A 57,671-nucleotide genomic window follows, 5' to 3' on the forward strand; every position below is an offset into this window, starting at 1 on the left:
CGTCGGCCCGGAGGCGGACCGCGAGGAGATGGACGAGGTCGCCAGAATCACCGGCGGCGCGGGTTACGAGGTGAGCGACCCGTCGGAGATCCAGGCGGTGATGATCGAGGCGATCATGTCGGTGGGCGGCACCAAGCGGTAGCCCTTGGTACTCGACGTCAGGCGGACAGGTCAGGCATGCGGGCCGGGGCCGGGAAGCCCACCGGCCAGGTATGGACCGGGTCTCCCTGGTGCATGAGTTCGGCGTAGCGCCGCGTCGTCGCGGCGAGTGCCGCCTCTCGGCGGAGGCCGGCCTCCTGGGCCCGGTGGTAGGTGTCCACCTGCCACGAGGCACCGTTCACACGGCGCTCGCAGCGTCCCTCGATGACCCCGAGGTAGAAGTCGCGGTCGGCCGGTTCCACGTTCCACGCGTCGAGCCCCGCCGCCGCGAGCGGCAGCAGTTCGTCGCGGACGAGCCGGACCGCCGACACCTCGGCGACGCCGCCGCCGCGAGGCCACCGGAGCCGGGCCTCGATGCCGTCGCGGCACGCGGTCTCGAAGTTCCGCTCGGCGGCGGCGAACGGCAGCCGGGTCCACACGGGCCTGTCCTCCTCGGCGAGCGCGCGCACCAGACCGTAGTAGAAGGCGGCGTTCGCGACGACGTCCGTGACGGTCGGCCCGGCGGGCAGGACGCGGTTCTCGACCCGCAGATGGGGAAGGCCGTCCGCGACGTCGTACACGGGCCTGTTCCACCGGTACACGGTGCCGTTGTGCAGCACCAGCTCCGCGAGGCGCGGCGTACCGCCCTCGTCCAGGACCTGGTGCGGGTCCTCGTCGTCGCTCATCGGCAGCAGCGGCGGGAAATAGCGCAGATTCTCCTCGAAGAGGTCGTACGCGGAGTCGATCCAGCGTTCGCCGAACCAGGTCCGCGGCCGGACGCCCTGCGCCTGCAGCTCCGGCGGCCGGGTGTCGGTCGCCTGGAGGAAGAGCGGCGGCCTCGACTCGCGCCACAGCTCCTTCCCGAACAGGAAAGGCGCGTTGGCGCCGACCGCGATCTGCACGGCGGCCACGCACTGCGCCGCGTTCCACACGTCGGCGAAACGGTCCGGTGTGACCTGGAGATGCAACTGCACCGACGTACAGGCGGATTCGGGCGCGATCGAGGGTGAGCTGCACGTGAGCCGTTCCACCCCGTCGATGTCGAGCGCGAAATCCTCGCCCCGCGCGGCCACCATCTGGTCGTTGAGAAGTGTGTAGCGGTCCGCGTCCGAGAGGTTCGTCGAGACCACGTCGTCGAAGGAGAGCGTCGGCAGAATGCCGATCATCACAATCCCGGCGTCGACCTCATTCGCTTTGCGATGGGCGTATCCGAGCCCTGTGCGCAGTTCTTCCGCGAGCTGGTCGAGAACACGTCCACCGAGCCGGTGCGGTGCGATATTCACTTCCAGATTGAACATTCCGAGTTCCGTCTGGAAATCACGACTGGCGATCCGCTCAAGCACTTCCGCATTCATCATGCGCGGCATCCCGTCGGGACCGGCGAGATTCAGCTCGATCTCCAGACCCATCAGATTCCGGGGCCTGTCGAACCGCTTCTCCCCCAGCAGCCGCCCCAGCACCGCGAGGCACTGCTGGAGCTTCGCCCGGTATTTCTGCCGATCGGACAGGCCGGTACCGCCCGATTCGACCTTCTCCCCCATCGGAGGGTTCCTCCTTCACGTCGCCGTCCCGGACCGCCCCGGGCATCGCTTCACGATCGATAGTGCCCAGACTGAGTGATCCATAACGCCCCGTTTGCCCGCCGCGCCGGGTAGAGTGGACAGAACGGCCACGCGGCACATTCCTTGGGCATGGGCAGTGAGCAATTTCACTGCCCGCTTCGGCGGCAGAAAACGCGGACAGGTTTCGGCCTACCGTTCCGGCTGAATAACCCCAGGCCACGAGCCTGCGTTCACCGTTCATCTCACGGTTCATCGATGACGATTCCGAGCGAGATGGACCGGATATGCCCTTGTGCGCAATACGGGCGACAGCTAGAAGAAACATTCTGTGAACACGCATCGTATAAAGTGTGTGGGAACGAGGCAGAGAGTCGGAGCCCGGCCACGGCCTTGGGCCCTCCTCTGACCACGTGCGCCGACAGCGACGTCCGCACCCGCACCCCGCATCACAGACGCTTGACCGTGCCTACTGAGCGAGAGGCAACCCATCATGCCGCTGCATGTCCCCCTGGCTCCAGCGCCCGCCCTGCGCAGCGTCCTCGCGGCACTCGGTTCTCCCACCGCCGTGCGCGAGGCCCGCACACCCGCTCTCCGGTCCGTCCAGGGACCGCTGAGCCCCGAACTGCCCCTTCCGGTACACGTACTGGAACAGATCGCCCCGAGCAGTGACGCGCCCCAGACCCGGCTGGCCGGCTGGCGCTTCCTGATCCACAGCGGCGATCGTGCCGTCGCGGCGGCCGACACGATGCTCACCCCGGACGGCTGGGCGTTCTCGCGCTTCTTCGAGGGCCCCTACATCTCCGCCACCCAGCGGGCGGTCCGCCAGGCCGAGACCCTGAACTCCCCGTACCAGCCACGTCTGCTCTCGGTCCCCGGGCTCTACATGCTCACGCTGTGGCTGCATCAGGACGTCGAGGCGGACGCCTCGGCCGGCGCCCCGGCCCCGGCGGATCTCCTGATCCCGCTCGCTCCCGCCCCGCCGGGCATCGTGGCCCACCGGCCGCACCGGGTCGCCGATCTGCTCCCGATGATGGGCCTGCGCCTGACCTCGGAACTCCCGGCGGCCCCGGCCTCGCTGCTGAGCACTCCCGCCTGAGCGGTGCCGGTGGTCCGACGACGGACCACCGGCGTCCGGACCGCCTCCCGAGCGTCCCGAGCGCCTTAGCCTTAGAATGCCCCGTGACCCCCACCGGTCACGGGGCATTCTGTTTGCCCATCCGGACTAGTCCCGATGAGCCACCCCGAACCACCCGAACGGACACCCCAGTTGGGCTGAACCGTCCGGGCGGGTGACACGTCCTTAAGCAGAGACAAGCGCTGCCGCGAAATCCCTGCGGAACGACGCCCGTGGCGCAACACTGGGGTACGGACCAATAGAAACCGGGGGGCGGCCATGAATACATCGAGCCGCAGGACAGTCACCACGACGCAGCGAAAGAAACCGCCCATGTGCCAGCATCAGCCAGTCTGCCCGACAGCCGAGTCAGCCGACCGGGAAGCCGCGCGACTCGCGGCCCACCACCCCGAACAGGGCTGGAGCCTGCTGTGCAACGGCGTTCTTCTCTTCGAGGACACCGGCGAGTTGCTGCCCGACGGCCAGATCATCGCGCCGCACCGGCCGTCCGCGAGCGGGCAGGTGATGACGGCGGCCTGACGCCGTCCGTACCAAGGGGGGCCGGCCGGAGAGCTCACTCCGCACCGGCCCCGACGCAGTTGTGCCGTCCGTCAGTTGTCGTAGTCGTCCAGCGGCGGGCACGAGCACACGAGGTTGCGGTCACCGAACGCACCATCGATCCGGCGGACCGGCGGCCAGTACTTGTCGGCCGGCGAGACACCGGCCGGGAAGACCGCCTCCTGACGGCTGTACGCGTGCTCCCACCCCCCGCCCAGCGCGGCGGCCGTGTGCGGGGCGTTGCGCAGCGGATTGTCGTCCGCCGGCCACTCGCCCGACGCGACCTTCTCGATCTCGGCGCGGATCGCGATCATCGTCTCGCAGAACCGGTCCAGTTCGGTCAGGTCCTCGCTCTCGGTGGGCTCGATCATCAATGTGCCGGCCACCGGGAACGACATGGTCGGCGCGTGGAACCCGTAGTCGATGAGCCGCTTGGCGATGTCGTCGACACTGACGCCGGTCGCCTTCGACAGCGGACGCAGATCCACGATGCACTCGTGGGCCACGAGTCCGCCCGGACCCGCGTACAGGACCGGGAAGTGCGGCTCCAGGCGCTTGGCGATGTAGTTGGCGGCCAGGACGGCGACCTGCGTGGCGCGCTTCAGGCCCTCGCCGCCCATCAGCCGTACATAGGCCCAGGAGATCGGCAGTATCCCGGCGGAGCCCCAGGGGGCCGCCGAGATCGGTCCGACACCGGTCGCGGGCCCCGCCGCGGGCTGGAGCGGGTGGTTGGGCAGGTACGGCGCGAGGTGGGCGCGCACGCCGACCGGGCCGACACCGGGACCGCCGCCGCCGTGCGGGATGCAGAAGGTCTTGTGCAGGTTCAGGTGCGAGACGTCCGAGCCGAACCGGCCCGGCTTCGCCAGACCCACCAGCGCGTTGAGGTTCGCGCCGTCGACGTACACCTGCCCGCCGGCGTCGTGCACGGCCGCGCAGATGTCGGTGATGTGCTCCTCGAACACCCCGTGGGTGGAGGGGTAGGTGACCATCAGGACGGCCAGTTCGTCGCCGTACTTCTCGATCTTGGCGTGCAGGTCCTCGACGTCGACGTCACCGTCCTCGCGGGTCTTCACGACGACGACCTTCATACCGGCCATGACGGCGCTGGCGGCGTTCGTCCCGTGCGCGGAAGAGGGGATGAGGCAGACGGTGCGGCCGGTGTCTCCGTTGGCCCTGTGATACGCCCGTACGGCCAGCAGCCCGGCCAGTTCGCCCTGCGAGCCCGCGTTGGGCTGGAGGGACACCGCGTCGTAGCCGGTGACCTCCGCCAGGCGCTCCTCCAGCTCGCGGATCAGTGTGAGGTAGCCGCGCGCCTGGTCGGCCGGCGCGAAGGGGTGCAGCGCCGCGAACTCCGGCCAGGTCACCGGCTCCATCTCGGTGGTGGCGTTGAGCTTCATGGTGCAGGAGCCGAGGGGGATCATGCCCCGGTCCAGGGCGTAGTCCTTGTCGGCGAGCCGGCGCAGATAGCGCAGCATCGCGGTCTCGGAGCGGTGCTGGTGGAAGACCGGGTGCGCGAGGTAGTCGTCGGTGCGCAGCAGGGCGTCCGACAGCGCGTCGCGGGACGCGGCGTCCAGGGCCTCGATGTCACCCTTGACACCGAAGGCGGTCCACACGGCGGTGAGTTGGGTGCGTCCGGTGGTCTCGTCGCAGGCGAGCGAGACGAGGTCGGCGTCGACGAGGCGGAGGTTGACCCCGCCCTCTCGGGCGGCGCCCACCACGTCGGCGGCCCGGCCCGGGACCCGTACCGTCAGCGTGTCGAAGAAGGAGCCGTGCAGGATCTCGACGCCGCCGGCGCGCAGGCCGTCGGCGAGGACGGTCGCGAAGCGGTGGGTGCGCTCGGCGATCGCGCGCAGTCCGTCGGGGCCGTGGTAGACCGCGTACATTCCGGCCATCACGGCGAGCAGCACCTGGGCGGTGCAGATGTTGCTGGTGGCCTTCTCGCGCCGGATGTGCTGCTCACGCGTCTGCAGCGCGAGCCGGTACGCCTTGTTGCCGTCGGCGTCGACGGAGACCCCGACGAGCCGTCCGGGCAGGCTGCGGGCGAACTTCTCGCGCACGGCCATGAATCCGGCGTGGGGTCCGCCGAAGCCCATGGGGACGCCGAAGCGCTGGGTGGTGCCGACGGCGATGTCCGCGCCCAGCTCGCCGGGTGAGGTGAGCAGCGTGAGGGCCAGCAGGTCGGCGGCGACGGTGACGACGGCGCCCAGCTCGTGCGCCTGGTCGATGACTGGCTTGATGTCCCGTACGACGCCGGAGGCGCCCGGGTACTGGACGAGCACGCCGAAGACACCGCGCTCGGCGGCCTCGGCGGGGATCCCGTCGGCCAGGTCGGCGACGACGACGTCGACACCGGCCGGTTCGGCGCGGGTGCGGATCACGGCGACGGTCTGCGGCAGCGCGTCGGCGTCGACCAGGAAGACGCCGTCCTTCACCTTGCCGACCCGGCGGGCCAGGGCCATGGCCTCGGCGGCGGCCGTGCCCTCGTCCAGCAGGGAGGCTCCGGACGTCGGCAGGCCGGTCAGATCGGCCACGACGGTCTGGAAGTTGAGCAGCGCCTCCAGGCGGCCCTGGGAGATCTCGGGCTGGTAGGGGGTGTACGCGGTGTACCAGGCCGGGTTCTCCATCACGTTGCGCAGGATCACCGGCGGTGTGAACGTGCCGTAGTAGCCGAGGCCGATCATCGGGGCGAGGACCTGGTTGCGGTCGGCGAGGGATCGCAGCTCCGCCAGGACCTCCGCCTCGGTACGCGCGTCGGGCAGCCGGAGGGCCTCGGCGCTCTTGATCACGTCGGGCACCGCGGCGGCGGTCAGCTCGTCGAGCGAGCCGTAGCCGACCTGCGCGAGCATCTTCGCCTGGGCGGCGGCGTCGGGTCCGATGTGGCGCCGCTCGAAGGGCGTGCCCCGCTCCAGCTGGGAGAGCGGCGTGCGGTGGTCTGTCATACGGGAGGCCTCCTGGTCTGGCGCGACCTGCGAGGGGCACCGGTACACGGGTGCCCGGACGGCCTCCCCCTCTGTCACATCAACCTGAGAGTTTCACCGGTCCGCCGCGTGGCGGGCCGGCTTTCACCGTCGGTGAGAACCGATGCCGTCCGACACCTGTTCTGCTTTCCAGAGTGACCTCGTCCATGCGGTACGGGGGCCTGAGAGTTTCCGGGGAGGATTTGCTCCTTCGGCGCCTCCGGCAGTCTCACCGGATGGCTCTCCCGCACGGGGTCGACAGCCACTGGCCAGCCTACCAGCGAGGTCTCGCCATGGAGTTCGAGTGGCCGATACCCGCGATGTGCCCTTTCGTAGGGTGAGGGAGCATGTGCGACCAGTTGGAGGGACCGTGCAGACCGACATCGATCCGCGCAGGCTGATCGGCCGTAAGGCGTACGACCGCGACGGGCACAAGATCGGCACCGTCGACGAGGTGTATCTGGACGACGCGACCGGCGTGCCCGAGTGGGCGGCGGTGAGGACCGGGCTGTTCAGCCGGGACGCGTTCGTGCCGCTGGCCCCCAGCACCTACCGCGACGAGACGCTGCACGTCCCGTACGAACGCGGCCTGATCAAGGGCGCCCCCGACTTCGGTGTCGGCCGGCACCTCTCCCCCGACCAGGAGATCCAGCTCTACCACCACTACCAGCTGGCCCTGCCGGAACCGGCGGCCCCGGAGACCCCGCCCCGTCCGGCCGACCGTGACTTCGGCCATGTGGCGGGCCGCGACGAACCGGGCGCCCGCTAGGTCCTGTCTTCGAACTGGCGTCGTCCGCCCGCGGGGCGGGGCTCACGGTGTCCGGTGCGTGCGATCGCAAGACGGAGGATCGCTCATCGCTCGCGTACCGGGCGTACTTGGGCGAGTCCGACAACGCGGCTGGTGTGCGTGCCAGGCGTCGTGAGCCAGACTCCAGTGTGAAGACAGGATCTAGGCAGGCGGTGCCGCCAAATCCGGTGGCACGGCGACCAGTGGCAACGGCTCCGACAGCTCCAGGTCGGGGTCGTCCGTACGGAACGTCCGCACCCGGCCCGGGACCACCGACGTCGGCTCCTCGAACCGTACGGTGACCCGCCCCACGCCACTGCCCTGCACCCACCCCGCGCCGTACTCGGCATGCCGCACGTCGTGCCCGGCGGGCCAGTGCCGCTCGGTGGCCGCCCCGGGGTCGGACTCCGGCTCCCGCTCGGGCCGCGGCTCGGGCTCCTTGTCCGCCACCGCGTCCGCCCCGTCACCGGCGCCCGTGGCTTGCGCGTCCGCCGCCGCCTGCGCGAACAGGTCCTCCTGGGTGTAGTCGGTCAGCCCCGTCACCCCGACCCCCAGCAGCCGCACCCCTCCGGTGGTGTCCAGGGACTCCAGCAGCCTCCCCGCGGCCTCACGCACCACGCCCGCGTCGTCCGTGGGTCCGCGGAGCGTCTCGGAGCGGGTGAGCGTCGAGAAGTCGTACCGCCGCACCTTGAGGACGATCGTCCGGCCCGAATGCCCGGACCGCCGCAGCCGCTGGACACACCGGTCCGCCAGCCGGTCCACCTCCGTCCTGACCCGCACCCGGTCGTGCAGGTCGACGTCGAAGGTGTCCTCGACGGAGACGGACTTGGTCTCGCGCTCGGCCACCACCGGCCGGTCGTCGTGCCCCGACGCCATCCGGTACAGAGACGCGCCGTGCGCCTTCCCCACGAGCCGTACGAGCTCGTCCTCGCCGGCCTCCGTCAGATCGGCGATGGTGGTCATTCCCGCCCGGCGCAGATGCTCGCCGGTGGCGGGCCCCACCCCGGGCAGCGTCCGTACGCTCATCGGTCCCAGCAGCTCGCGCTCCGTGCCCGGCTCCATGAGCACCAGGCCGTCCGGTTTGGCCTGCTCGGAGGCGATCTTCGCGAGCATCTTGGACCCGGCGAGGCCCACTGAGCCGGTCAGGCCGGTCACCGCCCTGATCTCACGGCGCAGCCGCTCGCCGGTCGCCCGCGCCGACGCCGAGTCGCAGGCTGATCCGCCCGCCTCCAGATCGACGAACGCCTCGTCGAGGCTCAGCGGCTCCACCAGCGGTGACAGCCGGCCCAGCAGCTCCATGACCTGCTCGCTGACCGTGCGGTAGAGCGTGAAGCGCGGCACCAGATAGGCCGCGTTCGGCGCGAGCCGTCTCGCCTGCGCCATCGGCATGGCCGAGTGGATCCCGAACCGTCTCGCCTCGTACGACGCCGTCGAGACCACCCCGCGCGGACCGAGACCCCCGACGACGACCGGCTTTCCACGCAGGCTCGGCTTCGCGGCCTGCTCGGCGGCGGCGAAGAAGGCATCCATGTCGAGATGCAGGACGGTCGGCGCGGGTCTCACCCCACCGATGCTCCCCTACGCCACTGACAATCGCCCCGGAGAGGGCCTCAGACGGCCCGGTCGCGGCGTCTGCGGGCGAGTTCGTCGGCGGGGTTGTGGCCGATCAGTGTCTCGCCGGTGTCGACGCGCTCCCCGTGCAGCTGCGAGAGCGCCGCCTCCACGTCCCGCCACACGACCCCGACGGCGATGCCGAAGACGCCCTGACCGCCCTGGAGGAGGTTCACGACCTCGTCCGGGGACGAACACTCGTACACCGTCGCGCCGTCGCTCATGAGCGTCATGCGCTCCAGGTCCGCCGCCTCGCGCCCGCACAGGTGCCGCAGGGCCGCCCGGATGTTCTGCAGGGCGACGCCGGTGTCCAGGAAGCGCTTCACGATCTTGAGGAAGACGACGTCCCGAAAGCTGTAGAGCCGCTGGGAGCCCGACCCCCGCGCGGGGCGCACACTCGGCTCGACCAGCCCCGTGCGCGCCCAGTAGTCCAACTGGCGGTACGTGATGCCCGCCGCCGCGCAGGCGGTCGGTCCCCGGTAGCCGACCGTGTCGGTCGCGGGGTCGGACGTACTGCCGTGAAACGGGTACGGGTCGTTCGCCGTACCGTCGCCGCTGCTTCTCACACCGACCTCCCTTGACCTGCCCCGTCGACGGTAAGCAGTCCCTCCGGGCGCGTCAACGATCGCCACGCTGGGCACGCCGAGTGATAATCACCCTGAGAGTGGTTTCCCGTGCCCCGTCACCGGGAAAGGCTGGTCGAATGCGCTGGCGGAGTCCGGTGTGACGATTGTCGGCCGTGCGCCGCTCACTGGCTGTTGGTCCCGAAATCCTCCGGAGAGATCTGGTCGAGGAATTCGCGGAACTTCTCCACCTCGTCCTCCTGCTCGTCGGGGATGGCGATGCCCGCATCGTCCAGCACCCCGTCGCTGCCGTAGATGGGCGTGCCGGTGCGCAGTGCCAGCGCTATGGCGTCGGACGGCCTGGCACTCACCTCGACACCGCTCGCGAAGACCAGCTCCGCGTAGAAGACTCCTTCGCGCAGGTCGGTGATGCGCACCTGCGTCAGTTCCTGGCCCACTGCCTCAAGGACATCCTTGAAGAGGTCATGGGTCAGTGGTCGGGCCGGTGCCATGCCCTGTTGGGCGAAGGCAATGGCGGTAGCTTCCCCAGGCCCGATCCAGATGGGAAGGTACCGGTCGCCTCCCACTTCACGCAGGAGCACGATCGGTTGGTTGGAGGGCATTTCCACCCGGACACCCACGACGTCGAGCTCGTTCACACAGCAACCCTAGGACGTGCCCGGTCGGTTTGGGTAGTCGGACTCCCCTCAAGATCAGGTAAGCCGGACTCCGAGGGCCGTCTGCACCAGTGCCGCGTGGAGTCTCACGGAGAGCGCGGCGAGCTCCTTCGTCGCGGCCTCGGCATGGGCCCTGGTCTGCGGATTGCGGTGCAGGCGCAGGGGAGCGACGACCTGTTCGACCAGTCCGGCCTCACGGTCGGCGGCCGCTTTCACCGCTCGTAGATGCCGTGGTTCCAGACCGAATCTTCCGAGTTCCGCGACAATTTTCGCCACCGTCACGGTCTCGGAGTCGTAGCCGCCATCCGCCATCGGGGCGATGAGGCCGTACGCCTCCCACTCGTCCAGGTCACTCTCGCCCGCGTCGGTGGCCGCCAGCAGCTCCGCACGGCCGATCGTCGGGACGGTGGGCGCCTCGGGCTCCGCGTCCCACGTGGAGCCGAGGAGCTCGCGCTGGCCGCCCTGGGCGTCCTGGGAGCCCTGGGAGCCCTGCGCGGGCAGCGGGGGCCGGTCACCGCGCGCGACGGCGTCGAGATGCTCCCTGATGACCTTGAGGGGCAGATAGTGGTCCCGTTGCATGCGCAGGACCTGGGTGAGGCGCTCGATGTCCTCGGGGCCGAACTTCCGGTACCCCGACGGGGTACGCCGGGGCTCGACGAGACCTTCGGACTCCAGGAAACGGATCTTGGAGATGGTGACCTCGGGGAACTCGTCCCTGAGCTGGTTCAGCACCATGCCGATGCTGACCAGAGGGTCACCCGTGGGGGCGGTGCCGTGACCGGCACCGCCCGTAGGCGGTCGCAGCATGAGCCTTCCCTGAAGGGTCACACGCCCCGCTGGCTCGCGTAGAAGACCAGCCGGTACTTGCCGATCTGGACCTCGTCGCCGTTCGACACGGCCACGGCGTCGATCCGCTCCCGGTTGACGTACGTGCCGTTGAGACTGCCGACGTCGGAGACCGTGAAGTGGCCCTCGGGGCTCCTGCGGAACTCGACGTGCCGCCGGGACACGGTGACGTCGTCGAGGAAGATGTCGCTCTGCGGATGCCTGCCGGCCGTCGTCAGATCGCCGTCCAGCAGGAAACGGCTTCCCGAGTTGGGGCCGCGGCGCACGACCAGCAGCGCGGAGCCGAGCGGAAGCGCGTCCACCGCGGCCTGCGCCTCCGGCGAGAGCGAGGGAACGGCCGTCTGACCGGTCGCTTCCGCCTCGTACGCCTCAAGGCCCGAGATGGAGATGGTCGACGTCGTCTCCGAAGGACGCTCCGCGGGCGTTCCCGCCCTCAGCGGCGCACCGCAGTTGGAGCAGAACCGACTGTCCTGGGTGTTGCGGTGCCCGCACCTCGTACAAACCGGCAAGGCCGACATGGACGGACCCTCCTGACCGGGGGGAAACCCTCCACCCGTACTTGAGGTTGATGGTCCACCGAAACCTATGCCGCCGGGGTTCGTGGGGTCAACAGACGACGCGCCCTGACCGCCCGAATTGTCCCCACCGGGGGCGCCGACCTCGTCACGGAAGAGCGGACGCTCGCCGCCCTGCTCCCCGTCCTGGCCGTGGCGCGGTGCGCGATGCCGGGCGTTGCCGCCGTCCTCGCGTGCACTCCTGCCGAACAACTTCCCAAACAACTTCACGGGCGATTCCCCTTGACCTGAACAGACCCGCCCGTGGGGCAGGACGAACCCTGAATGAACACACCTGCCGACTCGGACATCTTCACAACGTCCGTATCCATCAGACAGTTTCCACCACGCACCACGCGGAATGTGCGCCGACCCCCCGGAACCTTCTGCCCTCGTCCCCCGGTCCGCATGCGCACCGGCCACATCACGACGACGACCGAGCGTAGTCAGGCCGCTGCGCCGGTCGCAAGGCGTCGACGACGATCTCGTCCGCCGCCGCGACCGTGGCCGTGGCCTGCTCCTTCTCCAGTGTCTGCACCACACCTCCGGGGATGTTGAGCGCCGGCTCCAGATCCTGCGGTTTGCCGATCACCTTGAAACGGTACGGGGCGCCGATCCGCTTCCCGTCCACCTCGATGTCACCGTCACTGCCGGAGAGGTACGTCGCCGCCACCACCCGGACCCCGTTCACCTGGATCGCCTCGGCGCCGGCCGCCCGCAGTTCCTGGATCGCGTCGAGCAGCATGTCCGAGTCGATGCTGTCGCCGTGGTCCTGGACGGTCAGCGTGATCCCGGGCCCCTGGGCGGCGACCGTACCGGCCAGGATGCCGAGCTGCTGCTCCTTCTCCCGCGTCTGCTTACGTGCCTCCTCGGCCTGGTCGGAGCTGGTCTCCAGCTCCGTCTGCTGGTCGTCCAGCCGCTGCTTCTCGTCCTCGAGCCGCTCCGTACGGCCGTCGAGCTCGTCCAGGATCCTTACGAGGTCCTCCTGGCGCGCCCCGCGCAGCGCGCTGTCGTCGTTGGTCGACCTGACCTGAATGGCGAGACCGAGTCCCAGCACGAACAGCAGGACGGCGACGATCAGTTGGGCGCGGGTGACCCGCGGCGGCCACAGTCCGGCGGCGAGCCGCTGGCGGCCCGTCAGCTGCCGCGGCTCGGAGGGCGGCGGGGGCGGCGGGGTCTGTTCGCTGGTCATCGGCGTCACGCCCGGAAGACGTGCCGGCGGATCGCGGCAGCGTTGGAGAAGATCCGGATGCCGAACACCACGACCACACCGGTGGACAGCTGGGCGCCGACACCGAGCTTGTCACCGAGGAAGACGATGAGCGCCGCCACCACCACGTTCGACAGGAACGACACCACGAAGACCTTGTCGACGAAGATCCCGTCGAGCATGGCCCGAAGCCCCCCGAAGACCGCGTCCAGAGCGGCGACGACGGCGATCGGCAGATAGGGCTCGACCACCGCCGGCACTTCGGGTCGAACCAACAGTCCGACCACGACTCCCACGACGAGGCCAAGTACCGCGATCACGATGTGCCCTTCTCTGTGTCTGCCGCGGCCCCTCCGTCGCCCTTCCCCGGGTCGGCGGCCTTCGGCTCTGCTGTACGTACGATCAGGCTCGGCGCGGCAGGAAGGCGCACCGTCTCCTGGTCGGAAATGCTGGTGCGGACACCGAAGTTCTCCCGCAGCGAGTGCAGGTACTGCCCGTCGGCGCTGTCCTGGAATGCGGTGCTCAGGTTCTTCCCGTCCCCCACGGCCAGCACCGTGTACGGCGGCACCAGCGGCTTGTTGTCGACCAGTATGGCCTCACCGGCGGCCCTGATCGCCGAAAGGGCCGTCAGACGCTGGCCGTTGATGGACACCGCCTCGGCGCCGGACGCCCACAGACCGTTGATGATCTGCTGCATGTCCCGGTCCCTGACCCGGCCGTTGTCCGAGAAGTTGGTGCTCTCACGGGGGCCGCCGGCGCTCTCGTCGGCGGACTTCGCGTCGTCGACGACGAGCTTCACGCCCGGCCCCTCGACCTCCGTGGAACCCGACAGGAGAGCCACCAGTTCGCCCTGTTCGCCGCCGTGCTCCCGCAGCGCCTCGCGCTGCTGGGCGCCCACCTCGTCACGGAGCTTGTCCACCGTGCGTTCGAGGGTGTCCGCGGTGGCCGTCTCGGCGTCGATCCGGTCGATCAGCTCTTCGCGCTCCTTGGCGACGACCGGCGCGTCGATCCGCGCCTCCGCCGCGCCCACGGTGACCACCAGCGCGGCCAGTACGAGCCCCGCGGCGAGGCCCAGCTTGGCGCGGAGAGTACGGGGCAGTCCGCCGTCCTCCGCGGCCCTGCGGGCCGCCGCCTCGGCGTAACCGTCGTCCAGGCTGTGGTCCATCACATTGTTCAGCAGCGACATGGACGCGTCGGGACGCCGGGGTGGCGACGGGGTGCTCCGAACGGGTGGCTGCTGCGGCATGCCGCACATCGTCGCACGGCGTGGGCGTTACCGCCGAATGGCCCCACCGGTGTGCCGGAGGGCGTGGACCACCCGCCTCCGGCACACCGTGATCAGGTCACTGACCTGCGCTGTCCACGACCGCCGACCACTCGTCGAGCAGCGCCTGAGCGGAGGCGTCGTCCGGTCCCTCGGCCCACAAATGGGTGGCGGCCTCGGCGGGCGCGGGAAGCACCATCACCCACCGTCCGTCGGCCTCCACGACCCGGACTCCGTCGGTCGTGTCGACGTCCCGGTCGCCGGCCGCCTCCACGACCCGCCGCATGACCAGACCCTTGACGGCCCAGGGCGTCGCCAGATCCCTGCGCAGCACATGGGCACGGGGAATGCGGGCGTCGATCTGGCTGAGCGTGAGCTGCGTACGGGCGACCAGACCCAGCAGCCGTACGAAGGCCGCCGTGCCGTCGAGGAGACTGCTGAACTCCGGAACGATGAAAGCGCCTCGGCCGTCACCTCCGAAGATCGTGGAGTCCTCGCGGCCGACCCGTGTCAGGTCGTCGGGCGACGTGGTCGTCCACTCGACCTGGGTCCCGTGGTACGCGGCGACCTGCTCGGCGATCCTGGTGGTCGTCACGGGCAGTGCCACCCGCCCGCTGCGCCGCTCGGCGGCGACCAGGTCGAGCAGCACCAGCAGGGCACGGTCGTCCTCGATGATCCGGCCGCGCTCGTCGACGAGCGACAGCCGCTCACCCACGGGGTCGAACCGCACCCCGAAGGACGCCCGCGCCGATGCCACGATCTCGCCCAGCCTGACCAGACCGGACCTGCGCGACTCGACGGTCTCGGTGGGACGCGCCTCGTCGAGGCCCGGATTGATGGTCAGGGCGTCGACTCCGAGCCGTCCGAGAAGACTGGGCAGAACGAGGCCGGCGCTGCCGTTGGACGCGTCGACGACGACCTTGAGGCCGGCCTCGGCGATTCCCGACGTATCGACATTCCTGAGCAGTGAGCCGGTGTACGAGTCGAAGACGCTCGCCGGGAAGTGCAGGTCCCCGATCTCACCGGGGAAGGCCCTGCGGTACTCCTGCCTCGCGTACACCCGGTCCAGCTTGCGCTGGCCGCCCTGCGAGAGGTCGGCGCCGCGCTCGTCGAAGAACATGATGTCGACGGAGTCCGGCACACCCGGCGTCGTACGGATCATGATGCCGCCGGCGCTGCCCCGCCCCGTCTGCTGCCGGGCCACCGGCAAGGGGACGTTCTCCAGATCGCGTACGTCGATGGCGCTGGCCTGGAGCGCGGAGATCACGGCCCTCTTGAGGGCACGCGCACCACGCGAGTGGTCGCGCGCCGTGGTGACCGTGGAGCCCTTCTTCAGAGTCGTCGCGTACGCACCGGCCAGCCGCACGGCCAGCTCGGGCGTGATCTCCACGTTGAGGATTCCGGAGACCCCGCGCGCGCCGAAGAGATGCGCCTGGCCCCTGGACTCCCAGATCACCGAGGTGTTGACGAACGCGCCGGCCTCGATGGTCTTGAACGGATACACCCGGACGTTGCCCTGGATGATGGATTCCTCGCCGACAAGGCACTCGTCACCGATGACCGCGCCGTCCTCGATCCGGGCGGCGCGCATGATGTCGGTGTTCTTGCCGATCACGCAGCCACGCAGATTGCTGTGCTGCCCGATGTACACGTTGTCGTGCACGACGGCCCGGTGGAGGAAAGCCCCCGACTTGACGACCACGTTGGACCCGATGACGGTGTGCTCGCGAATCTCGGCGTCCGCCTCGACCTTGGCGTAGTCACCGATGTAGAGCGGACCGCGGAGAACTGCGTCCGGATGTACCTCGGCGCCTTCGGCGACCCATACTCCCGGGGAGATCTCGAACCCGTCGAGATCGACGTCGACCTTGCCCTCCAGGACATCCGCCTGGGCCTTCACATAGCTCTCGTGCGTCCCGACGTCTTCCCAGTAGCCCTCGGCGATATAGCCGTAGACGGGCTTGCCCTCCTTCATCAGCTGAGGGAAGACATCGCCGGACCAGTCGACCGAGGTGTCGGCCTCGACATAGTCGAAGACCTCGGGCTCCATCACGTAGATGCCGGTGTTCACGGTGTCCGAGAACACCTGCCCCCAGGTGGGCTTCTCCAGGAAGCGGTCGACCTTCCCCTCCTCGTCCACGATCGTGATGCCGAATTCCAGTGGATTCGGCACACGGGTCAGACACACCGTGACCAGCGCGCCCTTCTCCTTGTGGAAGGCGATGAGGTCCGTCAGGTCAAAGTCGGTGAGAGCGTCACCGGAAATGACAAGAAAAGCATCGTCCTTGAGCGCCTCTTCGGCGTTCTTCACACTCCCCGCAGTGCCGAGCGGCTTCTCCTCATTGGCATAGGTGAGCTCCATTCCAAGCTCTTCGCCGTCGCCGAAATAGTTCTTCACGAGAGAGGCGAGAAACTGAACGGTGACAACGGTCTCACTGAGCCCGTGCCGCTTGAGCAAACGCAGCACATGCTCCATGATCGGCCGATTCGCCACCGGCAGCAACGGCTTGGGCATGCTCGAGGTCATGGGACGAAGACGTGTGCCTTCGCCGCCAGCCATCACGACTGCCTTCATGTCGGAAGCGTCCTCCTTGAAGAGACGGTCTCGCCGACGTCACCCATCTGAACAGGCCGCGTGGCAGGCATCAGGTGCGGGCCGGCGACTCTGCACGGCACCACATCGGCGAGCTCAATCGGCCACTCTGTCCGCTCTGACGAGACGGCGGACCTGGACCACGTAGAGGATCCCTGCCCACCAGTACAGGGTTGTACCCCATCCAGCGAACGCCCATCCGAAAACTTCGGCAAGTGCTGCGAGCCATCCACTCCCGTCGCTGAGTAGCAGCAACGGGAAGGCGTACATCAAGTTGAAGGTAGCCGCCTTTCCCAGGAAGTTCACCTGGGGAGGCGGATAGCCGTGTCTGCGGAGGATTCCCACCATCACCAGCAGCATCAGCTCACGGGCCAGCAGCGCCGCGGTCAGCCAGAGGGGCAGGATCTCGCGCCAGGTCAGACCGACGAGGGTGGAAAGGATGTACAGCCGGTCGGCGGCGGGGTCCAGAAGGCGTCCGAGATTGCTGATCTGGTTCCAGCGGCGGGCGAGGTAGCCGTCGAGATAGTCGGTCACCCCGCTGAGCATCAGGACGAGCAATGCCCAGCCGTCGCTGTTCGGCCCGCCGAACTCCGGACGGAGGATGAGCCACAGGAAGAGCGGCACGCCCAGGAGGCGAGCCATGCTCAGGATGTTGGGGATGGTGAACACCCGATCCGTCTGGACGCGGGTCTCCTGAACCTCCACCCGGGGGCCTCCTGTGCGGGGATGTACCAACGATGCCCCCTGACCTTACCCGGACGGGCGGCCGGCGGACGCTGTGGGGGTTTGGGGGGGGTGTGGCCCTGCCGGGGGGTCACAGAAAAGGGTCTTGAACGCAGGAATGCCCCGCACCAGAGGTGCGGGGCATTCCCACAAAGATTGTTCGGCGGCGTCCTACTCTCCCACAGGGTCCCCCCTGCAGTACCATCGGCGCTGAAAGGCTTAGCTTCCGGGTTCGGAATGTAACCGGGCGTTTCCCTAACGCAATGACCACCGAAACACAATGAAACACATGAACAAACCGGATGACCACACGGAATTGTTCGTTGTCTCAGAACTAACACAGTGGACGCGAGCAACTGAGGACAAGCCCTCGGCCTATTAGTACCGGTCAACTCCACACCTCACAGTGCTTCCATATCCGGCCTATCAACCCAGTCGTCTACTGGGAGCCTTACCCCATCAAGTGGGTGGGAGTCCTCATCTCGAAGCAGGCTTCCCGCTTAGATGCTTTCAGCGGTTATCCCTCCCGAACGTAGCCAACCAGCCATGCCCTTGGCAGGACAACTGGCACACCAGAGGTTCGTCCGTCCCGGTCCTCTCGTACTAGGGACAGCCCTTCTCAAGACTCCTGCGCGCGCAGCGGATAGGGACCGAACTGTCTCACGACGTTCTAAACCCAGCTCGCGTACCGCTTTAATGGGCGAACAGCCCAACCCTTGGGACCGACTCCAGCCCCAGGATGCGACGAGCCGACATCGAGGTGCCAAACCATCCCGTCGATATGGACTCTTGGGGAAGATCAGCCTGTTATCCCCGGGGTACCTTTTATCCGTTGAGCGACGGCGCTTCCACAAGCCACCGCCGGATCACTAGTCCCGACTTTCGTCCCTGCTCGACCCGTCGGTCTCACAGTCAAGCTCCCTTGTGCACTTACACTCAACACCTGATTACCAACCAGGCTGAGGGAACCTTTGGGCGCCTCCGTTACTCTTTAGGAGGCAACCGCCCCAGTTAAACTACCCATCAGACACTGTCCCTGATCCGGATCACGGACCCAGGTTAGACATCCAGCACGACCAGAGTGGTATTTCAACGACGACTCCACCTGAACTGGCGTCCAAGCTTCAAAGTCTCCCACCTATCCTACACAAGCCGAACCGAACACCAATATCAAACTGTAGTAAAGGTCCCGGGGTCTTTCCGTCCTGCTGCGCGAAACGAGCATCTTTACTCGTAGTGCAATTTCACCGGGCCTATGGTTGAGACAGTCGAGAAGTCGTTACGCCATTCGTGCAGGTCGGAACTTACCCGACAAGGAATTTCGCTACCTTAGGATGGTTATAGTTACCACCGCCGTTTACTGGCGCTTAAGTTCTCAGCTTCGCCACACCGAAATGTGACTAACCGGTCCCCTTAACGTTCCAGCACCGGGCAGGCGTCAGTCCGTATACATCGCCTTACGGCTTCGCACGGACCTGTGTTTTTAGTAAACAGTCGCTTCTCGCTGGTCTCTGCGGCCACCCCCAGCTCAGAGTGCAAGACTCATCACCAGAAATGGCCCCCCTTCTCCCGAAGTTACGGGGGCATTTTGCCGAGTTCCTTAACCATAGTTCACCCGAACGCCTCGGTATTCTCTACCTGACCACCTGAGTCGGTTTAGGGTACGGGCCGCCATGAAACTCGCTAGAGGCTTTTCTCGACAGCATAGGATCATCCACTTCACCACAATCGGCTCGGCATCAGGTCTCAGACTATATGCACGACGGATTTGCCTACCGTGCGTCCTACACCCTTACCCCGGGACAACCACCGCCCGGGCTGGACTACCTTCCTGCGTCACCCCATCGCTTACCTACTGCAAGTCTGGTCCGACGGCTCCACCACTTCCCTTTGCCCGAAGGCTCCAGGACGGCTTCACGGTCTTAGCATCGCCTGGTTCAGTACTGGGCGTTTCAAAGCGGGTACCGGAATATCAACCGGTTGTCCATCGACTACGCCTGTCGGCCTCGCCTTAGGTCCCGACTTACCCTGGGCAGATCAGCTTGACCCAGGAACCCTTAGTCAATCGGCGCACACGTTTCCCACGTGTGTATCGCTACTCATGCCTGCATTCTCACTCGTGAACCGTCCACCCCTCGCTTCCGCGGAGGCTTCACCCGGCACACGACGCTCCCCTACCCATCCGCACGCCCGTTGGGGCTATGTGTACGAATGACACGACTTCGGCGGTACGCTTGAGCCCCGCTACATTGTCGGCGCGGAATCACTTGACCAGTGAGCTATTACGCACTCTTTCAAGGGTGGCTGCTTCTAAGCCAACCTCCTGGTTGTCTCTGCGACTCCACATCCTTTCCCACTTAGCGTACGCTTAGGGGCCTTAGTCGATGCTCTGGGCTGTTTCCCTCTCGACCATGGAGCTTATCCCCCACAGTCTCACTGCCGCGCTCTCACTTACCGGCATTCGGAGTTTGGCTAAGGTCAGTAACCCGGTAGGGCCCATCGCCTATCCAGTGCTCTACCTCCGGCAAGAAACACACGACGCTGCACCTAAATGCATTTCGGGGAGAACCAGCTATCACGGAGTTTGATTGGCCTTTCACCCCTAACCACAGGTCATCCCCCAGGTTTTCAACCCTGGTGGGTTCGGTCCTCCACGACCTCTTACAGCCGCTTCAACCTGCCCATGGCTAGATCACTCCGCTTCGGGTCTTGAGCGCGCTACTATACCGCCCTGTTCGGACTCGCTTTCGCTACGGCTTCCCCACACGGGTTAACCTCGCAACACACCGCAAACTCGCAGGCTCATTCTTCAAAAGGCACGCAGTCACGACTGACAGCACAAGTACTGCCAGCGACGCTCCCACGGCTTGTAGGCACACGGTTTCAGGTACTATTTCACTCCGCTCCCGCGGTACTTTTCACCATTCCCTCACGGTACTATCCGCTATCGGTCACCAGGGAATATTTAGGCTTAGCGGGTGGTCCCGCCAGATTCACACGGGATTTCTCGGGCCCCGTGCTACTTGGGTGTCTCTCAAACGAGCCGTTAATGTTTCAGCTACGGGGGTCTTACCCTCTACGCCGGACCTTTCGCATGTCCTTCGCCTACATCAACGGTTTCTGACTCGCCTCACAGCCGGCAGACTGTGAAAAAGAGATCCCACAACCCCGCATGCGCAACCCCTGCCGGGTATCACACACATACGGTTTGGCCTCATCCGGTTTCGCTCGCCACTACTCCCGGAATCACGGTTGTTTTCTCTTCCTGAGGGTACTGAGATGTTTCACTTCCCCTCGTTCCCTCCACACTGCCTATGTGTTCAGCAGCGGGTGACAGCCCATGACGACTGCCGGGTTTCCCCATTCGGACACCCCCGGATCAAAGCTCGGTTGACAGCTCCCCGGGGCCTATCGCGGCCTCCCACGTCCTTCATCGGTTCCTGGTGCCAAGGCATCCACCGTGCGCCCTTAAAAACTTGGCCACAGATGCTCGCGTCCACTGTGCAGTTCTCAAACAACGACCAACCACCCGCCACCCCCGCAGAATCTGCGGAGTTCACCGGGGCCGGCATCCCGAAGACACAAGCAGAAAAACTGCCCGTACCCTCAGACACCCAACAGCGCGCCCGGCACCCCCGATCCACCCGGACTGCTTTCCACGCTCCCGAAGGAACAGTACTGACAGGCCATGAAGACCAAGAGTGCCGAATAGTCAACGTTCCACCCATGAGCAACCAGCACCGGACATTCGCCGGCGTACTGGCCCCTGACCAGACCCCCGAAAGGCTCTGGTGAGAAGTGCTCCTTAGAAAGGAGGTGATCCAGCCGCACCTTCCGGTACGGCTACCTTGTTACGACTTCGTCCCAATCGCCAGTCCCACCTTCGACAGCTCCCTCCCACAAGGGGTTGGGCCACCGGCTTCGGGTGTTACCGACTTTCGTGACGTGACGGGCGGTGTGTACAAGGCCCGGGAACGTATTCACCGCAGCAATGCTGATCTGCGATTACTAGCAACTCCGACTTCATGGGGTCGAGTTGCAGACCCCAATCCGAACTGAGACCGGCTTTTTGAGATTCGCTCCACCTTGCGGTATCGCAGCTCATTGTACCGGCCATTGTAGCACGTGTGCAGCCCAAGACATAAGGGGCATGATGACTTGACGTCGTCCCCACCTTCCTCCGAGTTGACCCCGGCGGTCTCCTGTGAGTCCCCATCACCCCGAAGGGCATGCTGGCAACACAGAACAAGGGTTGCGCTCGTTGCGGGACTTAACCCAACATCTCACGACACGAGCTGACGACAGCCATGCACCACCTGTACACCGACCACAAGGGGGGCACCATCTCTGATGCTTTCCGGTGTATGTCAAGCCTTGGTAAGGTTCTTCGCGTTGCGTCGAATTAAGCCACATGCTCCGCTGCTTGTGCGGGCCCCCGTCAATTCCTTTGAGTTTTAGCCTTGCGGCCGTACTCCCCAGGCGGGGAACTTAATGCGTTAGCTGCGGCACCGACGACGTGGAATGTCGCCAACACCTAGTTCCCAACGTTTACGGCGTGGACTACCAGGGTATCTAATCCTGTTCGCTCCCCACGCTTTCGCTCCTCAGCGTCAGTAATGGCCCAGAGATCCGCCTTCGCCACCGGTGTTCCTCCTGATATCTGCGCATTTCACCGCTACACCAGGAATTCCGATCTCCCCTACCACACTCTAGTCTGCCCGTATCGAATGCAGACCCGGGGTTAAGCCCCGGGCTTTCACACCCGACGTGACAAACCGCCTACGAGCTCTTTACGCCCAATAATTCCGGACAACGCTTGCGCCCTACGTATTACCGCGGCTGCTGGCACGTAGTTAGCCGGCGCTTCTTCTGCAGGTACCGTCACTTTCGCTTCTTCCCTGCTGAAAGAGGTTTACAACCCGAAGGCCGTCATCCCTCACGCGGCGTCGCTGCATCAGGCTTTCGCCCATTGTGCAATATTCCCCACTGCTGCCTCCCGTAGGAGTCTGGGCCGTGTCTCAGTCCCAGTGTGGCCGGTCGCCCTCTCAGGCCGGCTACCCGTCGTCGCCTTGGTAGGCCATTACCCCACCAACAAGCTGATAGGCCGCGGGCTCATCCTGCACCGCCGGAGCTTTCAACCGTCCCCCATGAGGGGCACAGTATTATCCGGTATTAGACCCCGTTTCCAGGGCTTGTCCCAGAGTGCAGGGCAGATTGCCCACGTGTTACTCACCCGTTCGCCACTAATCCACCCGAAGGCTTCATCGTTCGACTTGCATGTGTTAAGCACGCCGCCAGCGTTCGTCCTGAGCCAGGATCAAACTCTCCGTGAATGTATTCCCGACCCGAAGGTCAGGTGGACACCACGAGAGCGGAACAACCGGTCGGAATAAGACCAGTCGTTCACAGCGTCCTCGCTGTGTTTCTATCAAAGGAACCTCAACCCAATCCACAGAATGCGGACGAGGTCGGGGTATCAACATATCTGGCGTTGACTTTTGGCACGCTGTTGAGTTCTCAAGGAACGGACGCTTCCTTCGGTCCCGTCTCCGGGCCCCTCCGGGCTTTCCCTTCGGCCTTACGTTTCAAACAGTATCAGGCTTTTTCGCTTTCTCTGACCACACCTTCCGCAGACATGCGAAAGCCGTAATTCGAGAGAGTCTCTGGCTTGATGGATGCTGCCGACCGACGACTCGAAGTCGCCTCAGGGCCAGGCAGGGATACGACAGTACATGCCGCCCCATCGGGCAGGCAAATCGATTCCGGGGCGTCGCGGGACCGCCAACTGGCAGCTCTCGGGCGGAACCGTCACTTCATATGACTTACGCTTCTGAACGGTACGTCGTCCATGACAGGTAGTGACGGCGTCAGACGAATCTCCGCCCCCTGGGAGGCTCCCCCATGACCAGCGTGACGTCCCCACTTGCTGGACGCGCCATCGGACTCGCGGCTGTGCCGGATCCGGTGTTCTCCGATGCGATGGTCGGGCCCGGTACCGCGATCGACCCTGTTCGTGAACCGTCCGAGGCCGTTTCGCCGATCGACGGCATCGTCGTCTCCCTGCACCCGCACGCCTTCGTCGTCCTCGACGCCGAGGGACACGGCGTGCTGACCCATCTGGGCATCGACACCGTCCAGCTCAACGGCGCGGGGTTTGACCTGCTCGTCACCAAGGGTGACACCGTGACGCGCGGTCAGGCCGTCGTGCGCTGGAACCCCGCCGACGTCGAGGCGGCCGGGAAGTCGCCGGTGTGCCCTGTGGTGGCGCTGGACGCGAGCGCCGACGCGCTGTCCGAGGTCGTCCGGGACGGCGAAGTGAAGGCCGGAGACGCCCTCTTCGGCTGGCGGTGACCTCCGCGACACAGTCGTCACGGCCGTCGGCCGTCATGACCGGCGGTCAGTTCATCAACCGCGGCGACCCGGTCGGTCGCCGCACAACCGGAGACGGGTGCAATGCAGACAACGCTGCGAGGCGTCGGCGTCAGCCACGGGGTGGCTATCGGCGAGGTTCGGCACATGGGCACGGCGGTCCTGGAACCGCCGGCCAAGCAGATCCCGACCGAGGAGGCCGGTCGCGAACAGGGGCGCGCCCGCCAGGCCGTCGAGGCCGTGGCCGCCGATCTGATCGCTCGGGGCAATCTGGCCGGCGGTGAGGCACAAGCTGTGCTCGAAGCGCAGGCCATGATGGCGCAGGACCCGGAGCTCATGTCCGATGTGGAGCGGCGTATCGCCGTCGGGAGCACGGCGGAACGGGCCGTGTACGACGCCTTCGCGTCCTACCGGGCGCTGCTCGCGGGGGCCGGTGAGTATCTGGCCGGGCGGGTCGCCGACCTCGACGACGTGCGGAACCGGATCGTGGCGCGGCTGCTCGGGGTGCCGATGCCCGGCGTGCCGGACAGCGACGAGCCGTACGTACTGATCGCTCGTGACCTGGCGCCCGCCGACACGGCGTTGCTCGATCCGACGCTCGTGCTCGGGTTCGTGACCGAGGAGGGCGGGCCGACCAGTCACAGCGCGATTCTGGCGCGCCAGCTGGGGGTGCCCGCCGTGGTGGCGCTGCCCGGTGCGGGTGAGCTGGCCGAGGGCACGATGGTGGCTGTCGACGGCAGCACCGGTGAGGTGTTCGTCGAGCCGAGCACCGAGAAGCGGGCGGAGCTGGAGGAGTCGGCCGCGGCGCGGCGGGCCGCGCTGGCCGCCTCCTCCGGGCCGGGTGCGACCTCCGACGGGCACAAGGTGCCGCTGCTCGCGAACGTCGGTGGTCCCGCCGATGTGCCGGCGGCCGTCGACGCGGGCGCCGAGGGTGTGGGTCTGTTCCGTACCGAGTTCCTGTTCCTCGACGACAGCAAGCGGGCGCCGTCGCAGGAGAAGCAGGTCGAGGTGTACCGGCAGGTGCTGGAGGCGTTCCCCGAAGGCCGGGTGGTCGTACGGGTGTTGGACGCGGGCGCCGACAAGCCGCTGGACTTCCTGACACCCGCGGACGAGCCGAATCCGGCGCTCGGTGTGCGGGGGCTGCGGAGCCTGCTGGACCACCCGGACGTGCTGCGCACGCAGTTGACCGCGCTGTCGAAGGCCGCCGAGGGTCTGCCGGTGTATCTGGAGGTCATGGCGCCGATGGTGGCCGACCGCACCGATGCCAGGGCGTTCGCCGACGCGTGCCGCGAGGCGGGGCTCAACGCCAAGTTCGGTGCCATGGTGGAGATTCCGTCGGCCGCTCTGCGGGCGCGTTCGATTCTTCAGGAGGTCGAGTTCCTTTCGCTGGGGACCAACGACCTCGCGCAGTACACCTTCGCGGCCGACCGGCAGGTGGGCGCGGTCTCGCGGTTGCAGGACCCGTGGCAGCCCGCTCTGCTCGACCTGGTCGCGATGGCCGCGGAAGCGGCCGGGGCCGAGGGCAAGAGCTGTGGTGTGTGCGGTGAGGCGGCCTCCGATCCGTTGCTGGCGTGTGTGCTCACCGGGCTGGGTGTGACGTCGCTGTCCATGGGCGCCGCGTCGATCCCCTACGTCCGGGCGACATTGGCGAAGTTCTCTCTCGCGCAGTGCGAGCGTGCCGCTGCCGCCGCGCGGGCCGCCGACACCGCCGAGGGGGCGAGGTCGGCCGCTCAGGCGGTGCTGTCCGGCGAGTGAACCGGTGGACCGGCGGTTCGACCGGTCCCGCGTCCGCAGGAGCTTCCCGTCGCGTCGCGGCGGGAAGCTCCTCGCGTTCAGCGGTGGATGTCCGGGTCCTCGATGCCGAGGTCGAATCCCGCGCGATACTCCACCCCCGGTTCCGGGGAGAGCGGTTCTCCGGTGTCGGCGTCGGTGCAGTAGGCGCTGAAGACCTGGCCCTCGCTCAGTGGTGCGAGGGTGCTCTGCCCGAGTCGCCAGCCGTGGAGGCTGTCCGGGGCGCCGGGCCGGGTCGTACGGAGCACGACTCCGCCGTGGCTGTCGAGCGCGATGCCGGCGGCGAGAACGGTGACGAACTCCGCGCTCTCGGACGCGTCGAGACGGGCCGGGCCGGTGTCGGGCCGTTCCAGATGGAGGGCCGCGAGGAGTTGTTCGTCCGGCGTGGGGATGCTGCAGACGAGATGGTGTGTGCCCGGTCCGGCCCGTTCGATCAGATGGGTGAGGAGCCGTGAGGCGCGGTCGAAGGAGGCGCGTCCGATGTCCACGCCGCAGTCGGCGCACTCCCCGAGGTCGGCGAGGACCATCGTCGCGTACTCCCATGTGGCCTTGCGGACGGCGGTGTTGATGAGCTGTGGGACAAGTTGCTCGACGGGCTGTCCGGTGTAGGGCACGAGGGCGCCCCCGGTCGCCGCGATGCGTGCGGTGAAGCGACCCCGGCTGGCCACGGTGTCCGGGGCGTGTCCGGTCTCCGCGCAGTACTCGGCGAACTCCTCCGGGTCGAAGAGGGCGACCGAGGTGTGCGCTCCCTCGGTGGCGAGTGTGCGGAGCAGTCCGTCGATCTGCCGGAGATATCTCCGGTGGTCGTCGAAGGTGAAGGTGCGGTAGCGCCGCATGGTGGCGAAGTCCTGCCCGTCGGCGAGCAGGCCGACGGTGCACGGCACTTCGCGGCGCAGCGCGCGCAGTTCGCTCCGTGTGCCGCGCGATGTGCCGGCCGTACCCGTCCGTGCGGCGTTCTCGCCGGTACTGGCGTTCTTGCCGGTCGTGTTCTTGCGGTTCGCGTTCCCGCGGTTTCTGTGCGCCATGACTTCCCCCTGAGCACTGTCGATCACTGCTCACTCAGAGTAATCGGGGGGTCTGACAACGGCGCTCACGAGCGGTTCGTGCGGCGTTCCTGGGCCAGGGACTCGTAGAAGTGGAGCAGTTCGAGATTGTCGACGGAGCCGGGGTTGACCGCCTTGGCCAGCTCCGTGCCCTGGAGCAGGCGCTTCACCGGGACCTCGATCCGCTTGCCGGTGAGTGTGTGGGGGACGGCCGGGACCTGGATGACCGTGTCGGGGACATGGCGTGGGGAGAGTTCCTGGCGGATGGTCGCCTTGATCCGGGCGCGCAGGTCGTCGTCGAGTACGGCGCCTTCGGCGAGATGGACGAAGAGCGGCATCCAGTAGCCACCGTCCGGCTCTTCGAGGCCGATGACCAGTGATTCGCGGATCTCGGGGAGGCGTTCCACGGCTTCGTAGATGTCGGCGGAGCCCATCCGTACGCCCTGGCGGTTGAGGGTGGAGTCCGAACGGCCGTGGATGACGACCGAGCCGCGGTCGGTGAGGGTGATCCAGTCCCCGTGCCGCCAGACGCCGGGGTACATGTCGAAGTAGCTGTCGTGGTAGCGGCTGCCGTCCGGGTCGTTCCAGAACTTGACGGGCATCGACGGCATGGGGTTGGTGACGACGAGTTCGCCGACCTCGCCGATGACCGGTTCGCCCTGCGGGTCCCAGGCCTGGAGGTCGGTGCCGAGGCAGGCTGCCTGGAGTTCGCCGATGTGGACGGGGAGGGTGGGGACGGCGCCGGCGAAGCAGGTGCAGACGTCGGTGCCGCCGCTGACGGAGGCGATCCACAGGTCGTCGGCGACCTCGTCGTGGAGCCAGCGGAATCCGTCGGGCGGCAGGGGTGATCCGGTGGTGGCGACGCAGGCGATCTTGGACAGGTCGTGGTCGCGTGCGGGATGTACGTCCGTCTTGCGGCAGGCCATCACGTACGCGGCCGAGGTGCCGAAGAGTGTGGCTCCGGTCCGTTCGGCGATGCCCCACTGGGCGCCGGTGTCGGGGTAGCCGGGGCTGCCGTCGTACAGGACGATCGTCGTTCCCGTGAGCAGGCCGGAGACGAGGAAGTTCCACATCATCCAGCCGGTGGAGGTGTACCAGAAGAAGCGGTCACCGGGGCCGAGGTCGCAGTGCAGGCCGAGCTGTTTGAAGTGTTCGAGGAGGATGCCACCCTGCGACTGGACGATGGCCTTGGGCAGGCCGGTGGTGCCGGAGGAGTACAGGACCCAGAGCGGGTGGGCGAACGGCAGTTGCTCGAAGACCGGCTCGGTGTCCGCGGAGGTGAGGGCGGACCAGTCGAGGGCGCCCTCGGGCGCCGGGGTGCCGAGCAGTGGAATGTGCACGACGGCGCGCAGGGTGGGCAGTTCGGCGCGGAGTTCGGCGACGGTCCCGGTGCGGTCGTGTTCCTTGCCGCCGTAGCGGTAGCCGTCGACGGTGAACAGGACGACGGGTTCGATCTGCTGGAAGCGGTCGAGGACGCTGCGGGCGCCGAAGTCGGGTGCGCAGGAGGTCCAGACGGCTCCGACGGCGGCGCCGGCGAGGAACGCGACGACGGCCTGCGGGATGTTGGGGAGGTAGCCGCTGACGCGGTCGCCGGGGCGTACGCCGACGGCGCGCAGTTCCGCGGCCAGTGAGCCCACTTGGCGGCGCAGTTCGGCCCAGCTGAGGGGCGTCGGTTCCTGTGTCTCGTCCACGTGGAGGAGCGCGGGTTCGTCGGCGCGCGCCGGGTCTTCGGCGGTGCGCAGGGCGTGCTCGGCGTAGTTGAGGGTGGCGCCGGGGAACCATTCGGCGCCCGGCATGGCGCGGTCGCCGAGCACGCGTTCGTACGGGGTGGAGAACCGTACGTCGAACCAGTCGGCGACGGCCTTCCAGAACGTTTCGAGCTCGGTGACCGACCAGTCGTGCAGCGCCTCGTAGCCGCCGTCGGCGGGGGCCCCGTACCGTTCGGCCGCCCATGCCTGGAACCTGGTCACGTGCGCGGCCGCGATCCGGTCGGCGTCCGGCTCCCACAGTGGCGCTGGACTGGCTGCTGAGGTCATGCGGTGGCTCCCGGTCTGGCTCGGACGCGTCCTGTGCGAGGGGCGCCGCGCACCTGTGTGGTGGAGCGCCCCGCCTCCCACGGACGATGCCACGTGATCGTCTTTCGCACCAGACATGCCGTGCCGGGTGCCCGGACGGGGCCCCGGCGACATGTGGTCGCACCATGGGTGAACGGGAGTTGAACGCGGCCCGTTCGATCTCGGCCGGATGGCAGGCTGAGCAGCATGAACGGTCGTGAGCTGCTGCGCTCGATGAAGGATGCCGGTTCGCTGCGGAGGATGCGGACGGTGCGGTCGGCCTGGCGTCGGCGGCGTACCGACGGGCGGGATCTGCCGGCGCGCGGAGCGGAGCGGGCCAGGGTGCCCGGTGCGGTGAGCGGGGCGGAGCCGCTGGCGGGCGGAGGGATCGTCCGGTTCGCGCGGGCCGAGCTGCGGGTGTGGGTGGCTGTCGGCGGCGCCGTCTTCTGGGGATGGGACGGCGACGGGCCGTCGCCGTCGTACGCGCTGTCGGGCGATCCGCCCGAGCCGGATCCGCGGGCCGTGCTGGAGCCCGACAAGGACGGCGGCTGGCGGGTGGTGTCGGAGCGGGTGACGGTGGCGGTCTCGCAGCACGGCGCTGTGGAGGTGGCGACGCCCGGGGGTGTCGTGCTGCGCCGTGAGCTGCCGCCGCGCTGGTGGGAGCCGGTGGACGGAAGCGGTCCCGCACGGTGGGCTCAGCGCGCCGAGGTGGCCGCCGACGGGCGTTTCTTCGGCCTCGGTGGGCGGGCGTCGGGGCCGCGGCTGCGTGACGGCGTGTACCGCCTCTGGAACACCGATCCGGGGGGCTCTTTCGGTCCCGGTGACGATCCGCTGTACATCACGATGCCGGTGCAGCTGGTGGTGGCGGACGCGGGCACGCATCTCGCCTTCTACGACAACTCGTGGGACGGGCGCGTCACTCTTCAAGAGGGTGAGGAGGGCGCGGGCTCCGGTCATGACCGGCCGGGCACGTCCGAGGTGCGGATGGACGGCGGCCCGCTGCGTTGCTGGGTGCTGCTCGGCACGCCCGCGCGGGTGCTGCACGGGTGGGCGGCGCTGACCGGTGTGCCCGCGCCGCCCCCTTCGTGGGCGCTGGGGCCGCAGCACGCGCGGTGGGGCTTCGGCAGCGCGGAGGAGGTCCGGCGGATCGTGGCCGGCTACCGCGGGCGCGGGCTGCCGCTGTCCGCGTTCCATCTCGACATCGATCACTACGACCGGCATCAGGTGTTCACGGTCGACCGGCGGAACTTCCCCGATCTGCCCGCTCTCGCCAAGGAGTTGCGGGCCCAGGGGGTGCGGCTGGTGTCGATCGTGGATCCGGCGGTGAAGGCCGCGCCGGGGAACCAGACGTACGACAGCGGCTCGGCGGCCGGCGCGTTCGTGCGGGACGCGCGCGGTGACGACGTACGGGGCGAGGTCTGGCCCGGCGAGTGCGTCTATCCGGACTTCACCGATCCGGCGGTGCGTGAGTGGTGGGGCGGTCTTTACGAGGAGCGGCTGGAGCAGGGTTTCTCGGGGGTCTGGCACGACATGAATGAGCCGGTGTCTTTCGCGCCGTTCGGCGGCGGGACACTGCCCCGGTCGGCCAGGCACGTGCTCGACGGACGTGGTGGTGACCACCGGGAGGCCCACAACGTTTACGGGCTGACGATGGCGGCGGCCGGGTACGAGGGGCTGCGGCGGCTGCGGCCGCAGGAGCGGCCGTTCCTGTTCTCCCGTTCCGGGTGGGCCGGCATGCAGCGGTACGGCGGCACCTGGTCGGGCGATGTGGCGTCCGGCTGGCCGGGGCTGCGCGCCTCGCTCTCGCTCGTGCTGGGGCTGGGCCTGTGCGGGGTGCCGTACTCGGGTCCGGACGTGGGCGGTTTCACCGGGAGTCCGACGCCTGAGCTGTATCTGCGCTGGTACCAACTGGGCGCCTGGCTGCCGCTGTTCCGCACGCACGCGGCCATCGACGCGGGGCGCAGGGAGCCGTGGGAGTTCGGCGACGACGTGCTGGGGCATGCGAGGGCCGCTCTCCTGGAGAGGGTGCGGCTGGGGCCGTACTTCGTGACGCTGGCGCAGTTGGCGCGGCTGACGGGGGCGCCGTACGTCCGTCCGGTGTGGTGGGGCGCGCCGGAGGACCGGGCGCTGCGGGACTGCGAGGACGCGTTTCTGCTCGGGGACTCCCTGCTGGTGGCGCCGGTGCTGGAGGCCGGTGCGGACCGGCGCGCGGTGCGGCTGCCGCGCGGGCGCTGGTACGACACGGCGACGGGGGCGGCGTACGAGGGACCGGGCCGGATCCGGGTGGACGCGCCGCTGTCCCGGATTCCGGTGCTGGCGCGGGCGGGCGCGGTGATCCCGGTCCTCGGCCGGGCGGACCCCGACGGGACGTCCGGGGGCATCGAGCTGGAGGTGTGGCGGCCGGCGCCGGGGCGTACGGGCGGCGGGCTGGTGGTGCGGGACCCCGGGGACGGGTGGGCGGACCCGGAGGTGGAGCGGTACACCTCGCGGCTGGTGGGCGACGAGGTGGTGGTGGAGCGGGTGACGGACGACGGGGTGGCACCGCCGGAACTGCCGGTGCGGGTGAGGGGTTGGGACGGACCGTCAGCCCGGCGGGACGGACAGAACACCTAGGGCGTGGGCTCCGGGGCGTTGTCGTAACGGCCGGCGAACCACGACCGTACCGCCCGCGTGTGCAGGGGGAACGCCAGCTCGGCCGGGGCCCGCAGCAGCTGCCAGCCCGTCGTCTCGTCGGTGGCCACGGACGCGGGCAGTTCGGCGACGGGGCGTTCCGGCAGCAGCGCGAAGAGCAGCAGGTGGCCGTCCGGCGAGCTCATGGCGTCGGCGAGCCGTACGTCGCCCGCGTCGGCCTCGATGCCGGTCTCCTCGCGGAGTTCGTGTACGGCGGCGTGCCGCCAGTCCTCGGTGTGGTCGATGTAGCCCCCGGGGAGGGCGACATGGCCGCTCCGGGGTTCGATGGTGCGGGTGATGACGACGAGGGCGGTGCCCCGCTCGTCGGTGACGGGCAGCAGGGTGACCGCGACCGGCAGGGGATTGCGGTAGGCGGTGGCGCCGCAGACGTAGCAGGTGCGGGGCCGGCCGGCGTCGGCCGGGTACGGCGCGCCGCAGCTGTCGCAGTGCGAGTCCTTCACGGAGCGGTTCTTGAGGTCGGCCACGCGCGGACTGTAGCCGATCACCCTTTCCCGGGGGCCGGGGAACTGATAGACGGTGTGCCCATGACACGACTCGCTTCCGCACTCCGCGCGCTGGCCGCCACCACGGCCACCCTGCTCGCCGTGACCGCCGCAGCTCCGGCGGCGTCCGGCGCGAGCACCGGCTCCCGGACCGCCGGGCCCTCGGCACCCGAGGAGTTCGTGGCGCTGCCGACCGTGGCACCGACGATCATCCACGACATGCGCTACACCACCCCGCACAACTTCATGGGAGAGCGGGTCGACGGTTACGACCAGCCGCTCTGTATCCTCACGCGCCCGGCGGCGCGGGCTCTTCAGCGGGCGCAGTGGAAGCTGCTGCGGCAGGGCTACTCGCTCAAGGTGTACGACTGCTACCGCCCGCAGCGGGCCGTCGACCACTTCGTCCGCTGGGCGAAGGACCTGGAGGACGAGACGATGAAGCCCGAGTTCTATCCGAGGGTCGACAAGTCGAGGCTGTTCGCCGACGGCTACATCGCCGAGAAGTCCGGGCACAGCCGTGGCAGCACGGTGGACCTGACGATCGTGAAGCTGCCGGCCAAGCCCACCCGGCCGTATGCGCCCGGCGAGAAGCAGGTCCCCTGCTACGCGCCGCAGGGCGAGCGGTTCCGGGACAACTCCATCGACATGGGCACCGGTTACGACTGCTTCGACACCCTGTCCCACACCGACGATCCGCGGGTCCGGGGTGAGCAGCGGGCGAACCGGCAGCTCCTGAAGAGCACGCTGGCCGGTGTGGGATTCACCAACCTCCCCGAGGAGTGGTGGCACTTCACCCACAAGCCGGAGGTGTTCCCCGACACCTACTTCGACTTCCCGGTGTCCTGGCGATCGGTCGCCGGTCACTGACGGCGCGGGACGAACGGTCCGGGACGTACTGACGGCTCGGGACGATCAGTCGTGAACGGCCGGCCGGGACCACCCCCGTGGGCTCCGGCCGGACCGCTCACTACTCTCGGACGCACGAAGCCCGTTCTTGGTTCTCCTCCTGCCCGTTTCGGGTTCCCGGCGGAGCCGTTACGGTGCCCGTATGGCAACGGATACACCGGCGACATACGAGTCGTACGAAGAATTCTGGCCCTACTACGTGGCGATGCACTCCCGCGCGGCCACGCGTTGGGTGCATCTGACGGGGACTCTGACCGGCCTCGCAGTGAGTGTCTACGGACTGGCGCGGGGCCGGAAGCGGTACGCGGCGGCGCTGCCCCTGATCGGCTACGGGACGGCCTGGCCCGCGCACTTCTTCATCGAGAAGAACAACCCCGCGAGTTTCGGGCATCCCGCGTGGTCGCTGCGCGGCGACACGCAGATGATCCGGATGATGCTGGCGGGGCGGGATGCCGAACTGGCGGAGATCGCCGCGAAGTGGCTCGCCGAGAACCGCTGAGCCGCCGAACCGGCGACTCTGTGGGTCAATGACGCGCCGAACCGGTGTCCCGCCGGCGCAGACGCTCCATCCGCACGGGCGGGAGGGACGGGGCGGGCGGCAGTCGGAGCCGTACACCGAAGACTCACGGCCCGTACCCCTGTCGGTGGGGGTGCGGGCCGTGTTCCGTCCGTAGGGCCGTCAGCGGCCCCGCCGGGCCTGTGCCCGACGTGCGTCAGGTGGTGACCGCGGGCTCGCGCTGCTTCCGCGCACGGATCATGGCGTGTTCCACGACCGCGACCAGAACGTCCTTCACGGACTCCCGGCTGCGCGCGTCGCACATCAGCAACGGCACCTCCGGGTCGAGATCGAGCGCGGTGCGGACCGTCTCGGCCGGGAATCGGGCGGCGTCCTCGAAGCAGTTGACGGCGACGGCGAAGGGAATGTCCCGGCGCTCGAAGTAGTCGACCGCCGCGAAGGAGTCCTCCAGCCGCCGGGTGTCGGCCAGGACGACCGCGCCGAGCGCACCCTGGGCCAGTTCGTCCCAGAGGAACCAGAAGCGGTCCTGGCCCGGCGTGCCGAACAGGTAGAGCACAAGGTCGTCGCGGAGGGTGATCCGCCCGAAGTCCATGGCGACCGTGGTGGTGGTCTTGCTCTCGATGCCCGCGATGTCGTCGACGGGCCGTCCCGCCTCGGTCAGCACCTCCTCGGTGCGCAGCGGTTTGATCTCGCTCACCGCGCCCACCATGGTGGTTTTGCCCACCCCGAAGCCGCCGGCCACCAGGATCTTCAGAGTCACCGGCTCGATCGGCCGCTGTCCACGGCTAGAGCGCCCGAAGACCATTGATCACCTCGCGGAGAATGTTCACGTCCGGCAGCTCGGCCGGCGGAACGGGACGGGTTACGTGCACGAGTTCGCTCTCGACCAGGTCCCCCACGAAGACCCTGACCACCCCTACGGGGAGGTCGAGGCCCGCGGCGAGTTCCGCTATCGACTGGGGGCCGGCTCTGCAGAGTTCGACTATCTCCACATGCTCGGGAGACAGTGTCCGGTCACCGGAGGGATCGTCCGCGGCCGGCGCCGGGATGACGATGGCGATCAGGTCGAGCCGGTGCCGGGTCGCGCTGCTGGTCCGGCCGCGTGTCATGGCGTACGGGCGCACCACCGGTCCGGCGTCTCCGTCGAACCAGTGTTTCTGATCCTCGCCTGCGTGACTCATGACATTCAACTCACCCTGTGGCGGGCTGTCCGGCGCGTGGTGCGGCACCGAGGTGGACGCCGACGCGCTTGACCATGAGCGTCATCTCATAGGCCACCTGGCCGACGTCGGAGTCGGAGTCGGAGAGTACGGCGAGGCAACTGCCGTCGCCCGCCGCCGTCACGAAGAGGAAGGCGTCGTCGAGCTCGACGACGGTCTGGCGGACCTTGCCCGCCTCGAAATGCCTGCCGACACCCTTGGCCAGGCTGTGGAAGCCGGACGCGACGGCGGCGAGGTGCTCGCCGTCCTCGCGGGTGAGCTCCTTGGACGTTCCCGTGGCGAGACCGTCCCCGGACAGGACGATCGCCTTACGGATGCTGCCGACCCGTTCCACCAGCTCGTCCAGGAGCCAGTTGAGGTCGCCCGGAACGGATCCGCGGCGTGTGGAATCGGATGCTGCGGCTTTCGGTGCGGTCATCGACCGTCCCCCTCCGGTGTCGTTCCTGTGGTGTCGCCGGGGCCGTTGACGTCCTCGGTGCCATCGCTGTCTTCGGCGTTGTTCTGCTGACGGCCACGCTGCCAGCCCCGTTGCAGGGAAGCCATACGGTTGCGGACTTCCTCCGCGTCCCGCTCGTAGTCCCGCTCCGGCACGTCGGCCTGCGGCGTCTCGACGTCCTCGCGTACGGCGTCCTTCAGCTGGGGCGCGAGGCTGGCCTGGCGGACGCGCCGGGGAAGGCCGCCGAGCGGGGCGGCGGAGCCGTTCTCATCGGGTGTCACGGCGGCGGCTCCCTCGGGTGTGGGGGGCACGAGGCGGGAGGCCGGAGCGGGCGCGGGCGTGAAGGCCGGCGCCGGGCCGGACGACTGCTCGCGGGCCGGCGACGGCGCCGGGGCGGGCGCGGCCGGCGTGGGTGCGTCCGGTGTGGGCTCGGTCGCCGGGTGGGCTCCGCCCCGCTCGTCCAGGCGCCGTCCGTGGTCGGCGACCAGCTTCGGGGTCTTGCGGCTGCGGCGGGGAAGCTGCTCGGGGAAGCCGAGCGGCTCGGCACCGCGGCCCTCACGGCCCTGTGGGCCGTCGTGGTCCGCGGCCTGACGGTGCTGCTCGTGGAGGTCCTCGATGCCGGGCCCGCGCGGCAGGCCCGTCTCGCGCCCGCGGGTGCCGCGGCCGCTGTCACGCAGATGTTCGCGGGCGCGGAAGATTCCGCCGCGTTCGCTCTCCGTGTCGTCCAGATCGGCGCTGCCGAGGTCGCTGACGGCGTCGACGCTGTCGGCGGCCACCGGCCGTTCCTCGAACTCCCGGCCGGTGAGCGGTGGTTCGAGCTCGATGGGCCCGTCGAGCACGGAGCGGTTCCCGGTGAGTCCGGTGGGGACCTGCGACAGCGAGGCCAGCCTGCCGTCGGCGCGTCCACGGCCGTTCTCGGCAGTGAGGTTCTGCCGGTCGAGCCGGAATCCGGTGCCCTGCGTCTCGGGCGCCTCCGTGAGGAGAGCGGCCGGCAGGAACACGATCGCGGTGGTGCCTCCGTACGGAGACGGCTGGAGCGACACCCGGACGTTCTGGCGCTGCGCGAGCCTGCTGACGACGAAGAGGCCGAGGCGGTCGGTGTCGGAGAGTTCGAACTCGGGTGTCTCCGCGAGCCGCAGATTCGCGTCGAGGAGGTCGTCGGAGTTCATCCCGAGGCCGCGGTCGTGGATCTCCAGGGTGAAGCCGTTGGCGACGCGTTCGCCGTGGACCTGTACCGCCGTGTGCGGGGGCGAGAACACCGTGGCGTTCTCCAGGAGTTCGGCGACGAGGTGGGTGAGGTCGGCGACGGCGGGGCCGCCGACGCCGATCCGCGGCAGCCTGCGGACCTCGACGCGCTCGTAGTCCTCGACCTCGGCGACCGCGGCCCGTACGACGTCCATGAGCTGGACGGGCTTGCGCCACTGGCGGGAGGGCGCGGCGCCGGAGAGGATCACCAGGCCCTCGGCGTGGCGCCGCATGCGGGTGGTCAGGTGGTCGAGGCGGAAGAGGTCGGCGAGTTCGTCCGTGTCCTCGGTGCGGCGCTCCATGGTGTCCAGGAGCGTGAGCTGGCGGTGGAGGAGGACCTGGTTGCGGCGGGCGAGGTTGACGAACACCTCGGCGACGCCGTGCCGCAACTCGGCCTGCTTCACGGCCGCTTCGACGGCGGCGCGCTGGAGCGTGTTGAGCGCCTGGCCGACCTGGCCCAGTTCGTCGCGCTCGTAGTCCAGTCGCGGGGCCTCCGTCTCGACGTCGACCTGCTCGCCCGCCGCGAGACGCCGCATGACGCTCGGCAGCCGGACGCCGGACACCTCGTGGGCTTCCTTACGGAGGCCGGACAGGTCGCGGATGAGGCTGCGGCCGACGCGTACGGAGACGATCAGGGAGACCAGCAGCGCGAGGAATCCGAGGACGCCGGCGATTCCGGCCAGTACGAGGACGTTGAACCCGGCCGGTTCGACCCGGTCCTGGTAGCGGTCGTCGGCCGCCTCGCCCTCGCGGGCGAGGTTTTCGAGCACCGGGTTGGTCATCTCCTGCCAGCGTGCGGCGTCCACCGACGCCGGGTCCTTGCCGGGACCGGCGGCGATGAGCTGTTCCTCCGCCTCGCGGAGCGGCTGGGTGCCGGGGCCGCCCCAGTACTGCTCGAAGATCTCGCGCTCCGAGGCGGGCAGGACGTCGAGGTTGGTCTCGTAGAGCAGGGTGCGGTTGGCCACCAGGTTGGAGATCAGCCGGATCTCGTCGGAGGTGGTGCGGCGGGTGATGAGCGCGGAGACGACCAGCGCGTCCTCACGGGAGAGCATCTCCTGGGCGCGGTCCACACCGACCAGGGCGCGAGCCTGCTTGTCCAGCTCCACGTCCTCCAGCACGTGCAGCGCCGACAGGAAGTTGTGGCAGGGGTCGACGAGTCTGTTGTAGAAGTCCAGCGCCTGGCCCCGGGTGACGGTGCTCTTCTCGACGGAGCGGCGCAGCGCGCCGAGACCGTCCAGTGCGTCGGTGAGCGAGGTCAGCCGCGCCGATGTGGTGTCGCTCATCTCGTCGCGGACCGACGGGTTCTCGGCGTTCGCCTTGATCTTGGTGACGGCCCGGTCGGTGGCCGCGCGCTGTCGGCGCAGCTCGGAGAGGGAGTCGGAGTTGCGGGGGTCGGCCAGGTAGATGAGGGTCTGGCGGCGCTCCTGCTGGATCACCCGGACCGTGTTCTCCACGGGGTCGCCGACCTTGTCGATGATGTAGGCGACGTCGAGGAGTTGGTTGGCCTCGCGGCCGGTCAGTGTGGTGGCGAATGCCCACAGGGCCGTGAGGGAGACGAGCGGCACAAGGAGCAGCGCCACGATCTTCCGGCGGATGGACTTCCCGCGAAAGCGCATGGTCTCCCCCAGCTCGACCTTCCACCCGATGTGGAAGCCGTCTTCGTCAGAATCGACAACCTCGTCAACAAACGGCGCGAGCCTACTACTGCCACACCGGCAACTCGAAGACATGTCCGGGCGCTTTTCGGCCCCAACCAGACGAGATAGTCATGAGTTGTCCCGGTATTCACGGAGATGACTTTCGCCGCTGAGGCGCACAGTACCTGCCGGGGCGTCACTTTTCGCAATCGCTTCGATGGCCGGAACTGTACGCCCGCGGGAATCTTCCCGATCTGTCGGTCGTCTATGTGTATGGGTACTGACATACGGAAGTACCGGCTCAGGGTAGGGAATTCGGGGCGAGGGACGGGGCGGGCGGTGGGCGCTGTTTGCGCTGCGCGCCACACATTGGGTGCCATGGTCCGCGTGAAGCGGCCGGCGCCGGGCAGTCACCCTGATGTCGGACAGTGGTGGGGAGTTACGGTCCATGAATACGAAGTCGGACACGGAATCGGCGACGAAGGCAGGCACGAAGGCACGGGCACGCACGGCGGGACGCGGGGACGGGGACAGGGACGCTGCCACGCGGGGGCCCGCGGAGGTCGAGGTCGAGCTGCCCGCCCCGCGGGGCACGGGCCTCTCGCGGCGGCTGTGGGTGGAGGAGCCCGCGATAGGACGCCGGATGCCCGACCCGGTGCGGACGGCGGCGGTGCGTGCCGTGATCATCGCCGCGCTGACGCTGATGCAGGCGATGGTGGCGTTCTTCTCCACACTCGCGGGCTCCTGGCTGGCCTTCCCCATGGTGCTGAGCAGCGTGGCGAGCACGGTGGTGGCGACGTGGGGGGTGCTGGACGTGTGGGTGACGCGTCAGGTGTGGAACCAGCGCCACGGCGTGGTGTCGGTGCCGAGCAGCACGGCGCGGCAGTTGCGCCGGGAGCGCCGCCGGGCCAGGCGTACGGAGCGGGCGGCGGAGCGTGACGGCGTGCGGATACGACGCCGGGGCGCCGGCAGGCTCTCCGAAGCCTGAACGCCCGCGCCCCGGCGGCCGTCGGGGACGAGTTGTCTATTGAGCCTGTGAGGAGGCGGCCGGCGCACCGTCGGCCGACTCCCCGTCGGCTTCCGGCCCTTCGTCGGCCGACTGCGAGGCGGTTGCCTCCGCCGTGGGGGGAGTCGCTGCGGGCGCGGCGCCGGGGCCGGCGGTCGCGGTCTGGGAGCGTCTGAACATCCGCGTCGCCGTGATCTCGCCGTGCACCGTCTGGCCGTCCGGGTCCTGTTGGGGAAGTCCCGGCCGCAGATGCTCCTCGACGCTGATGTATTTCAGGCCGGCCCGCAGGTCCGCGTCGTTGCGCAGCCGGATCACCAGGGGGAATTCGGCCAGTGCCGTCGTGTCGAAGAGACCGGTCGTGTAGAGGAGCTGGACGCCGAGGGCGTCCGAGACGGCCCGCTGGAGTTCCAGCAGATACGTGGCGTTGGCGCGGCCGATCGGGTTGTCGAGGAAGAGCGTGCCGGCGTGCCGGTGCTTGTCCCGTCCCCGGTCGTTGCTGCGGAGCGCTGCCATCGTGCAGTAGAGGGCGATCGCGGCGGTCAGCAACTGGCCGCCGGAGAAGACGTCGCCCATCTGCCCGACCGGGACGCGCTCCGCGCGCAGCACGGCGTCCGGCTTGAGGATCTCGACGGCGATGCCCTTGGGCTGGAGGGCAGCCTGGACGCCGCGCAGCAGCAGGGACATCCCGTCCCGGCGGAGGTCGGAGTTCTTCTTCAGGGCGGCACGGGTGGCCTCGTCGATGACCTCGCCGAGCCGTTCGGTGAGGGTCGCCTGGTCGGGTTCCTCGAAACGGATCCGGAGGAATTCCTGGCCGGACCACTCCCCCAGCCCTTCGGGCAGCCTGGAGAGCCGCTGCGCCGAGCGAAGGGTGGTGAGCGCGGATTCCACCAGTCCGCGCAGCCGGTCGACGATGGAGTCCCGGTTGCGTTCCAACTGCTCCAACTCGTCGGTGAGCACACGCAGCCGGGGCGCGAAGGCGGCGGCCCACTTCGCGGCGTGGTCGGGCAGCGCGGTCGCCGGCAGTTCACGGATCTGCTGGCGGGCCGGGGTGCGTACCTGTTCGTAGCGGGTGGAGTTGGCGTGCCGTACGAGAATGTCGCTCGCTTCCCGGACGGCGGCCTCGGCGGCTGACAGGTCCGTGGCGCAGCCGCGCAGCGAACGGCGGGCCTCGGCGGCGGCGTTGCGAGCCTCTTCGATCGTCCCCGGGTACGGCTCGGGCTCTTCCGTCGCCTCGTCGCCGTCCTCGTGGGCCGAGCCCCTGAGCAGGTCGCCGAGGAGGGCCGCGGTGTCCTCGAAGCCGCCTGTGGCGTCCTCGGCGGTGCGGTGGGCGTGCAGCAGCTCGCTGTGCGCGGCGCGGGCGGTGTCCAACGCGTCGGTGCGGGTGGCGAGTTCCCCGGTGGCCGTGCGCAGCAGGGCCTGTGCCTGGTCCACGTCGGTGGGGACCCGGCTCTCGGGCAGGTCCGTGTGCGCCTCGCCCTTGGCGGGTGCGAGACGCTCGGCCTCGCCGCGCAACCGGCCCAGCTGCTCACTGGCGGCCGACGCGCGTGACTCCAGCATCTGGACGAGGGATTCGGCGCGGGCCGCCGCGGCCTGCCGGGACGGCCCGTCGGCGCCGTCCGTGCTCTCCAGGAGCTGGGCGGCGCGGGTGCGGACCTTGTTGCTGAGCCGGTCCAGTTCGGCGAGGGCCGCGCCTTCGTCGCTCTCGGCGTGGGCCTGTTCGGCGCGCAGGTCGGCGCCGACGCCGACCTTCTCGTACAGCTGCGAGGCGGCGCGGTAGGCCTCGCGCAGCGCGGGGAGGGCGGTGCGCGGCGCGGGGAGGGCGGTGCGCGGCGCGTTCGCGCCGGGCTCGGGCAGGTTCTCGGGGGCGCCGGCGATCTCGGCGCGTTCGGCCCGCAGGGCACGGGCCGTACGGCGGGCGTCGTCGGCGGCGCGCTGGGCGGCGCGGCGGTCCTCGTCGGCGGCGCGGGCGCGGTCGAGGCAGGCGGTGGCGCGGGCTTCGGCCTCGGCTGCGTCGCCGGCGAGGGCGCGCAGTCTGACCTGCCAGCCGGCCCGTTCACGCAGCCGGAAGGCGAGGCCCGCGAGTGCGTCGGCGACGCGGCGCGCGCGCTGGGCGGCCTCCTGGCGTTCGTCGCGCACCCGTGCGGTGTCGGCGGCGGCCTCGTCGGCCTCGGTCCGGACGGTACGGGCCTCGGCGAGTTCGGCGCCGGCCGCCCGAGCCACCTCCTGGGCCGCGTGTGCGGTCTCGGCGAGTTCGGCCAGCCTGCCGGGCGCGCAGGTGGCCCGCCAGGAGCCGAGGCGCGCGGCGATGGCCCGGTCGGCGGAGAGCCGGGCGGACAGGGTACGGATCTCCTCGTCGCGTGCGGTCGCCTTGGTGCGCAGGGACTGCCGTTCGGCGTCGGCCGCGTGTTCGTCGTGCATCGCCGGGTTGGGCGGGACGAGGAAGACGCCGGTGTCCTCACCGCCGGCCGTACCGAGCGGGTCCGGGCCCGGTACCGGCGCGAGCAGCGCCGCGGCCGTGCCCACGGCGACGGCCGAGCGGGGCAGGAGGGCGGCGCCGGAGAGGATTTCGCGGGCCCGGGCGTGCGAGGCGGGGTCGGTGATGACGACGCCGTCGACCAGTTCGGGCCGGGCGGCGAGGACGGCGGCGTGGTCGGCGGGGTCGACGGCCTGGGCGAGGTAGCGCCAGCCGGGGAGGGCGGGGATGCCGTGTTCGCCGAGGTATTCGACGGTGGCCAGTACGTCGGGGCCCGGCGGCAGCAGTCCGCCGTCGCCGAGTGCGCCGAGGATGCGGGAGTCGTCTGCGGCGGCCGTGCGCAGGTCGAACAGTTGGCGCTCGGCGGCGACGACGCCCTGGTCGAGGAGTTCGCGCAGTTCGTCGGCGTACCGGTCCAGCTCCTCGGCGGTGAGGGGGCCCTGACCGGTGGGGTGCGGGTCCGGGCCGGCCGCTCGGGACAGTTGCCCGACGGCGGTTCCGGTGCCGGTGCCGTCCCGGCGCTTCGTACCCCCGGGGCCTCCAGGGCCTCCCGAGGCTCCTGAGCCGGGCTCCGGGGCCTTGCCGGGCCCCGATCCCTCCGAGGGGCCGGACGGGCCGTCCTGGGCGCCGCTGCGCGGCCCGGGGACGCCCGCTCGTGCCGGGGCACCGGGCAGTCCGAGCAGTTCGGTGAGGCGTTCCTCCTCGGCGATGGACTCGGCGGTACGGCGCTCCGCCTCGTACTCGTGCTCGGCGGCGCGGGCGGCGTCGACGGCGCGGGCCTCGGACAGTTCGGCGCGGGACTCCGCCGCCGCCGCGTCCCTGGCCAGGTCCGCCGCCGCGCGCGCGGCCTCCCTGGCCGTGTCCCAGGCGGCGACGGCGGAGTTCTCCGCGTCGCTCGCGGCGAGCGCGGCGCGGGCCGGGTCGGCGTCGGGGGCCGTGTCGTCGAGCCAGCCGGCCCGTACCGCCTCGGCGGTCTCCTGCTCGACCTCGGTGAGCCGCTGGCGCAGATGGCCGGTCTCGCTGCGGGCCCGTTGCGCCTCGGTGGCCGCCGCTGTCGCGTCGCGGTGGGCGGCCTCGCCGACCTCCTGGAGCGCTGCGGAGCGCTCCTCCTCCTCGTTGGCCAGGCTCTCGCCGTCGGCGGCGGCGGAGTGCAGCGCGCGGACGAGGTCGGCGGCGGCGGTGGCGCGGGCGGCCAGGGCGGGTGCCGCGTCGCGTTCGGCCTCACGGATGGCAACGGCGACGCGCGCCGAGCGGTCGGCGGCGGCGCGGTGGCGCAGGACGTTCTCGGCGGCCTGCCAGGCGGAGTGGAGCGTGCGGGCGTCGCTCAGTTCGCGCCGCTGGGCGGCGGCGGCCTTCTCGGCGACGGTGAGGGCCAGGGAGGCGTGCCGGTAGGCCAGTTCGGCGGCGATGAGCGCGCTTCGGCCACGGGCGCCGTCCGCCTCGGTGACGGTGTGGGCCGCGGCGGTGACCTGCTGGGCGAGGTCGCCGACGCGGTCGCGTTCGACGGCGGCGCGGGCCGTGAGCCTGCGCGCGAGCGTGCGGGTGCGGCGCTCGGCGACGGAGTGGATGTCGCGGGCCCGGGACCGGGAGTCGGCGGCGTCGACGATGCGGCCGAGCAGGTCGACGGAGCCCGCGGTGAAGTCCCGCTCGGCGGTCAGCTCGGCGCGGCGGCCCAGTTTGTTGCCGAAGCCGCCGACGAGGTCGGCGAGCCCGTCCGTGTCGCGGGTGTCGGTGACGGCGCGCAGCAGCAGATCGGTGAAGTCGGAGTCCTTCTTCACCGCGAAGAGTCCGGCGGCCTCTCCCTCGTCGGCGTTCATCTCCCGCTGGTAGCGGAAGAGTTCGGGGTCGAGACCCAGGTCTCCGAGGTGCTCGATCCAGCGGTCGTGGATCTCTTCCCAGTACACGTCGAGGTGCGGATACGCCTTGCCCGCCTCGGTGATGGCGTCCCGGAACCCCTTCATGGTGCGGCGTCGGCCCCGCGCGCCGGAGACGCCCTCCACGGGCCGCCGGACGGCGGTCGACTCGGCGACCGGCAGCGAGTCGAGGCTGAGCCCGGGGCCCGGCCGGAAGGAGTACCAGGCCTCGGCGAACTTGCGCGGGTCGTTGGACACCTGACGGCCGCGCCACTCGCTGGCCTTGCCGACCACGACCAGTTCGCCGGTGAGGGTGTGCTGCCACTCCAGGGCGACATGCCCGCAGTCGTCGGCGAGCAGGAACTTGCGCAGCACGCCGGAGCTGGCGCCGCCGAGGGTGTTGCGGTGGCCGGGCAGCATCACCGAGAAGATCAGCTTGAGCAGTACGGACTTGCCGCCGCCGTTCTCCAGGAAGAGCACTCCTGCGGGGGCCGGGCGGCGCGGCGGGCCGACCGGCTCGTCCTCGAAGAACTCCGCCTGGGTGGGGGCGGGACGGGGCACCGGCTCGCCGACTCCGCGCAGGTCGAGCACGGTGTCGGCGTAGCGCGCACCGGCAGGCCCGATGGAGTAGAGGCGGACCCGGGACAGCTCGTACATGGCGGCGGACTCTCGTCGTGGTCAGGACCGGATGAAGACCGGCGGTGGGGGCTGGGTGGGCGCGGGGGCTGCGATCCGCTCGGCCATCGGGCCGTTCAGGAGTGGAAGGGCAGTCCGGCGTCGGCGACCAGGCCGAGGTCGTCCGGGTCGGGTGGGGGGAGCAGCGTGGCCGATCCGTCGGTGACCGGAACGACGCCCAGGGCCAGCAGTTCGGCCATGGCGGCGCTGCCGGCCATGTCGCGGACCTGGAGCTGGTAGCGGGCCGTGGTGCGGTACGCGCCTCCGGCGTCGTCGCCGGTGCGGTGCAGGAACCCGGAGTCGGTGAGGAAGGCCATGGCCTTGCCGATGATGCCGGTGGTGGAGCCCGCGAGGCGCCGCGCGTCCTTGGTGGCTCCGGTCGCGCTGCGGCGCGCGTAGATGCGCCAGGCCGATTCGAGGCCGGGGGCGTCCGTCTCGGGGTCGGTGTTCTCGCCCTGTTCCTCTGCCTGTTCCTCCAGCCTGCGGCATGCCTGCCGTACGAAGGCGTCGACACCGTTGACGGTGATCCGGCCGATGTAGCCGTCGTCGGCGAGGTCCTCGGGGCGGGGGAAGGCCATGGCGGCGACGGCGAGATGGGCGAGGCCGTGCAGGAACCGGTCGGCGGAGTCGGTCGAGACGCGGCGGGCGTAGTCGCCCATGCGGACGGCGAACACGGAGTCCTCGCCGGCCGTCACGGCCATCCCCGCGCGGGACGAGACTTCGAGGACGACGAGACCGAGGCCGGTGGCGACCGCGTCGGAGAGCCGCGCGAAGGCCGGCTCCTCGCGGTAGCGGCGCAGCAGGTCGGCGTATTCGGCGTCGCGCGCGGGCAGCAGTTTGGGCTGGAGTCCGAAGGAGACGAGCCGGGCCGCGTCGGCCGCGTCGGCGGGGGTGACGGCGCCGCCCGGCGCGGGGGCGGTCGCGCGGGCCGTGTCGGTGCCGCCCGGCTCGCCCCACGCGGCGGCGTGCTCTGCCTGGTGGTCGCTCACGGCCGCTGCTCCTTGCTGGGGGTCGTCCTGTTGAGGGTGGCGCGGAGGCCGGCGATTGGGGCGACGTCGGTGGGCGTCATGCCGCCTCCTTACGGTCGGCGGTCATGCCTGCGGCGTCCAGCAGGGCAGTGCCCACTATGAGGTCGGCCCCGCCGAACTCCGGGTCGTCGAGGGGAGTTCCGTCGTCGACGGCGAACAACAGCCGCTCCTCGCCCTGCCGGTAGGCCGTGCCGACCGGCGGACTGGCCGCGTGGACGGCGAGCAGCGCGACCAGATAGGGCAGGTCGGGATCGCGGCGGCGGGCCTCGGCGAGCAGGCCCGAGAGTCTGCGTGGCGCGTCGTGCTCCAGGTCGAGCAGCTCCATCGCGCTCGCCAACTGCTCCTCGCTGAACCGGCTGTCGTCGGGCGTCGCGATCAGATCGGGCTCGGGCATCTCCGCCCCCAGGTGTTCGCGCTCCACGGGCGGGGTGAGCAGCAGGTCCACGAGGTCGCCCACCCGTACGGAGGCGGGGGTGCGCAGACCGGTGCCTCGGGCGAAGAACGCGTCGGTGACCCGGCTCGCCCGGTCGACGGACAGCGGGAGGAGCGGGGCGACGAGTTGGCCGTACAGATCGAGCCCCGTCCGGCTGGTGGGCTCGGCGAACGCCTGGCGGTCCTGCTCGGCGCGGAACAGCGGGCCGGCCTCCAGCAGCCGGGACTGGAGCTGGGTGTGTCTGCGGATGCAGTCCTTGACGATGTCGACCAGCTCGGCGGCGCGCCGCTTGTGCTCGGCCGTCTTCGGGTCGGCGCCGGTCTCCGCCTCGTCACGTGACTTGCGGATGTTGTTCAGGATGGCGTTCTCGTGGCGATAGCGGTCGGCGACGTGGTCGAGCGCCTCGGCGATCATGTCGGGCACGGCGTTGAGCCAGTCGACGGCGCGGACGTTGCGCCGGGTCGCCTCCAGGGTCCTGCGCAGGGTCTCCGCGTACTGCACGGTGCGGTACCGGGCCTGTTCGGCGGCGAGTTGGGCGTCGGCGAGCCGCCCCCTGTTGATCAGCACCTCCAGTTTGACCTCGGCGGCGATCTGCGCGCTGGTGACATCCGTGTCCAGCGCGCCCACCAGCACGTTGACCGCCTCGTCGGTGGTGCGCAGATAGACGCTGCCGCCGTGGCCGGGGACTTCCTCGATCAGTTTGAAGTCGTAGTCGCGGCGGGTGTAGACGCCGTCGGCGCCGAACGTGCCGTACACGGCGCGGAATCCGCGGTCGACGCTGCCGACGTTGATCAGGTTCTCCAGCACCCAGCGGGCGACCCGCTCGTGCTCGGTGACCGGGCGGTGCGGTGCCTGGGCCGCGACGCGCGGCAGGAGTCTGGCCACTATCTGCTCGTGGTCCGCGCCCGTGTCGAAGTCCATGTTGAGCGTCACGAGGTCGATCGCCGAGAGCGCGACCTCCGCCATCGCGTAGACGGAGTACTCACCCGCCAGATTGGCCTTGCGGGTGTCGAGATCGTGCAGCGGCGCGGTGCACGCGAGCGCGCGCAGCCGCCGCGCCAGCCCTTCGTCGGCGGCCGGGCCCTGGGCGAGCCGCGGCGCCGCGCTGAGCTGGGGCGGAACGGAGTCCGTCGAGGCAGGCGAAGTCACGCTGCACAGATTAGGTCCTCGGACCGACAACGGTCGAAACGACGCAGAAGCCCCAGCGGCGGCAGAGGGCCGGCGGGCGGGCGGCGGTCCGCCCACCGGCCCGCCGCGCCGGGCGGGTTCGGCTCGATCACGAGCGGCGCGGTGGCGGGTTCGGCCGGGTGCCGGGCTCGGCGAGGTGCCGGGTTCGCGCCGGTGCCGACCAGTTGGCGGGTTCAGCGTGGCGTTCCGTACCCCCCGCCGCCCGGGGTGCGCAGCACCAGCACGTCGTCCACGGCGACGTCGACCGAGTCGACGCCCTTCAGCGCCGTGCGCGCTCCGTCGGCCCTTTCCACCTCGTTGGCGCCGAGTTCGCCGGCCCCGCCGCCCGCCATGCCGTAAGGCGGGACCGTGCGGTGCCCGGTCAGCAGCGTCACCGTCATGGGCTCCAGGAAGCGGATGCGCCGTACGACTCCGTTCCCGCCGGTCCAGCGGCCCCGGCCGCCGCTGCCGTCCCGCACGGCGAATCCGTCGACCCGCACCGGGTAGCGCCATTCGAGCACTTCGGGATCGGTGAGGCGGGAGTTGGTCATGTGGGTCTGGACGGCGTCGGCGCCGTCGAAGCCCTCCCCCGCGCCCGATCCGCTGGCCACCGTTTCGTAGTACTGGACGCGTTCGTTGCCGAACGTGAGGTTGTTCATGGTGCCCGAGCCCTCGGCCTGGACACCGAGCGCCGCGTACAGCGCCCCCGTGACGGCCTGCGAGGTCTCCACATTGCCCGCCACCGTCGCCGCCGGGAAGGCCGGGGACAGCATCGAGCCCTCGGGCACCCGCACGTCCAGCGGCGCCAGACAGCCGCTGTTGAGCGGGATGTCGTCGGCGACCAGTGTCCGGAAGACGTACAGGACGGCCGCCATCACCACGGATTTGGGCGCGTTGAAGTTGCCCTCCTGCTGCGGCGAGGTGCCGGTGAAGTCCACGACCGCCCCGCGCGCCTCGCGGTCGACCCGCACGGCGACCTCGATGACCGCGCCGTTGTCGGTCTCGTAGCGGTACGTCCCGTCGCTCAGCCCGGCGATGATGCGGCGTACGGACTCCTCCGCGTTGCGCCGTACGTGTCCCATGTAGGCGTCGACGACGTCGTGGCCGAACTGCTCGGTCATACGGCGCAGTTCGGCGATGCCCTTCTCGTTCGCGGCGATCTGGGCGCGCAGGTCGGCGAGGTTGGTGTCCGGGTCGCGGGAGGGGTACGGCGCGCCGGCGAGCAGTCCGCGGGTCTCGGCCTCGCGGAGCCTGCCGTCGCGTACGAGGAGCCAGTTGTCGAAGAGCACGCCCTCCTCGTGGATGGTCCGGCTGAAGGCGGGCATCGAACCGGGCGTGATGCCGCCGATCTCCGCGTGGTGACCGCGCGAGGCGACGAGGAAGCGCAGCCGTTCGCCCTGTTCGTCGAAGACCGGCGTCACCACCGTCACATCGGGCAGATGGGTGCCTCCGTGGTACGGGTCGTTGACGGCGTACACGTCGCCGGGGCGGATCGAGCCCTCGTCGCGCTTCAGCACCTCCTTGATGGACTCGCCCATGGAGCCGAGGTGGACGGGGATGTGCGGCGCGTTGGCGATCAGGTTGCCCTCGGCGTCGAAGAGCGCGCAGGAGAAGTCGAGCCGTTCCTTGATGTTGACGGAGTGGGCGGTGTTCTCCAGCCGTACGCCCATCTGCTCGGCGATGGCCATGAAGAGGTTGTTGAAGACCTCGAGCAGTACGGGGTCCACGTCGGTGCCCGCCGCGACCCTGGTGGGGCGGGGGTGTACCCGGGTCAGGAGCAGATGTCCGAGGTCGCCGACCACCGCCTGCCAGCCCGCGTCCACGACGGTCGTCGCGTCGTCCTCGGCGATCATCGCGGGGCCCGTCACGGTGTCGGCGGGCCGCAGATCACCGCGCCGCAGCAGCGGGCAGTCGCGCTCGGTGCCGTCGACGAACATCGTTACGTTCGCGGGCGGTACGGACCCGCCGTCGCCTTCCACCGAGGTCGATCCGGCCGCGTACGTGCCGTGCGACGCGGCCTTCCCGACGGCTTCGACCGACACGGCCTCCACCACCAGGGGCTTGTCCATGGTGAAGGCGTAGCGCGAGCGGTGTTCCTCCTCGAAGGCCGCCTTCATCCCGGCGGCGCCGCCGAGGGGGACCGCCAGGCTCGCGTCCGTTCCGGCGTACCGGAGCAGCACGCGCGCGTGGGTGGTGATCGCGGCGTCCGGGACGGAGTCGGCGCGCAGTTCGGCGCGGGTGCGCTCGGCGAGGGCGGCGCACACCTCCCGCACCCGGCCGATCGTGCCGCCGCCGTCACCGCCGTCACCGCCACCGTCTTCCCGGTCGCCGTCGCCGAGTTCGGCCTCCACCGACTGCTCCCGCATGGCGGTGGCGTCGGCGAGCCCGATGCCGTACGCGGAGAGGACCCCGGCGAGCGGCGGCACGATCACCGTGTCGACGCCGAGCGCGTCCGCGACGGCGCACGCGTGCTGGCCGCCCGCGCCGCCGAAGCTGGTGAGCGCGTAACGGGTGATGTCGTGGCCGCGCTGCACGGAGATCTTCTTGACCGCGCTGGCCATGTTCAGCACGGCGATCTCCAGGAAGCCGGCGGCGACTTCGGCCGGTTCGCGCCGTACGCCGGTGGCCTTCTCGACCTCACGGGCGAGCGCGGTGAAGCGCTCACGCACCACGTCGGCGTCCAGCGGCTGGTCTCCGTCGGGTCCGAACACGGCGGGGAAGTGGTCCGGCTGCACCCGGCCGAGCATCACGTTGGCGTCGGTGACGGTGAGCGGGCCGCCCCGGCGGTAGCAGGCGGGGCCCGGCACGGCGCCCGCGGAGTCGGGGCCGACGCGGTAGCGCTGGCCGTCGAAGTGGAGTACGGAGCCCCCGCCGGCCGCCACGGTGTGGATGTTCATCATGGGGGCCCGCATCCGGACCCCGGCGACCTGTGTGCCCAGTTCGCGCTCGAACTCGCCCGCGTAGTGCGAGACGTCGGTCGACGTGCCGCCCATGTCGAAGCCGACGACGCGGTCGTGGCCCGCCTGTCCGGAGGTACGCGCCATGCCGACGACACCGCCGGCCGGCCCGGACAGCACGGCGTCCTTCCCACGGAAGTGGGCCGCCTCGCGCAGCCCTCCGTTGGACTGCATGAACATCAGCCGGATGCCGCGGAGTTCGGGGGCGATCTCGTCGACGTAGCGCCGCAGGATCGGGGAGAGGTACGCGTCCACGACGGTGGTGTCGCCCCGTGGCACCAGTTTGATCAGGGGGCTCACCTCGTGTGAGGAGCTGACCTGGGTGAAGCCCGCCGCGCGGGCCGCTTCCGCGACGGCGATCTCGTGGTCGGGGTGGCGGTAGCCGTGCACGAGGACGACGGCGGCGCTGCGGAAGCCGTCGTCGTACGCCTCCCGCAGCCGTGCGGCGACGGCCTCCGTGTCGAGCGGCCGCACGGTCGCACCGTGCGCGTCGACGCGTTCGGGCACCTCGATGACGCGCTCGTAGACCGCGTCCGGCAGCACGATGTGACGGTCGAAGAGACGGGGCCGGTTCTGGTACGCGATCCGCAGGGCGTCGCCGAAGCCCTCGGTCACGAGGAGGACGGTCGGCTCACCACGGCGCTCCAGCAGTGCGTTGGTGGCGACGGTGGTACCCATCTTGACGACGTCGATCCGGTCGGCCGGCACCGGATCTTCCGGCGCCACTCCGAGCAGCAGGCGGATCCCGGCCACCGCGGCGTCGTCGTACTGCTCCGGGTTGTGCGAGAGCAGCTTCCTTGTGACGAGCCGTCCGTCGGGCCGCCGCCCCACCACGTCGGTGAAGGTGCCGCCACGGTCGATCCAGAATTCCCAGCGCCCAGTCATTCCCCCATTCTCGCAAGCGGACGGGTCGGCGGCAGGGCCGTCAGCGCACGGGAGAGCGCGTGCTCGGCGCGCAGATCGAGCCGGGTGGCCGTGCCGCGCGCCCGGTGGCGCATCTCGCCTCCCGCCAGCAACAGCAATTCGGGGAGCAGATCGGTGCTTCTGCGCACCATCCAGCCGGTGCCCGCCGTGGCCAGCCAGAGCAGCGTCTCCGTCCGGGTGGGCGGCGGCCGTTCGGGCTCCGGTGACGGTGACGGGCCCAGCGTCAGGCCGCGCTCGGTCAGCATCGCGTGGAAACGCGCGGCGATCATCCGGTGGCCGCGTTCGCCGGGGTGCAGCCGGTCGGCGCTCCACAGCGAGCGGTCGGCGACCCACGCCGGGTCGGCGGCGTGCAGATGGACGGCGCCGTACCGCGCGGAGAGCGCGTGGACGAGGGTGTTGACCGCGCGTTGTCTGCGCGCGAGGGGTCTCGCGAGCGGCCCGGGCAGGCCGAGCATGACGCCGGGGTCGGGGAGGCAGGCGGTGAGCAGGACGGTACCGCGCGCTGTGAGGGCGGCGCACACCTCGTCGAGGGCGCGGGCGATGGAGGCGATGTCGAAGGCACGGCGGAGGGTGTCGTTGACGCCGACGACGACGGAGGCGATGTCGGGCCCGAAGGCGAGGGCGGCGGGGGTCTGTTCCGCACGGACGTCACGGGTCAGGGCGCCGCTGGTGGCGAAGTTGTGGAAGGCGGCGGAGGGTTCGACGCGGGCGACGGGCGCGGCGGGGGCGGAGGCGCACCCCGGCGGTGCGCACGCCGTCGCGCCGTCCGGCGTGAGCGCCTCGGCGAGCAGTACCGCCCAGCCGCGCCAGCCGCCGTCCACCCGGTCCCCGACACCCGCGGTGAGTGAGTCCCCGAGCGCGGCGAACCGCATCGGCCTCGGTACGGAGGGCTCCACGACGGGAGCGGCTCCGGGCGGCACCCCGGCGTTCGCGTAGACGGTCATCCCGCGCCTCCGGCGGCAGGACGCGCCGGCGACACCGCGACGGGCGGCACGGGAGGGACGGGCGGCGCCGCGACGGGCGGCACGGCGGCGGGCGTCGCGGGCGCCACAGACCCCGTCGGTACCCCCGCCGGCGCCCCGTGTGCCGCCAGGAAGGCCGCCACCGCGCGGTCCCACCCGAAGAGTTCGGCCCGCGCCCGCGCGGCGGCGCGCCGGGCGGCCTCCGGGCGGTCGAGGAGTTCCCGTACGGCGTCGGCGTACGCCCCTGGTGTGTCCGTCGCCGTGCCGCCCGCCGCGCCCAGGATCTCCGGGAGTGCCGACGACGCGCTGGCGACAACCGGGGTGCCGCAGGCGAGTGCTTCCAGCGCGGAAAGACCGAACGTCTCGGCCGGGCCGGGAGCCAGGCAGATGTCCGCGGCGGCCTGGAGGTCCGCCAGGTCCTCCCGGTCGCCCACGTGCCCGAGGAACACCACGGGCAGCCGCCGTTCGCGCGCCCGGCGTGCCAGCGCGTTCGCCAGCGGGCCGTCCCCGGCGACCACCAGCGCCGCCTTCACCCCCCGGGCACGGAGCGCGGCGAGGGCGTCGAGCGCGGCGGCCGGGCGCTTCTCCACGGAGAGCCGCGAGCAGAGCAACAGCAGGACATCGGCCCCGCGCGCGTGCCTGGCCCGCAGCGCCTCGCGCCGCCGGTCCGGCCGACAGCGCCGCAGGTCGACACCCAGGGGCGCGCGCACCACGTTCCGCGCGCCGATGCGGACGAACTCGCGCTCGGCCCACTCGGTGGTGCACACGATCCGTGAGTACGACCACGCGCTGCGACGGTTGAGCCGGTCGGCGGCGCGTCCGGCCGCCACAGTCGGTACACCCCAGGTGCGCAGCACCCCGTCGGCGGTCTCGTGCGACACCATGACGGCGGGTATCCGGTTGCGCCGCGCCCACTCCCCCGTCCACCGCAGGGTGGTGCGGTCGGAGACCTCCAGGCGGTCGGGGGCGAGGTTTTCGAGCAGGGCCCGCAGGCGTCGGCGGTCGGTCAGCGCCCGGTAGCCGCCGGTGCCGGGCAGCACCGCTCCGGGCAGGGTGATCACCCGCCCCTGTGAGGTGTGTTCGTCGCTCGGACGCTCGCCGGGGACGACCAGGACCGGTTCGTGCCCGGCGCCCAGATAGCCCGAACCGAGCTCCTGGAGGGCGGTCCGCAGGCCGCCGGAGGCCGGGGTGACGAAGTTGGCCAGCCGCACGATCCGCAGGCCGCGAGGGGCGGTGTCCGTGCCGCTCATGCGACCACGGCCGTGCGTTCGCCGAGTACCTCGGTGTAGTGGTCGAGCAGTTGGTCGCCCACCACGGCCCATGTCCGGCCCTCGACGGTGGCGCGTGCCGTGCTTCCGTAGGAGGCGCGCTGTTCCGGGTCGGCCCGGAGGTTCCGTACGGCGTCGGCGACGGCCCGCGCGTCGTGGGGCGGCACGAGCAGTCCGGTGCGGCCGTGGTCGACGAGGTCGAGCGGTCCGCCCGCCGCCGGGGCGATCACGGGTGTGCCACTGGCCATGGCCTCCTGGACGGTCTGGCAGAACGTCTCGTACGGCCCGGTGTGCGCGAACACGTCGAACGAGGCGAAGATCCGGGCCAGTTCGTCCCCGGTCCGGCGGCCGAGGAACACGGCGCCGGGGAGCGCCGTGCGCAGGGACGGCTCGCTCGGCCCGTCCCCGACGATCACGACCCGTACGCCGGGCAGCGCGCAGGCCCCGGAGAGGAGTTCGACGTGCTTCTCGGGCGCCAGTCTGCCGACGTATCCGACGATCAGCTCGCCGTTGGGCGCCAGCGAGCGGCGCAGTTCCTCGTCGCGCAGCTCGGGCCGGAACCGGACGGTGTCCACGCCGCGCGGCCAGAGCCTGACGCGCGGGACGCGGTGTTCGGCGAGGTCCTTCACGGCGGCGCTGGACGGCGCGAGTGTGCGGTCCGCCGCGCTGTGCACGGCGCGCAGCCGCCGCCAGGCCGCCGCCTCGCCCGCGCCCATGTAGGTGCGGGCGTAGCCGGCGAGATCGGTCTGGTAGACGGCGACGGCGGGGATGTGCAGCCGTGCGGCCGCCGCCATGCCGCGTACGCCGAGGACGAACGGCCCGGCGAGGTGCACGAGGTCGGCCCGGTGTGCCGCGAGGGTCGCGGCGACCCGACGGCTGGGCAGGGCGACGCGTACCTGGGGATAGCCGGGCAGGGGCAGGGAGGGGATGCGCACCACGGGGCACGGTGCGTCGGAGTCGTTCGTACGGAAGGCGGCGGAGGGGGACGCGGAGTCGGCGGGGGACGGGGAGGGGGACGCGGTCCCGGTGCCCGCGAGTGCCGCGGACGACGATGCCGGTGCGATGACGAGCGGGTCATGGCCGCGGGCGACGAGATGCCGGGCGGTCTGCAGGGCGCAGTGCGCCACGCCGTTCACATCGGGCGGGAAGGACTCGGTGACGATGACGACACGCATAACCGTGTTGTCGCCGTACCGGGGGTGGTACCGCCAACGTGGATCTTTCCGCGTGGGAAACGTCCCGTGAGCATTGGTGTTCCGGGGGTCCGAGCGGAACTTCGACGGCCGTGAAACCGTTCGCGCCCCTGATCGGAACCGGAGTGCGCCGTGCGGTTCATCTGCTGGAGTCCGTACGGCCACCCCTGCCCGGTAGAAGCCTCCGGCGCGCGGAGGTCGGCCCGCGGGGCCCCGCTCCGCCCCCCGCCCGGTCCGCACCGGGCGGGGGGGCGTTGTCAGACGGCGGGCGCGTCCGGCCCGATCCGGCTCCGTACGGCGGTCTGCACCTCGGCCTCCTCGGCCGGATCCGCGGCGAGCCGCCGCAGCCGGTCGGCGACCCGTACGTCACCGGTCTCGGCGTGGAGCGCGGCGACCTCTCGCGTGGTCTCCTCGCAGTCCCAGAGGCATTCGACGGCGAATCCCGTGGGATACGAGGGGTCGGTGGCCGCCAGCGCCCTGGCCGTACGGCCGCGCAGTTGTGAGGAAGCGGTCTCCCGGTACACGTGGCGCAGCACGGGTGCGGCGCAGCCGATGCCGAGCCGCCCGGTGCCGTCGACGAGGGTCCACAGACGGGGCGCGTCGGGTCCGTCGGACCGTACGGCCTCCCGCAGCGCTCCGAGCACCAGTTGGGAGTCCTGTGCGCCGCCCCGGGAGGCGAGGACGCCCGCCGCGGAGGCGCCGAGGGCGTCGGGCCGGTGCACCCAGCCGCGTGCCCGGTCGACCGCCGCTTCGCCGCACATCCGCTCGAAGGCGGCGACTGCGGCCTCGGCCAGACTCTCCGACGGGTCGGTCGCCGCGGCCTCGATCAGGTCGAGCACGGCGGGATCGCGGGCCTCGGCGAGATAGTGCAGCGCCGCCGAGCGTGCGCCGGCGGGGGCGCTTCGGCCGGCTTCGACGATCTCGGCACGGTCGTCGGGTCCGGCGACCGCCGTCAGACAGCGGGCGGCGGGCACGTGCAGGGTGGTGCCCCGTTCGAGCCCGTCCTGCGCCCACGCGAAGACGGCCCGGACGCTCCAGCCGGGGCGCGGGCCGGCCGGCCGCATCTGCTGCTGCCATCGGTCGAAGGAGCCCTGTTCCCGTGCCTCCCTGACGCGTGCGGCGACCGCCTCGCGCGGGTCGTCGGCCCACAGCCGCCAGGGCCGGGGCTCGAAGGCGTTCCGGAGCGCGGTCGCCAGCTCCGCGTCGCCTTCGGCGGTCGTGGGGAATCTGGCGAGGATCGGCGGGGCGAGCGACCGCAGGCCCGCGTCGTCGTCGCGCAGTGCCAACTCGTCGAGCGCCCAGGTCCAGTTGGATCCCGACGCGGCGTACCGGCGCAGGAGCGCCAGGGCGTCGTCCCGTCCGTAGGAGGCGAGGTGGCCGAGTACGGCGAGGGAGAGCCCGGTACGGGACTCCTCGGTGTCGAAGTGGTCCTCGGCACGGAAGAGGTGGTGTTCGAGCGCGTCGAGATCGCCGTGGAGGTCCAGGTAGAGGCGTGCGTAGTAGAGGGAGCGGTTCTCGACCTGCCAGTCGTGGCGGGGGTCGTTCATGACGCAGTGGTTGAGGGCGGTGAGCGCCTCGGCGCGGGGTGCGGCCAGCGCGTGCAAGGTGCCGTCGCCGCGCCCCCTCTGCAGCAGGCCGAGCAGCGTGCCGCTCGGCGCTATGACTGGATCGAACATGGGGAGAGCCTCACATCAAGCTGTCGACGCGACCGGAGTGTGGGGATGCCTAGGCTGCCTAGGCCGCGCGGCAACATCGCTCGACCGTCGTCTCATGCTTGGTGTAGACCATCTTCCTCTGCCTCTCGTCGGTGGCCCCTTCCGGGCCCGACGTCATGATGACCCACCCATTTCGCCACCGCGACCACATTTACGACGACTCCTTTCACCGCGCTGCGAACAGCTCCAGCAGGTCCGTCTTCCCGAACATGCGCGCTGTATCCACGGCGGAGGGTGTTCCGGCCGTCGGGTCGGCCCCGCCGGTGAGCAGCGCGCGGATCACGTCGTCCTCGCCCTTGAAGACCGCTCCGGCCAGTGGGGTCTGTCCGCGGTCGTTGGGGCGGTCGGCCTCGGCGCCACGCGAGAGCAGTGCCGTGACGGCGGGTGCGTGGCCGTGATAGGCGGCGAGCATGACCAGTGAGTCGCCCCGGTCGTTGGTGAGGTTCACGGGGACGCCGGCGTCGACGTAGGCGGCGAGCGTCTCGGCCTCTCCTCGGCGCGCGAGGTCGAAGACCTTCGTGGCGAGTTCGACGACGTCACTGTCGGGAGCGCCACCGCCGGGGGCCCCGTTCTGCGGGGTCGCGCCGGCCGAAGCCGCGCCGTCCGGGGTCTCGCTCATCGGTGAACCGTCTCTCTCGCGTCGCTGACCTGGGGCGTACGGCCGGGGAGCCGTACGGGTGAATCGACAGATTACTGCCCCGTAGACCGCTCCGGGGCTACACAGGCCGCATCAAGCGGTACGCGAGCTTCCGCCGTCCGCCGGTCCAGTGAAATTCATCGAATTTCACCCACTTGCACCTTTTGTCACATAGATACTTACTGTGAGCATGGAAGAACTCATGGTGACTGTCCCCCTCGACCAGGAGAACCCCTCATGATCCTGTCCATCTCAGGCGTCGTGCTGCTCGGAATCATCGTCTTCCTCTTCTTCAGGAAGGACGGACTCAAGGCGTCCCACGCCCTCGTCTGCGCACTCTTCGGCTTCTACCTCGCGGGCACAGCCATCGCCCCGAGCATCACGGCCGGAGGCGCCAGCCTCGCCGGCCTGCTGGGCGGGATCAAGTTCTGACCGCCTTCCGTCCCTCTCGCACCTTTCGCACCTTCAGGAGACAGACGTGGCCCGGCGACCACTCCCCCGCACTCTGAGCAGAGGCAGCGCTCGCATCGCTCGCAGCCGAGAGATGGCCCGCTCGGCCGCCGACAGCGCCACCGACGTCCTCCATCCGCTGATCACGATCACGCGTGGCCTGCGGCTGCTGGCCGGCTCGGGGCGGCGTAAGTGGGCCGCCACGCCCAAGGAGCGGCGTGGTCCCGCGCTGTTCCTGGTGGCGGCCTGCGTCCTGGTGGTCGCGCTCCTCCCCTACGGACCGCTCCTCACTCTCATCTCGGTGATGGCGGTGGCCGGCTGGAAGGGGCGCGACCGCACGCCGGCCCGCAACGGGCCCACCGACGCGGAGCTCCAGCGCCTGCGCTCCCTCTACGAGGCGCTGGTGCCGTACTTCTCCGTCCCGGAGGACCCGAGTCCGCTCTTCGCCCACGGCGGCGAGTGGGACAAGGCCTTCGACGAGTACGAGTTCGACGCCGACGGGCGTCTCACCCGGCTGCGGGTGTCGTACCCGGCCTACTTCACCGACGGCGAGGACTCCTCCCGTGTCCGGATCGAGCATCTGCTGCACGCGAAGTCCGGGCGGGGCCGGGAGTACCTCTTCGACTGGGACGAGGAGGGCAATGAGCTGATCATGAGCGTGCTGCCGCCGCTTCCCACCGGTATCGCCGCCCAGCGCTTCGTCACCGCTCCGGGCGAGACCGTGCTCGGCTTCACCGACGCGGCCGCCGTCCGGCGCACCGTGCCGGTCGTGCAGGACGACGAGACCCGTGACGCCCCTCCCGTGGTCTGGCGTACGGGTGCCCGCTCGACCGAGCCTCATCTGCTCGTCGTGGGGCGCCCCGGAAGCGGCACCACGAGTCTGCTGCGCTCGATCGCCCTCCAGGCGCTCGCGCACGGCGACATCGTGATCGTGGACGGCAACGGGACCGGCGAGTACGCCAGCCTCACCGGCCGTACGGGCGTCCTCGCCGTGGAGTGCGGGCTCTCGGGCGCGCTGTCCGGTCTCGAATGGGCCGCCAACGAGACGGAACGGCGGCTGATCGCCGCCAACCGCGCCCGGCAGTCGGGGCGCGCCGTGCCCGAGGACACCAGACGCCCGCTGTGGCTCCTGCTGGACCGGCCGAGCGCCTTCACCCACCCGGCGGCGGCCGACGGGCGGCCCGATCCGCAGGAGCTGCTCCAGGTGCCGTTGCGGCACGGCAGGGCGGCGAACGTGACGGTGGTCGTGGCGGAACAGTTCGACACCCTCGACGCGCTCAGCCGGACCGTACGGACGCACACCCGCGCCCGGGTCGTGCTGGGGACCGCCACCCGCGAGGAGCTGGCATCGGTCCTCGGAGCGCCGCCGCACACCACCCCCA

General features: G+C 70.1%; 40 protein-coding genes, 3 rRNA genes and 1 riboswitch (2 of these 44 only partly in view). Of the genes, 12 read left to right on the top strand and 31 right to left on the bottom strand.

Annotation, left to right across the window (positions count from 1 at the left end):
- A protein-coding gene (locus SSPS47_RS03995) for a substrate-binding domain-containing protein (protein WP_164248788.1) crosses the window boundary here: on the top strand, nucleotides 1-142 show its final stretch. 1,619 nt of this gene lie to the left of the window's left edge; 142 of the gene's 1,761 nt are visible here — the last part of the coding sequence; its start codon lies beyond the left edge, outside the window; it ends in the stop codon at nucleotides 140-142.
- A 16-nt stretch (nucleotides 143-158) separates the two neighbouring features.
- Here the strand turns inward: SSPS47_RS03995 and SSPS47_RS04000 are convergent, their stop codons facing one another.
- A complete protein-coding gene (locus SSPS47_RS04000) occupies nucleotides 159-1,679 on the bottom strand; it encodes a glutamate--cysteine ligase (RefSeq protein ID WP_164248790.1) in 1,521 nt (506 codons plus the stop codon).
- Nucleotides 1,680-2,190: 511 nt separating this feature from the next.
- On the opposite strand from SSPS47_RS04000, the gene SSPS47_RS04005 reads away from it, so the two are divergent.
- Nucleotides 2,191-2,796, top strand: coding sequence for a hypothetical protein (locus SSPS47_RS04005; protein WP_147878673.1), 606 nt, complete (start codon nucleotides 2,191-2,193; stop codon nucleotides 2,794-2,796).
- Between the two features lie 351 nt (nucleotides 2,797-3,147).
- Nucleotides 3,148-3,354 carry a DUF5999 family protein gene (locus SSPS47_RS04010; protein WP_147878674.1) on the top strand — a complete coding sequence of 69 codons (207 nt, stop codon included), beginning with the start codon at nucleotides 3,148-3,150 and terminating at the stop codon, nucleotides 3,352-3,354.
- Nucleotides 3,355-3,425: 71 nt separating this feature from the next.
- Here SSPS47_RS04010 and gcvP read toward each other — a convergent pair whose 3' ends face one another.
- Nucleotides 3,426-6,311, bottom strand: coding sequence for an aminomethyl-transferring glycine dehydrogenase (gene gcvP / locus SSPS47_RS04015; RefSeq protein WP_164248792.1), 2,886 nt, complete (start codon nucleotides 6,309-6,311; stop codon nucleotides 3,426-3,428).
- A gap of 178 nt (nucleotides 6,312-6,489) precedes the next feature.
- A riboswitch (glycine riboswitch) is annotated at nucleotides 6,490-6,587 on the bottom strand.
- 112 nt (nucleotides 6,588-6,699) lie between these two features.
- Between gcvP and SSPS47_RS04020 the strand changes: the two genes are divergently transcribed.
- Nucleotides 6,700-7,098: a PRC-barrel domain-containing protein gene (locus SSPS47_RS04020; protein ID WP_164248794.1), complete on the top strand. Its 399-nt coding sequence runs from the start codon at nucleotides 6,700-6,702 to the stop codon at nucleotides 7,096-7,098.
- 180 nt (nucleotides 7,099-7,278) lie between these two features.
- Here the strand turns inward: SSPS47_RS04020 and SSPS47_RS04025 are convergent, their stop codons facing one another.
- The 13 genes from SSPS47_RS04025 to SSPS47_RS04085 all read right to left on the bottom strand — a co-directional run bounded on the left by SSPS47_RS04025 (nucleotide 7,279) and on the right by SSPS47_RS04085 (nucleotide 22,490).
- Entirely contained in the window at nucleotides 7,279-8,679 is a 1,401-nt protein-coding gene (locus SSPS47_RS04025; protein ID WP_164248796.1) for a DNA polymerase IV, read from the bottom strand.
- A gap of 47 nt (nucleotides 8,680-8,726) precedes the next feature.
- A complete protein-coding gene (locus SSPS47_RS04030; RefSeq protein WP_164248798.1) occupies nucleotides 8,727-9,293 on the bottom strand; it encodes a MerR family transcriptional regulator in 567 nt (188 codons plus the stop codon).
- Nucleotides 9,294-9,475: 182 nt separating this feature from the next.
- Entirely contained in the window at nucleotides 9,476-9,949 is a 474-nt protein-coding gene (locus tag SSPS47_RS04035) for a bifunctional nuclease family protein (protein WP_031232239.1), read from the bottom strand.
- A 54-nt stretch (nucleotides 9,950-10,003) separates the two neighbouring features.
- Nucleotides 10,004-10,774 carry a MerR family transcriptional regulator gene (locus tag SSPS47_RS04040; protein ID WP_164248800.1) on the bottom strand — a complete coding sequence of 257 codons (771 nt, stop codon included), beginning with the start codon at nucleotides 10,772-10,774 and terminating at the stop codon, nucleotides 10,004-10,006.
- Nucleotides 10,775-10,791: 17 nt separating this feature from the next.
- Nucleotides 10,792-11,706, bottom strand: a complete 915-nt coding sequence (locus SSPS47_RS04045) for an FHA domain-containing protein (RefSeq protein ID WP_164254374.1) — start codon at nucleotides 11,704-11,706, stop codon at nucleotides 10,792-10,794.
- 85 nt (nucleotides 11,707-11,791) lie between these two features.
- Nucleotides 11,792-12,559 carry a DUF881 domain-containing protein gene (locus SSPS47_RS04050; protein WP_164248802.1) on the bottom strand — a complete coding sequence of 256 codons (768 nt, stop codon included), beginning with the start codon at nucleotides 12,557-12,559 and terminating at the stop codon, nucleotides 11,792-11,794.
- A 5-nt stretch (nucleotides 12,560-12,564) separates the two neighbouring features.
- Nucleotides 12,565-12,897 (bottom strand): small basic family protein, encoded by a 333-nt coding sequence (locus tag SSPS47_RS04055; protein WP_023543062.1) that lies wholly within the window; start codon nucleotides 12,895-12,897, stop codon nucleotides 12,565-12,567.
- Entirely contained in the window at nucleotides 12,894-13,823 is a 930-nt protein-coding gene (locus SSPS47_RS04060) for a DUF881 domain-containing protein (protein WP_147878681.1), read from the bottom strand. Before SSPS47_RS04060 ends, SSPS47_RS04055 begins: the two co-directional genes overlap by 4 nt.
- Nucleotides 13,824-13,920: 97 nt before the next feature.
- Nucleotides 13,921-16,416, bottom strand: coding sequence for a mannose-1-phosphate guanyltransferase (locus tag SSPS47_RS04065; RefSeq protein WP_164248804.1), 2,496 nt, complete (start codon nucleotides 16,414-16,416; stop codon nucleotides 13,921-13,923).
- A gap of 114 nt (nucleotides 16,417-16,530) precedes the next feature.
- The gene (pgsA, locus tag SSPS47_RS04070) at nucleotides 16,531-17,139 is read right to left on the bottom strand and encodes a CDP-diacylglycerol--glycerol-3-phosphate 3-phosphatidyltransferase (RefSeq protein WP_078078411.1); all 609 of its coding nucleotides are present in this window, start codon (nucleotides 17,137-17,139) and stop codon (nucleotides 16,531-16,533) included.
- A gap of 176 nt (nucleotides 17,140-17,315) precedes the next feature.
- Nucleotides 17,316-17,432, bottom strand: a 5S ribosomal RNA gene (gene rrf, locus SSPS47_RS04075).
- A gap of 83 nt (nucleotides 17,433-17,515) precedes the next feature.
- A 23S ribosomal RNA gene (locus SSPS47_RS04080) occupies nucleotides 17,516-20,639 on the bottom strand.
- Nucleotides 20,640-20,966: 327 nt separating this feature from the next.
- Nucleotides 20,967-22,490 (bottom strand): 16S ribosomal RNA (locus tag SSPS47_RS04085).
- The 16S, 23S and 5S rRNA genes sit together here, the layout of an rRNA operon.
- Nucleotides 22,491-23,058: 568 nt before the next feature.
- On the opposite strand from SSPS47_RS04085, the gene SSPS47_RS04090 reads away from it, so the two are divergent.
- Nucleotides 23,059-23,508 carry a PTS glucose transporter subunit IIA gene (locus SSPS47_RS04090; RefSeq protein WP_164248806.1) on the top strand — a complete coding sequence of 150 codons (450 nt, stop codon included), beginning with the start codon at nucleotides 23,059-23,061 and terminating at the stop codon, nucleotides 23,506-23,508.
- A 102-nt stretch (nucleotides 23,509-23,610) separates the two neighbouring features.
- Nucleotides 23,611-25,281, top strand: coding sequence for a phosphoenolpyruvate--protein phosphotransferase (ptsP, locus tag SSPS47_RS04095; RefSeq protein ID WP_164248808.1), 1,671 nt, complete (start codon nucleotides 23,611-23,613; stop codon nucleotides 25,279-25,281).
- A gap of 77 nt (nucleotides 25,282-25,358) precedes the next feature.
- On the opposite strand, the gene SSPS47_RS04100 is transcribed toward ptsP, so the two are convergent.
- Nucleotides 25,359-26,342: a hypothetical protein gene (locus tag SSPS47_RS04100; protein ID WP_164248810.1), complete on the bottom strand. Its 984-nt coding sequence runs from the start codon at nucleotides 26,340-26,342 to the stop codon at nucleotides 25,359-25,361.
- 65 nt (nucleotides 26,343-26,407) lie between these two features.
- Nucleotides 26,408-28,396, bottom strand: a complete 1,989-nt coding sequence (locus tag SSPS47_RS04105) for an acetoacetate--CoA ligase (protein ID WP_164248812.1) — start codon at nucleotides 28,394-28,396, stop codon at nucleotides 26,408-26,410.
- Nucleotides 28,397-28,621: 225 nt separating this feature from the next.
- On the opposite strand from SSPS47_RS04105, the gene SSPS47_RS04110 reads away from it, so the two are divergent.
- Nucleotides 28,622-31,027, top strand: coding sequence for a glycoside hydrolase family 31 protein (locus SSPS47_RS04110; RefSeq protein WP_164248813.1), 2,406 nt, complete (start codon nucleotides 28,622-28,624; stop codon nucleotides 31,025-31,027).
- On the opposite strand, the gene SSPS47_RS04115 is transcribed toward SSPS47_RS04110, so the two are convergent.
- Nucleotides 31,024-31,569: an NUDIX domain-containing protein gene (locus SSPS47_RS04115; RefSeq protein ID WP_164248815.1), complete on the bottom strand. Its 546-nt coding sequence runs from the start codon at nucleotides 31,567-31,569 to the stop codon at nucleotides 31,024-31,026. The genes SSPS47_RS04110 and SSPS47_RS04115 overlap by 4 nt on opposite strands.
- A 60-nt stretch (nucleotides 31,570-31,629) precedes the next feature.
- Between SSPS47_RS04115 and SSPS47_RS04120 the strand changes: the two genes are divergently transcribed.
- Nucleotides 31,630-32,454: a M15 family metallopeptidase gene (locus tag SSPS47_RS04120; RefSeq protein WP_164248817.1), complete on the top strand. Its 825-nt coding sequence runs from the start codon at nucleotides 31,630-31,632 to the stop codon at nucleotides 32,452-32,454.
- 181 nt (nucleotides 32,455-32,635) lie between these two features.
- Nucleotides 32,636-32,992: a DUF962 domain-containing protein gene (locus tag SSPS47_RS04125; protein ID WP_164248819.1), complete on the top strand. Its 357-nt coding sequence runs from the start codon at nucleotides 32,636-32,638 to the stop codon at nucleotides 32,990-32,992.
- Between the two features lie 214 nt (nucleotides 32,993-33,206).
- Here SSPS47_RS04125 and SSPS47_RS04130 read toward each other — a convergent pair whose 3' ends face one another.
- The 4 genes from SSPS47_RS04130 to SSPS47_RS04145 are packed head-to-tail and all read right to left on the bottom strand — an operon-like array spanning nucleotide 33,207 to nucleotide 37,527.
- The gene (locus tag SSPS47_RS04130; protein ID WP_147877522.1) at nucleotides 33,207-33,815 is read right to left on the bottom strand and encodes an ATP/GTP-binding protein; all 609 of its coding nucleotides are present in this window, start codon (nucleotides 33,813-33,815) and stop codon (nucleotides 33,207-33,209) included.
- Nucleotides 33,796-34,191 (bottom strand): DUF742 domain-containing protein, encoded by a 396-nt coding sequence (locus SSPS47_RS04135; RefSeq protein ID WP_164248821.1) that lies wholly within the window; start codon nucleotides 34,189-34,191, stop codon nucleotides 33,796-33,798. The genes SSPS47_RS04130 and SSPS47_RS04135 overlap by 20 nt, the downstream gene beginning before the upstream one ends.
- Nucleotides 34,192-34,201: 10 nt before the next feature.
- A complete protein-coding gene (locus SSPS47_RS04140; protein ID WP_147877524.1) occupies nucleotides 34,202-34,648 on the bottom strand; it encodes a roadblock/LC7 domain-containing protein in 447 nt (148 codons plus the stop codon).
- On the bottom strand, nucleotides 34,645-37,527 hold the full coding sequence (locus SSPS47_RS04145; RefSeq protein ID WP_164248823.1) for a nitrate- and nitrite sensing domain-containing protein: 2,883 nt from the start codon (nucleotides 37,525-37,527) through the stop codon (nucleotides 34,645-34,647). The genes SSPS47_RS04140 and SSPS47_RS04145 overlap by 4 nt, the downstream gene beginning before the upstream one ends.
- 469 nt (nucleotides 37,528-37,996) lie before the next feature.
- On the opposite strand from SSPS47_RS04145, the gene SSPS47_RS04150 reads away from it, so the two are divergent.
- Nucleotides 37,997-38,536, top strand: coding sequence for a hypothetical protein (locus tag SSPS47_RS04150; protein WP_239064768.1), 540 nt, complete (start codon nucleotides 37,997-37,999; stop codon nucleotides 38,534-38,536).
- Nucleotides 38,537-38,572: 36 nt separating this feature from the next.
- Here the strand turns inward: SSPS47_RS04150 and SSPS47_RS04155 are convergent, their stop codons facing one another.
- From SSPS47_RS04155 to SSPS47_RS04195, 9 genes are all read right to left on the bottom strand, one after another.
- Nucleotides 38,573-43,537, bottom strand: coding sequence for a hypothetical protein (locus SSPS47_RS04155; RefSeq protein WP_239064769.1), 4,965 nt, complete (start codon nucleotides 43,535-43,537; stop codon nucleotides 38,573-38,575).
- 95 nt (nucleotides 43,538-43,632) lie between these two features.
- Nucleotides 43,633-44,544: a hypothetical protein gene (locus tag SSPS47_RS04160; RefSeq protein ID WP_164248825.1), complete on the bottom strand. Its 912-nt coding sequence runs from the start codon at nucleotides 44,542-44,544 to the stop codon at nucleotides 43,633-43,635.
- 76 nt (nucleotides 44,545-44,620) lie between these two features.
- Nucleotides 44,621-46,165 carry a hypothetical protein gene (locus SSPS47_RS04165; protein ID WP_164248827.1) on the bottom strand — a complete coding sequence of 515 codons (1,545 nt, stop codon included), beginning with the start codon at nucleotides 46,163-46,165 and terminating at the stop codon, nucleotides 44,621-44,623.
- A gap of 212 nt (nucleotides 46,166-46,377) precedes the next feature.
- On the bottom strand, nucleotides 46,378-50,025 hold the full coding sequence (locus SSPS47_RS04170) for a hydantoinase B/oxoprolinase family protein (RefSeq protein WP_164248829.1): 3,648 nt from the start codon (nucleotides 50,023-50,025) through the stop codon (nucleotides 46,378-46,380).
- Nucleotides 50,022-50,936 carry an SGNH/GDSL hydrolase family protein gene (locus tag SSPS47_RS04175; RefSeq protein ID WP_239065213.1) on the bottom strand — a complete coding sequence of 305 codons (915 nt, stop codon included), beginning with the start codon at nucleotides 50,934-50,936 and terminating at the stop codon, nucleotides 50,022-50,024. The genes SSPS47_RS04170 and SSPS47_RS04175 overlap by 4 nt, the downstream gene beginning before the upstream one ends.
- Before the next feature lie 68 nt (nucleotides 50,937-51,004).
- The gene (locus SSPS47_RS04180; protein WP_164248832.1) at nucleotides 51,005-52,276 is read right to left on the bottom strand and encodes a glycosyltransferase; all 1,272 of its coding nucleotides are present in this window, start codon (nucleotides 52,274-52,276) and stop codon (nucleotides 51,005-51,007) included.
- A complete protein-coding gene (locus SSPS47_RS04185) occupies nucleotides 52,273-53,469 on the bottom strand; it encodes a glycosyltransferase family 1 protein (RefSeq protein ID WP_164248834.1) in 1,197 nt (398 codons plus the stop codon). The genes SSPS47_RS04180 and SSPS47_RS04185 overlap by 4 nt, the downstream gene beginning before the upstream one ends.
- 275 nt (nucleotides 53,470-53,744) lie before the next feature.
- Nucleotides 53,745-55,163 (bottom strand): HEAT repeat domain-containing protein, encoded by a 1,419-nt coding sequence (locus SSPS47_RS04190; protein ID WP_164248836.1) that lies wholly within the window; start codon nucleotides 55,161-55,163, stop codon nucleotides 53,745-53,747.
- A 205-nt stretch (nucleotides 55,164-55,368) separates the two neighbouring features.
- Nucleotides 55,369-55,821 carry an ankyrin repeat domain-containing protein gene (locus tag SSPS47_RS04195; RefSeq protein ID WP_164248838.1) on the bottom strand — a complete coding sequence of 151 codons (453 nt, stop codon included), beginning with the start codon at nucleotides 55,819-55,821 and terminating at the stop codon, nucleotides 55,369-55,371.
- 255 nt (nucleotides 55,822-56,076) lie between these two features.
- Here SSPS47_RS04195 and SSPS47_RS04200 point away from each other — a divergent pair, with 255 nt between their 5' ends.
- Both SSPS47_RS04200 and SSPS47_RS04205 read left to right on the top strand, forming a co-directional pair.
- Nucleotides 56,077-56,271: a hypothetical protein gene (locus SSPS47_RS04200; RefSeq protein ID WP_055611072.1), complete on the top strand. Its 195-nt coding sequence runs from the start codon at nucleotides 56,077-56,079 to the stop codon at nucleotides 56,269-56,271.
- Between the two features lie 46 nt (nucleotides 56,272-56,317).
- Nucleotides 56,318-57,671: the 5' portion of an ABC transporter ATP-binding protein gene (locus tag SSPS47_RS04205; protein WP_164248840.1), read on the top strand. 302 nt of this gene lie beyond the right edge of the window; only the first 1,354 of its 1,656 coding nucleotides appear in the window; its start codon is at nucleotides 56,318-56,320; its stop codon lies off the right edge, out of view.

Origin of the sequence: Streptomyces sp. S4.7 (assembly GCF_010384365.1) — a bacterium.
GTDB lineage: Bacteria > Actinomycetota > Actinomycetes > Streptomycetales > Streptomycetaceae > Streptomyces.

Coding starts and splice junctions, on each gene's coding strand:
- SSPS47_RS04060 (WP_147878681.1), bottom strand. CDS start 13,823: ATGCCGCAGCAGCCACCCGTTCGGAGCACCCCGTCGCCACCCCGGCGT.
- SSPS47_RS04195 (WP_164248838.1), bottom strand. CDS start 55,821: ATGAGCGAGACCCCGGACGGCGCGGCTTCGGCCGGCGCGACCCCGCAG.
- SSPS47_RS04065 (WP_164248804.1), bottom strand. CDS start 16,416: ATGAAGGCAGTCGTGATGGCTGGCGGCGAAGGCACACGTCTTCGTCCC.
- ptsP (WP_164248808.1), top strand. CDS start 23,611: ATGCAGACAACGCTGCGAGGCGTCGGCGTCAGCCACGGGGTGGCTATC.
- SSPS47_RS04185 (WP_164248834.1), bottom strand. CDS start 53,469: ATGCGTGTCGTCATCGTCACCGAGTCCTTCCCGCCCGATGTGAACGGC.
- SSPS47_RS04180 (WP_164248832.1), bottom strand. CDS start 52,276: ATGAGCGGCACGGACACCGCCCCTCGCGGCCTGCGGATCGTGCGGCTG.
- SSPS47_RS04200 (WP_055611072.1), top strand. CDS start 56,077: ATGATCCTGTCCATCTCAGGCGTCGTGCTGCTCGGAATCATCGTCTTC.
- SSPS47_RS04105 (WP_164248812.1), bottom strand. CDS start 28,396: ATGACCTCAGCAGCCAGTCCAGCGCCACTGTGGGAGCCGGACGCCGAC.
- SSPS47_RS04005 (WP_147878673.1), top strand. CDS start 2,191: ATGCCGCTGCATGTCCCCCTGGCTCCAGCGCCCGCCCTGCGCAGCGTC.
- SSPS47_RS04010 (WP_147878674.1), top strand. CDS start 3,148: ATGTGCCAGCATCAGCCAGTCTGCCCGACAGCCGAGTCAGCCGACCGG.
- SSPS47_RS04150 (WP_239064768.1), top strand. CDS start 37,997: ATGAATACGAAGTCGGACACGGAATCGGCGACGAAGGCAGGCACGAAG.
- SSPS47_RS04110 (WP_164248813.1), top strand. CDS start 28,622: ATGAACGGTCGTGAGCTGCTGCGCTCGATGAAGGATGCCGGTTCGCTG.
- SSPS47_RS04050 (WP_164248802.1), bottom strand. CDS start 12,559: ATGACCAGCGAACAGACCCCGCCGCCCCCGCCGCCCTCCGAGCCGCGG.
- SSPS47_RS04135 (WP_164248821.1), bottom strand. CDS start 34,191: ATGAGTCACGCAGGCGAGGATCAGAAACACTGGTTCGACGGAGACGCC.
- SSPS47_RS04090 (WP_164248806.1), top strand. CDS start 23,059: ATGACCAGCGTGACGTCCCCACTTGCTGGACGCGCCATCGGACTCGCG.
- SSPS47_RS04190 (WP_164248836.1), bottom strand. CDS start 55,163: ATGTTCGATCCAGTCATAGCGCCGAGCGGCACGCTGCTCGGCCTGCTG.
- gcvP (WP_164248792.1), bottom strand. CDS start 6,311: ATGACAGACCACCGCACGCCGCTCTCCCAGCTGGAGCGGGGCACGCCC.
- SSPS47_RS04120 (WP_164248817.1), top strand. CDS start 31,630: ATGACACGACTCGCTTCCGCACTCCGCGCGCTGGCCGCCACCACGGCC.
- SSPS47_RS04100 (WP_164248810.1), bottom strand. CDS start 26,342: ATGGCGCACAGAAACCGCGGGAACGCGAACCGCAAGAACACGACCGGC.
- SSPS47_RS04155 (WP_239064769.1), bottom strand. CDS start 43,537: ATGTACGAGCTGTCCCGGGTCCGCCTCTACTCCATCGGGCCTGCCGGT.
- SSPS47_RS04175 (WP_239065213.1), bottom strand. CDS start 50,936: ATGCGGTTCGCCGCGCTCGGGGACTCACTCACCGCGGGTGTCGGGGAC.
- SSPS47_RS04130 (WP_147877522.1), bottom strand. CDS start 33,815: ATGGTCTTCGGGCGCTCTAGCCGTGGACAGCGGCCGATCGAGCCGGTG.
- SSPS47_RS04040 (WP_164248800.1), bottom strand. CDS start 10,774: ATGCTGCGACCGCCTACGGGCGGTGCCGGTCACGGCACCGCCCCCACG.
- SSPS47_RS04125 (WP_164248819.1), top strand. CDS start 32,636: ATGGCAACGGATACACCGGCGACATACGAGTCGTACGAAGAATTCTGG.
- SSPS47_RS04145 (WP_164248823.1), bottom strand. CDS start 37,527: ATGCGCTTTCGCGGGAAGTCCATCCGCCGGAAGATCGTGGCGCTGCTC.
- SSPS47_RS04170 (WP_164248829.1), bottom strand. CDS start 50,025: ATGACTGGGCGCTGGGAATTCTGGATCGACCGTGGCGGCACCTTCACC.
- SSPS47_RS04140 (WP_147877524.1), bottom strand. CDS start 34,648: ATGACCGCACCGAAAGCCGCAGCATCCGATTCCACACGCCGCGGATCC.
- SSPS47_RS04000 (WP_164248790.1), bottom strand. CDS start 1,679: ATGGGGGAGAAGGTCGAATCGGGCGGTACCGGCCTGTCCGATCGGCAG.